General features: G+C 74.4%; 31 protein-coding genes (1 of these 31 running past the window's edge). 18 read left to right on the forward strand and 13 right to left on the reverse strand.

What is annotated here, in order from left to right; translation table 11 throughout:
- Both ACIRYZ_RS26795 and ACIRYZ_RS26800 read right to left on the reverse strand, forming a co-directional pair.
- The coding region (locus ACIRYZ_RS26795; protein ID WP_402948638.1) for a type I polyketide synthase at positions 1–1506 on the reverse strand (1506 nt) is incomplete at its 3' end.
- Between the two features lie 10 nt (positions 1507–1516).
- Positions 1517–29560, reverse strand: a complete 28044-nt coding sequence (locus ACIRYZ_RS26800) for a type I polyketide synthase (RefSeq protein WP_402948863.1) — start codon at positions 29558–29560, stop codon at positions 1517–1519.
- A gap of 272 nt (positions 29561–29832) precedes the next feature.
- On the opposite strand from ACIRYZ_RS26800, the gene ACIRYZ_RS26805 reads away from it, so the two are divergent.
- Complete coding sequence (locus ACIRYZ_RS26805) at positions 29833–30147, forward strand: hypothetical protein (protein ID WP_402948639.1); 315 nt, start codon at positions 29833–29835, stop codon at positions 30145–30147.
- A 51-nt stretch (positions 30148–30198) separates the two neighbouring features.
- Here ACIRYZ_RS26805 and ACIRYZ_RS26810 read toward each other — a convergent pair whose 3' ends face one another.
- Positions 30199–31236 (reverse strand): GDP-mannose 4,6-dehydratase, encoded by a 1038-nt coding sequence (locus tag ACIRYZ_RS26810; RefSeq protein ID WP_402948641.1) that lies wholly within the window; start codon positions 31234–31236, stop codon positions 30199–30201.
- 402 nt (positions 31237–31638) lie between these two features.
- On the opposite strand from ACIRYZ_RS26810, the gene ACIRYZ_RS26815 reads away from it, so the two are divergent.
- Genes ACIRYZ_RS26815 through ACIRYZ_RS26835 form a run of 5 tightly spaced genes read left to right on the forward strand, consistent with a single transcriptional unit; the run spans position 31639 to position 36704 of the window.
- Complete coding sequence (locus ACIRYZ_RS26815) at positions 31639–32217, forward strand: bacilysin biosynthesis protein BacA (RefSeq protein ID WP_402948643.1); 579 nt, start codon at positions 31639–31641, stop codon at positions 32215–32217.
- Entirely contained in the window at positions 32214–33506 is a 1293-nt protein-coding gene (locus ACIRYZ_RS26820) for a DUF6421 family protein (RefSeq protein WP_402948644.1), read from the forward strand. The genes ACIRYZ_RS26815 and ACIRYZ_RS26820 overlap by 4 nt, the downstream gene beginning before the upstream one ends.
- Positions 33503–34522 carry a DMT family transporter gene (locus ACIRYZ_RS26825; protein ID WP_402948646.1) on the forward strand — a complete coding sequence of 340 codons (1020 nt, stop codon included), beginning with the start codon at positions 33503–33505 and terminating at the stop codon, positions 34520–34522. The genes ACIRYZ_RS26820 and ACIRYZ_RS26825 overlap by 4 nt, the downstream gene beginning before the upstream one ends.
- Before the next feature lie 17 nt (positions 34523–34539).
- On the forward strand, positions 34540–35823 hold the full coding sequence (locus ACIRYZ_RS26830; protein ID WP_402948648.1) for an ATP-grasp domain-containing protein: 1284 nt from the start codon (positions 34540–34542) through the stop codon (positions 35821–35823).
- Positions 35820–36704, forward strand: a complete 885-nt coding sequence (locus tag ACIRYZ_RS26835; protein ID WP_402948650.1) for a branched-chain amino acid aminotransferase — start codon at positions 35820–35822, stop codon at positions 36702–36704. Before ACIRYZ_RS26830 ends, ACIRYZ_RS26835 begins: the two co-directional genes overlap by 4 nt.
- Positions 36705–36806: 102 nt before the next feature.
- Here the strand turns inward: ACIRYZ_RS26835 and ACIRYZ_RS26840 are convergent, their stop codons facing one another.
- Together ACIRYZ_RS26840 and ACIRYZ_RS26845 are read right to left on the reverse strand one after the other, a co-directional pair.
- The gene (locus ACIRYZ_RS26840; protein WP_402948652.1) at positions 36807–37151 is read right to left on the reverse strand and encodes a hypothetical protein; all 345 of its coding nucleotides are present in this window, start codon (positions 37149–37151) and stop codon (positions 36807–36809) included.
- A 156-nt stretch (positions 37152–37307) separates the two neighbouring features.
- Positions 37308–39845 carry a collagenase gene (locus ACIRYZ_RS26845; protein WP_402948654.1) on the reverse strand — a complete coding sequence of 846 codons (2538 nt, stop codon included), beginning with the start codon at positions 39843–39845 and terminating at the stop codon, positions 37308–37310.
- A gap of 537 nt (positions 39846–40382) precedes the next feature.
- On the opposite strand from ACIRYZ_RS26845, the gene ACIRYZ_RS26850 reads away from it, so the two are divergent.
- From ACIRYZ_RS26850 to ACIRYZ_RS26870, 5 genes are all read left to right on the forward strand, one after another.
- Entirely contained in the window at positions 40383–40772 is a 390-nt protein-coding gene (locus ACIRYZ_RS26850; protein WP_402948655.1) for an SCO5389 family protein, read from the forward strand.
- A 223-nt stretch (positions 40773–40995) separates the two neighbouring features.
- A complete protein-coding gene (locus ACIRYZ_RS26855) occupies positions 40996–42036 on the forward strand; it encodes an LLM class flavin-dependent oxidoreductase (protein WP_402948657.1) in 1041 nt (346 codons plus the stop codon).
- A 338-nt stretch (positions 42037–42374) separates the two neighbouring features.
- Positions 42375–42746, forward strand: coding sequence for an NAD-dependent epimerase/dehydratase family protein (locus tag ACIRYZ_RS26860; RefSeq protein ID WP_402948659.1), 372 nt, complete (start codon positions 42375–42377; stop codon positions 42744–42746).
- A complete protein-coding gene (locus ACIRYZ_RS26865) occupies positions 42739–43203 on the forward strand; it encodes a cupin domain-containing protein (protein WP_402948661.1) in 465 nt (154 codons plus the stop codon). The genes ACIRYZ_RS26860 and ACIRYZ_RS26865 overlap by 8 nt, the downstream gene beginning before the upstream one ends.
- Positions 43204–43284: 81 nt before the next feature.
- Positions 43285–44292, forward strand: coding sequence for an NADP-dependent oxidoreductase (locus ACIRYZ_RS26870; RefSeq protein ID WP_402948663.1), 1008 nt, complete (start codon positions 43285–43287; stop codon positions 44290–44292).
- Positions 44293–44347: 55 nt separating this feature from the next.
- On the opposite strand, the gene ACIRYZ_RS26875 is transcribed toward ACIRYZ_RS26870, so the two are convergent.
- Positions 44348–44872: a CGNR zinc finger domain-containing protein gene (locus ACIRYZ_RS26875; protein WP_402948665.1), complete on the reverse strand. Its 525-nt coding sequence runs from the start codon at positions 44870–44872 to the stop codon at positions 44348–44350.
- A 26-nt stretch (positions 44873–44898) separates the two neighbouring features.
- On the opposite strand from ACIRYZ_RS26875, the gene ACIRYZ_RS26880 reads away from it, so the two are divergent.
- From ACIRYZ_RS26880 to ACIRYZ_RS26890, 3 genes are all read left to right on the forward strand, one after another.
- Complete coding sequence (locus ACIRYZ_RS26880; protein WP_402948668.1) at positions 44899–46143, forward strand: MFS transporter; 1245 nt, start codon at positions 44899–44901, stop codon at positions 46141–46143.
- Positions 46144–46267: 124 nt separating this feature from the next.
- The gene (locus ACIRYZ_RS26885) at positions 46268–46882 is read left to right on the forward strand and encodes a PadR family transcriptional regulator (RefSeq protein ID WP_402948670.1); all 615 of its coding nucleotides are present in this window, start codon (positions 46268–46270) and stop codon (positions 46880–46882) included.
- A complete protein-coding gene (locus ACIRYZ_RS26890) occupies positions 46879–48507 on the forward strand; it encodes an FAD-dependent monooxygenase (protein ID WP_402948673.1) in 1629 nt (542 codons plus the stop codon). The genes ACIRYZ_RS26885 and ACIRYZ_RS26890 overlap by 4 nt, the downstream gene beginning before the upstream one ends.
- An 18-nt stretch (positions 48508–48525) precedes the next feature.
- Here ACIRYZ_RS26890 and ACIRYZ_RS26895 read toward each other — a convergent pair whose 3' ends face one another.
- The 7 genes from ACIRYZ_RS26895 to ACIRYZ_RS26925 form a co-directional block, all read right to left on the reverse strand.
- Positions 48526–49350, reverse strand: a complete 825-nt coding sequence (locus tag ACIRYZ_RS26895; RefSeq protein ID WP_402948676.1) for a hypothetical protein — start codon at positions 49348–49350, stop codon at positions 48526–48528.
- Between the two features lie 51 nt (positions 49351–49401).
- Positions 49402–50181 carry a class I SAM-dependent methyltransferase gene (locus ACIRYZ_RS26900; RefSeq protein WP_402948677.1) on the reverse strand — a complete coding sequence of 260 codons (780 nt, stop codon included), beginning with the start codon at positions 50179–50181 and terminating at the stop codon, positions 49402–49404.
- An 83-nt stretch (positions 50182–50264) separates the two neighbouring features.
- Positions 50265–50873 (reverse strand): response regulator, encoded by a 609-nt coding sequence (locus ACIRYZ_RS26905; RefSeq protein WP_402948680.1) that lies wholly within the window; start codon positions 50871–50873, stop codon positions 50265–50267.
- Entirely contained in the window at positions 50870–52033 is a 1164-nt protein-coding gene (locus ACIRYZ_RS26910; RefSeq protein WP_402948683.1) for a sensor histidine kinase, read from the reverse strand. The genes ACIRYZ_RS26905 and ACIRYZ_RS26910 overlap by 4 nt, the downstream gene beginning before the upstream one ends.
- 15 nt (positions 52034–52048) lie before the next feature.
- Positions 52049–52462 (reverse strand): hypothetical protein, encoded by a 414-nt coding sequence (locus tag ACIRYZ_RS26915; RefSeq protein ID WP_402948686.1) that lies wholly within the window; start codon positions 52460–52462, stop codon positions 52049–52051.
- A gap of 284 nt (positions 52463–52746) precedes the next feature.
- A complete protein-coding gene (locus ACIRYZ_RS26920) occupies positions 52747–53280 on the reverse strand; it encodes a GNAT family N-acetyltransferase (RefSeq protein ID WP_402948688.1) in 534 nt (177 codons plus the stop codon).
- On the reverse strand, positions 53264–54199 hold the full coding sequence (locus tag ACIRYZ_RS26925) for a class I SAM-dependent methyltransferase (protein WP_402948690.1): 936 nt from the start codon (positions 54197–54199) through the stop codon (positions 53264–53266). Before ACIRYZ_RS26925 ends, ACIRYZ_RS26920 begins: the two co-directional genes overlap by 17 nt.
- A 439-nt stretch (positions 54200–54638) precedes the next feature.
- Here ACIRYZ_RS26925 and ACIRYZ_RS26930 point away from each other — a divergent pair, with 439 nt between their 5' ends.
- From ACIRYZ_RS26930 to ACIRYZ_RS26945, 4 genes are all read left to right on the forward strand, one after another.
- Positions 54639–56279 carry an ATP-binding protein gene (locus ACIRYZ_RS26930; protein WP_402948693.1) on the forward strand — a complete coding sequence of 547 codons (1641 nt, stop codon included), beginning with the start codon at positions 54639–54641 and terminating at the stop codon, positions 56277–56279.
- A 17-nt stretch (positions 56280–56296) separates the two neighbouring features.
- Positions 56297–56683, forward strand: a complete 387-nt coding sequence (locus ACIRYZ_RS26935) for a roadblock/LC7 domain-containing protein (RefSeq protein WP_393029226.1) — start codon at positions 56297–56299, stop codon at positions 56681–56683.
- Positions 56684–56746: 63 nt separating this feature from the next.
- Positions 56747–57106, forward strand: a complete 360-nt coding sequence (locus ACIRYZ_RS26940) for a DUF742 domain-containing protein (RefSeq protein WP_380616703.1) — start codon at positions 56747–56749, stop codon at positions 57104–57106.
- Positions 57087–57671: the 5' portion of a GTP-binding protein gene (locus tag ACIRYZ_RS26945; RefSeq protein ID WP_402948697.1), read on the forward strand. 33 nt of this gene lie beyond the right edge of the window; only the first 585 of its 618 coding nucleotides appear in the window; the start codon lies at positions 57087–57089; the stop codon falls past the right edge of the window. Before ACIRYZ_RS26940 ends, ACIRYZ_RS26945 begins: the two co-directional genes overlap by 20 nt.

The raw sequence follows: 57671 nt of genomic DNA on the forward strand, positions 1-57671 counted from the left end.
GCCGCCGACCCCGGCGAGCCGCTCCAGCTGCGCGTCGAGCGCCTTCTCCGACTTCGCCGAAACCACCCACGGCACCACGCCGGGCACGACCGACGAAGCCGCCTCCGGCGCATCCTCCGCCGGCGCCTCCTCGACGATCACGTGCGCGTTCGTCCCGCTGATCCCGAACGAGGACACCCCGGCCCGTCGCGGCCGCTCGCCCCCCGGCCACTCGCGCGCCTCCGCCAGCAGCCGCACCGCGCCCGCCGACCAGTCCACGCGCGAGGACGGCGTGTCAGCGTGCAGCGTCTTCGGCAGCACGCCCGCCCGCATCGCCTGCACCATCTTGATCACGCCCGCAACCCCGGCGGCCGCCTGGGCGTGGCCGAAGTTGGACTTGACCGAGCCCAACCACAGCGGCCGGCCGTCCTCCCGTCCCTGCCCGTAGGTGGCGAGCAGGGCCTGGGCCTCGATCGGGTCGCCGAGCGGGGTGCCCGTCCCGTGGCCCTCGACGGCGTCGACGTCGGCGGCCGCCAGCCCGGCATTGGCGAGCGCCTGGCGGATCACCCGCTGCTGCGAGGGGCCGTTGGGCGCGGTGAAGCCGTTGGACGCGCCGTCCTGGTTCACCGCCGAGCCCCGCACGACCGCGAGGACGCGGTGCCCGTTGCGGCGGGCGTCCGAGAGCCGCTCCAGCACCAGCACGCCGACGCCCTCGGCCCAGCCCGTCCCGTCGGCCCCGTCGGCGAACGCCTTGCAGCGCCCGTCCGAGGCCAGTCCGCCCTGCCGGGAGAACTCCATCAGCGAGCCGGGCGTCGCCATCACGTTGACGCCGCCCGCGACGGCCAGCGTGCACTCGCCGGCCCGCAGTGCCTGGACCGCCCAGTGCAGGGCGACCAGCGAGGACGAGCAGGCGGTGTCGACCGTCACCGCCGGGCCCTCCAGCCCGAGGGTGTAGGAGAGGCGGCCGGAGAGGGCCGAGGCTGCGATGCCGGTGCCGATGTCGCCGGTGGCATCGGCCAGGGAGCGCACCAGCAGGTACGCGTAGTCCTGGCCATTGGTGCCGAGGAAGACGCCGGTGCGGCTGCCGCGCAGGCCGCTCGGGTCGATGCCCGCCCGCTCGAAGGCCTCCCACGAGGTCTCCAGCAGCAGGCGCTGCTGGGGGTCGGTGGAGACGGCCTCGCGCGGCGAGATGCCGAAGAAGTCGGCGTCGAAGCCGGACACCGAGTCGAGGAAGCCGCCGCGCCGCGAGACGCGGGTGCCGCGCTCGTCGACGCCGGCGTCCTGCAGCGCGCCGAGGTCCCAGCCGCGGTCGTCCGGGTAGCCGCCGGTGGCATCGGTGCCGCCCGCCACGAGGTCCCAGAGGTCCTCGGGCGAGGCGACGCCGCCGGGGTAGCGGCAGCCCATGCCGATGACGGCGACGGGTTCGGCGGCCGCGGCCAGGAGCCGGCGGTTCTGCGTGCGCAGCCGTTCGGTCTCCTTCATCGAGGACCGGAGAGCGGCGACTACCTTGTCGTGGGGCGTGGTCATGGCTGCTCCGTCAGTCCTGGGCGTGGTCGGGGTCGTTGCGCAGGGCGGCCTGCACCAGGTCGTCCAGGTCCATCGCGTCGATCGCGTCGGTGTCCTCGGTCTCCTGGGCGGGCGCGTCGTCGGCGAGCCTCAGCAGTGCGTCCAGGACGCCGCTGCGCCGCAGGCGGTCCAGCGGGACGGACTCGACGAGCGCCCGCAGGCGGGCGCGCTCGGGGTCCGCGCCGTCCGTTCCGGCCCCGCCGTCGCCCTCGAAGAGCAGGCCGAGCAGGTGCTCGGCGAGTTCGGTCGGACTCGGGTGGTCGAAGACCAGCGTCGGGGACAGGTCCAGGCCGGTGGCGGCACCGAGCCGGTTGCGCAGCTCGATCGCGCCGAGCGAGTCGAACCCGAGGTCGCGGAAGGCCTTCTCGGGGCCGACGGCCTCGATGCCGGGCAGTCCGAGCACCTCGGCCGCGCGGCCGCGCACCAGCCCGAGGAGGGCGGCGGAGCGGCGGGCCGGGCTGAGCGCGGCCAGTTCGGCGCGCAGCTCGCGGCCGTCGGCGTTGTCCCCGCCGGGGCCCTGCGGGTCCGCGTAGCCGGGGAGTTCGGCGAGCAGCCGGCTCGGGCGGACGGCGGTGAAGGCGCGGACGAAGTGCTCCGGGTCGACGTCGGCGACCAGCGTGGTCGGCGCGGTGTCGAGGACGGCCCGGCGCAGCGCGGCGACCGCGACGGCCGGATCGAGCGGCCGGATGCCGGTGCGGCGGGCGGCCTCGCCGGCCCGGGCGTCGGCGGCCATGCCGCCGCCGGCCCAGGCGCCCCAGGAGAGGGAGGTGGCGGCGAGGCCGTCGGCGCGGCGGCGTTCGGCGAGGGCGTCGAGGACGGCGTTGGCCGCCGCGTAGTTGCCCTGGCCGGGGTTGCCGACGGCCGCGGAGGCGGAGGAGAACAGGGCGAAGACGGCGAGGTCGTGGTCCCTGGTCAGCTCGTCGAGCAGGAGGGCCGAGGTGGCCTTGGCGCGGTAGACGTCCTTGAACCGGTCGGGGGTGAGGCCGTCGATGACGCCGTCGTCGAGCACGCCGGCGGCGTGGACGACGGCGGTGAGCGGGTGCTCCGCGGGCACGGCGGCCAGGACGGCGGCGAGCGCCTCCCGGTCGGCCGCGTCGCAGGCCGCGACGGTGACGGCGGCGCCGGTGGCGGCGAGTTCCTCGCGGAGCTCGGCCGCGCCGGGGGCGTCCGGGCCGCGGCGGCTGAGCAGCACGAGGTGCCGGGCCCCGGCGGCGGCGAGGCCGCGGGCGACCTCGGCCCCGAGCGCGCCGGTGCCGCCGGTGATCAGGACGGTGCCGGTCGGGTCCCAGTCCGCCGGATCACTCACGGACCCGCCCGGCGTGGCGGCCAGACGCCGGCCGAGGACCTCGGTGGGCCGGACGGCCAGCTGGTCCTCCCCGTCCGGGTCGGCGAGGACGGCGGCCAGCAGGGCGCCGGTGCGCCGGTCGAGGCTCGCGGGCAGGTCGATCAGGCCGCCCCAGCGCTGCGGGAGTTCGAGCGCGGCGACCCGGCCGAGGCCCCAGACGGCGGCCTGGGCCAGGCCGGTGACGCGGTCGCCGGGGGCGGCCGCGACGGCGTCCCGGGTGAGGCACCACAGGGGTGCGCTGATCCGGGCGTCACCGAGGGCCTGCACCAGGGCGGCGGTGCGCACGAGCCCGGCGGGGACGCCGCCGTCCGCCGACTCGTCGAGCACGGACTCGTCGAGCGCCAGGAGGGACACCACGGCGGTGATCTCCTCGGCCGCGTAAGGGAGTTCGGCGAGCTGCTTGGCGAGTCCGGCGCGGTCGGCGTCGGCCTCGACGGTCAGCCGGACCGCGTCCGCGCCGAGTGCGGCGAGGACGGCGTCCGTCCAGGCCGGGTCGCCGTGGCCGGCGGGCACGACGGCGAGCCAGGTGCCGGCCGGGGCCGCGGCGCGCGGCCGGTCGAGCGGCTTCCAGACGATCCGCCGGCGGCGGGCGTCCACGGCGGCCTGCTCCTCGCGCCGGTCGTGCCAGTCGCGCAGCGCCGGGAGCACCTGGGCGAGGGCGTCGCCGTCGACGTCCAGGGTGCCGGCGAGCGCGTCCAAGGACGCGGTGCGCAGCACCGTCCAGAACTCCCCGTCCGGGGACGCGGTCGGGGACGCCGCCGGGGCGAACGACTGCTCGGGCCAGTAGCGCTGCCGCTGGAAGGGGTAGGTGGGCAGGTCGACCCGGCGGGCGCCGGTGCCGGCGAAGAGCGCGGACCAGTTCGGCGCGAGCCCGTCGGTGTGCAGGCGGGCGACGGCGGTGAGCAGGGTCGTGCGCTCGTCGCGGCCGTGGCGCAGCGCGGTGGCGGTGACCACCGGGCGGGCCGGGTCGGCGTCCGCCGCCGTGTTGGCCTGGACGAGGGCGGACAGCACGCCGTCCGGGCCGAGTTCGAGGTGGCGGCGCACGCCGCGGGCGGTCAGGGCGGCGACGCCGTCGGCGAAGCGGACGGCCTCGCGGACGTGGCGCACCCAGTACGCCGCCCCGGTGTCGCCGGTCACGACGTCGCCGGTCAGGTTGGACACGAGCGGGATGCGCGGGGCGGCGTAGGCGATGCCCCGGGCGGTCCGTTCGAAGTCGTCGAGCATGGCGTCCATGTGTACGGAGTGAAACGCATGACTCACCCGCAAACGCCTAGTCCTGCGTCCGTCGGCGGCGAATCCGGCGGCGATGCGTTCGACGGCGTCCGCGTCTCCGGACAGCACCACCGACGTGGGCCCGTTGACGGCGGCGATCGAGACGCCGTCCGTCAGCAGCGGCAGCACCTCCTCCTCCGTCGCCTCGACCGACACCATCGCTCCCCCACCGGGGAGTTCGGACATCAACCGGGCCCGAGCCGCGACCAGCGTGCAGGCGTCCTCCAACGAGAACACCCCCGCCACATGCGCCGCCGCGATCTCACCGATCGAGTGCCCCACCACGAAATCGGGCCGCAGACCCCACGACTCCACCAGCCGGAACAGCGCCACCTCCAGCGCGAACAACGCCGGCTGCGCATACCCCGTGTCGTCCAGCAGCTCAGCCTCCGCCGAACCCTCCGCCGCGAACAGCACCGGGCGCAGTGGCCCGGCCAGCCGTCCCTCGAAGCCGGCGAGGACGGCGTCCAGCGCGTCGGCGAACACCGGGTGGGCGGCGTACAGCTCCCGCCCGGCGCCGGGGCGCTGCGAGCCCTGGCCGGGGAAGAGGAAGGCGGTCTTCCCGCCCAGGGCCGAGCCCTGGACGAGCTGCGTCGCGGCCTGGCCGTCGACGAGGGCGTGCAGGCCCTGCGTCAGCTCGGCGCGGCCGGCGGCGAGCACGGCGGCCCGGTGGTCGAGCAGCGTGCGGGTGGTGGCGAGCGAGTGGCCGAGGTCGCGGACGGTCAGCTCCGGGTGCGTGGCGAGGCGGCCGAGCAGCAGGGCGGCCTGCTCGCGCAGCGCGGCGGGCGTCGCGGCGGAGAGCGGTACGGGCAGCGGCCGGTCGTCCGGGCGCTCCTCGGCCGGCTCGGCCGCGGGCGGCGCCTCGACGATCACGTGGGCGTTGGTGCCGCTCGCGCCGAAGGCGGAGACGCCCGCCCGGCGCGGGTGGCCGGTGGCCGGCCACGCGGTCTCCTCGGTGAGGAGCTCGGCGGCGCCGGCCGTCCAGTCGACGTGCGAGGACGGTGTACCGACGTGCAGCGTGCGCGGCAGCAGGCCGTGCTGCATGGCCAGCACCATCTTGATCACGCCGGCCACGCCGGAGGCGGCCTGGGTGTGGCCCAGGTTCGACTTCAGCGCGCCGATCAGGACGGGCCGTTCGCGGTCCTGGCCGTAGGTGGCGAGGAGCGCCTGCGCCTCGATCGGGTCGCCGAGCCTGGTGCCGGTGCCGTGTGCCTCGACGGCGTCGACCTCCGCGGGCGCCAGGCCCGCGTTGGCCAGGGCGCGCCGGATGACGCGCTGCTGGGACGGGCCGTTGGGCGCGGTGATGCCGTTCGACGCGCCGTCCTGGTTGATCGCGGAGCCGCGCAGGACGGCCAGCACGCGGTGGCCCCGGCGCTCGGCGTCCGAGAGCCGCTCGACCACCAGGACGCCGACGCCCTCGGACCACGCGGTGCCCTCGGCGGCGTCGGAGAAGGTGCGGCAGCGCCCGTCCGGGGAGAGCGCCCCCATCTCGCCGAACTCGACGAAACCGACCGGGCTCGACATCACCGTCACACCGCCCGCCAGGGCCAGCGAGCACTCGCCGGACCGCAGGGCCTGGGCGGCCAGGTGCAGGGCCACCAGCGAGGACGAGCACGCGGTGTCCACGCTGACCGAGGGCCCCTCCAGCCCGAGGGTGTAGGAGAGCCGGCCGGAGAGCAGGCTCGCGGACTGCGCGGTCTCGACGTGGCCGAGCTGGCCGATGGCCGGCCGGTAGTCGCCGCTGCCGCCGCCGATGAAGACGCCGGTGTCGCCGCCGCGCAGGCCCGCCGGGTCGATCCCGGCGCGCTCCAGTGCCTCCCACGCGGTCTCCAGGACGAGCCGCTGCTGGGGGTCGACGACCATCGCCTCGCGCGGGGAGACCCCGAAGAAGGCGGCGTCGAACTCGGCCGCGTCGTACAGGAACCCGCCCTGCTGGGTGACGCTGCGCCCGCGCCCGTCGCGGTCGCCGTGGGCGAGCCGGTCGAGGTCCCAGCCGCGGTCCGCCGGGAACGGGCCGATCGCGTCGGCGCCCTCCCGCAGCAGCCGCCACAGGTCCTCGGGCGACCGGACGCCGCCCGGGTAGCGGCAGCCCATGCCGACGATCACGATCGGGTCGTCGGTGTCGGCGGCGACGGCCGAGCGCTCCACCTCCTGCGCCTCGTCGAAGAGTTCGGAGCGGAGGTAGGCGGCGAGGGCCGCCGGGGTCGGGTAGTCGAACACGAGGGTCGCCGGCAGGCGCAGGCCGGTCGCGGTGTTGAGCCGGTTGCGCAGGTCGACGGCGGTCAGCGAGTCGAAGCCGAGGTCCTTGAACGGGTGCCCGGACGGCACGTCGTCGGCGTCGGCGTGGCCGAGCACGGCGGCCGACTCGGCCCGGACGATCGCCAGCAGCGCCTCGGTGCGCTCGGCCGCCGACCGCTCGCGCAGCCCGGCGCGCAGCGCGTCGGCCTTGCCGGAGGAGGCGCTTGCCTCCGCCGGCTCCACGGCGACGCGGGCCTCGGGCAGGTCGGCGAAGAGCCGCGTCGGCCGGGCCTCGGCGAAGGCGGGCGCGAAGCGCTCCCACGCCACGTCGGCGACGGTGACGGCGGGGCCGTCGAGGGCGGCGGCGAGGGCCGTCAGGGCGCGGTCGGGAGCGACGGGCGGCAACCCGTTGGCCCGCAGGTGCGCGGCCAGGGAGTCGGGTGTGCTGCCCGCCCAGGCGCCCCACGCGACGGCGGTGGCGGGCCGCCCGGCGGCGCGGCGTCCCTGGGCGACGGCGTCGAGGAGGGCGCTGGCGGCGGCCTCGTCGGCCCGGCCCTTCACACCCCAGGTGCCGGTGATCGACCCGAACAGCACGTAGGCGTCGAGCTCCCGGTCCGCGAACGCCTGGTCGAGCGCGTCGAGATCGGCGAGCAGCCCGGCGAGCTGGTCGGCGGGCTCTCCGGTCCGGCCCGTGTAGAGGACGGCCGAGAGGTCCGGCAGCCCGAGGACGGCGGCGACGGCCTCCGGGTCGCCGGGCGTGCCGGTGACGAGCGTCAGCTCGGCACCGTACTCGGCGAGTTCGGCGCACAGCCGGTCGACGGCCTCGTCGGCGTCGGCGGTGTCCGCGGCGAGCAGTACCACCTGCCGGGCGCCCGCATGGGCGAGCCAGCGGGCGGCGGGGGCCGCGTGGCCTTCCGGGTCGCCGACCACCAGGACGGTGCCGCGCGGGGTCCACGGGCGCGCCGAGTCGGACGTCGTGGCGCGCACGAGGCGGCGGGCGAAGGCTCCGGCGGGGCGCAGCGCCAGCTGGTCCTCGCCGTCCCCGGCCGTCAGCAGGGCGCGCAGGCGGGCCGCCGTGCGGGCGTCGGGGGCCCCGGGGAGATCGATCAACCCGCCCCAGCGCTGCGGGTGTTCGAGGGCGGCCACCCGGCCGATGCCCCAGGCGGCCGCCTGCGCGGCGTCCTGCGGGGCCTCGGTGTCGCCGACGGCGACGGCGCCCCGGGTGAGGCACCACAGCGGAGCCTCGACGCCCGCCTCGCCGAGGGCGGCGAGCAGGGCGTCCGGCCGGGCGAGCCCGGTGGGCACGCCGCCGGAGGCGGCGAGCAGGGACACCACGCCGGTGATCGGCCCGGCGAGCGGGGCCGGGTCCACAACGTTGTCCCCGTCGACCGCCACCCGCACGACGTCCGCGCCGAGGGCCGCGAGCACCGCGGACGTCCAGGCGTCGTCGTCCCGGTCGGCCGGGACGAGGGCCAGCCAGGTGCCCGGCAGGGCGTCCGGGCCGGTGGGGGCGGTGCAGGGCTTCCAGACCGCGCGGTAGCGCAGCCGGTCGGCGTCCGTCCGCTCGCTCCGGCGGCGGCGCCACGCCGAGAGGGCGGGGAGCAGCGCGCTGAGCGACGTGTCGTCGTCGAGGCCGAGGGTCGTGCCGAGGGCCGCGGTGTCGGCACGCTCGACGGCGGACCAGAACGCGGCGTCCCCCGGGTCGGCAGCGGCGACGGCCTCGGGTGCACGCTCGGGCCAGTACAGCTCGCGCTGGAACGGGTAGGTGGGCAGGTCGACCCGGCGGGCGCCGGTGCCGGCGAGCAGGGCGCTCCAGTCGACCGGCACGCCCGCGACGTGCAGGCGGGCGAGGGCGGTGACCAGGGTGTGTTCCTCCGGCCGGTCACGGCGGAGGGTGGCGGCGGTCACGCTCTCCGCGCCGAGCCCCCGCTCGGCGAGGGCGGCGAGGACGCCGTCCGGGCCCAGCTCCAGGAAGGCGGTGGCTCCCGCCTCCTCCAGCGCCCGGACGCCGTCGGCGAAGCGGACGGTCTCGCGGACGTGGCGCACCCAGTACTCGGGGGTGCACGGATCCGCGCTCGTGTCGCCGGTCAGGTTGGAGACCAGCGGGATCGAAGGAGCCTCGTACGCGAGCCCGTCGAGGACGGCCCGGAACTCGTCGAGCATCGGCTCCATCAGCGGCGAGTGGAAGGCGTGCGAAACCTGGAGCCGCGTGGTCCGCCGGTCGGCGAAGTGCGCCTCGATCGCCTCGACGGCCTCCTCCGCCCCCGAAACGACCACGGACGTCGCCCCGTTCACGGCGGCGATCGACACCGACTCGTCCAGCAGCGGCAGGACTTCGTCCTCCGAAGCCTCGACGGCGAGCATCGCGCCGCCCTCCGGGAGCGCCTGCATCAGCCGGCCGCGCGCCGCCACCAGCGTGCACGCGTCCTCCAGGGAGAACACCCCGGCCACGTGAGCGGCCGCCACCTCGCCGATCGAGTGCCCGGCCACGAACTCCGGTCGCACGCCCAGGGATTCGACGAGCCGGAACAGCGCCACCTCGACCGCGAACAGCCCGGCCTGGGCGTACTCCGTCCGGTTCAGCGGCTCCGCATCCTCGCCCCACACCACGTCCCGCAGCGGCCGGTCCAGGAGCTGGTCCAGCCGTGCGCAGACGCCGTCGAAGGCCTCGGCGAACACCGGGAAGCGGGCGTACAACTCCCGCCCCATGCCGATCCGTTGCGATCCCTGCCCGGAGAACAGGAACGCCGTCGAGCGCTCGGCGGCGACGCCGCGGGCGACCTCGGCGCCGTCCAGCAGCACCGCCCGGTGCCCGAGCGAGGCCCGGCCGACGGCCAGCGAGTGGGCGACGTCCAGCGCGGACGGCCCGTCCACCTCGGCGAGGCGCGCGAGCGAAGCGTCCAGCGCGGCCTCCGACTTGGCGGAGACCGCCCACGGCGCCGCGCCCGCGGTCACCACCGGACCGGCCGGCTCCACAGTGGAAGGCGCCTGCTCCAGCAGGACGTGCGCGTTGGTGCCGCTGACGCCGAAGGCGGAGACGCCGGCCCGGCGCGGGCGGCCGGTCTCCGGCCAGTCCCGGGCCTCCGTCAGGAGCTCCACGGCGCCGGCCGTCCAGTCGACGTGCCGGGAGGGCGCGTCGACGTGCAGCGACTTCGGCAGCAGGCCGTGCCGCATCGCGAGCACCGTCTTGATCACACCGGCGGCGCCGGCGGCGGCCTGGGTGTGGCCGAGGTTGGACTTCACCGAGCCGAGCAGGAGCGGCAGTTCGCGCTCCCGCCCGTAGGCCGCCAGCAGGGCGTGCGCCTCGATCGGGTCGCCGAGGGCGGTGCCGGTGCCGTGCGCCTCGACGGCGTCGACCTCGGCGGCGGTCAGGCCCGCGTCGGCGAGGGCCGCGCGGATCACCCGCTGCTGGGCCCGGCCGTTGGGGGCCGTCAGCCCGTTCGAGGCGCCGTCCTGGTTGACGGCGGAGCCGCGCACGACCGCGAGCACCGGGTGCCCGTTGCGCCGCGCGTCGGAGAGCCGTTCCAGGACGAGCACGCCCGCGCCCTCGGACCACGCGGTGCCGTCGGCGGCGTCGGCGAAGGGCTTGCAGCGGCCGTCCGAGGCCAATCCGCCCTGCGCGGTGAACTCGACGAAGGCGTCCGGGCTGGACATCACCGAGGCGCCGCCGGCCAGGGCCAGCGAGCACTCCCCGGCGCGCAGCGCGCGGGCGGCCAGGTGGAGCGAAACGAGGGCGGAGGAGCACGCGGTGTCGACGGTGACGGCCGGGCCCTCCAGCCCGAGGGTGTAGGAGAGCCGGCCGGACAGGACGCTCGCGGTGTTGCCAGTGGCGGCGTGGCCTCGGACGTCGGCGGTGCCGCGGCGCAGCACGGTGAGGTAGTCCTGGCCGTTGGTGCCGACGAAAACGCCGGTGTCGCTGCCGCGCAGGCGGTCGGGGGCGATGCCGGAGCGCTCCAGGGCCTCCCAGGAGGTCTCCAGGAGGAGGCGCTGCTGGGGGTCCATGGCGAGGGCTTCGCGTGGCGAGATGCCGAAGAAGCGGGCATCGAAGCGGCCGACGCCGTCGAGGAAGCCGCCGTGGAGGGTGGCGGAGCCGCCGCGCCCGAGGGCGTCGAGGTCCCAGCCGCGGTCGGTGGGGAACGGGCGGACGGCGTCGGCGCCGTCGCCGAGCAGCCGCCAGAGGTCCTCCGGCGACTCGATGCCGCCGGGGAAGCGGCAGGCCATGCCGACGATCACGACCGGGTCGTCCGTGACGTCCCGCAGGACCGGGGCCCGGGCGGGTTCGGGCAGGGTGCCGAGGAGTTCGGCGAGCAGGTGGGCGGCCAGGTCCGCCGGGGTCGGGTGGTCGTAGACCAGGGTGGCGGGCAGGGTCAGGCCGGTGGCGGCGGTGAGGGCGTTGCGCAGTTCGACGGTGGTGAGGGAGTCCATGCCGAGGTCGGTGAAGGGCTGGTCCGCGCCGACGCGCTCGCCGCCCGCGTGGCCGAGGACGGCCGCGACGCGGGTGCGCACGAAGTCGAGGACGAACCGCTCCCTGGCCTGCTCGGACAGCTCGGCGAGGCGCTGTCGCAGCCCGGATTCCTGGGCGGCGGCGGCCGGGCGGCCGGCCGGTCCGACCAGCGTGGCGATCAGCGTGGCGATCAGCGGGACGGGCCGCTGCGCGGTGAAGACCGCCGCGAAGCGCTGCCAGTCGATGTCGGCGACGGTGAGCGCGGTGTCGTCGTGGTCGAGGGCGTGTCCGAGGGCGGTCAGGGCACGCTCGGGCGCCATCGGGCCGTAGCCGCCGCGGCGCACCCGCTGTTCGACGCCGGCCCCGGCCATGCCGTCGCCGGACCACGGGCCCCACGCGATCGCGGTGGCCGGGCGGCCGTCGGCGCGCCGCTGCTCGGCGAGGGCGTCGAGGTGGGCGTTGGCGGCGGCGTAGTTGGCCTGTCCGGCGGCTCCGATGGTGCCGGCGGTGGAGGTGAACAGGACGAAGGCGGCGAGGTCGGTGTCGCGGGTCAGCTCGTCGAGGTGGTGCGCGGCGTCGACCTTGGGGCGGTACACCTCAGCGAAGTGTTCGGCCGTCAGGGTGTCGAGGGTGCCGTCGGCGACGATGCCGGCGGTGTGGAAGACGGCGGTGAGCGGCCGGTCGGCGGGGACGGCGGCGAGGACGGCCGCGAGGGCCTCCCGGTCGGCGGCGTCGCAGGCGGCCAGGGTGACGTCGGCGCCGAGGGCGGCGAGGTCGGCGCGCAGCTGCTCGGCGCCGGGGGCGTCCGGGCCGCGACGGCTGACCAGCAGCAGGTGCTCGGCGCCCTGGGCGGCGAGGCGGCGGGCGAGCTGCCCGCCGAGGCCGCCGGTGCCGCCGGTGATCAGGACGGTGCCGGCGGGCGCGTACGGCCGGTCGGCCGGGCGCTCGCCCAGCGGCTGACGCAGCGGGTGGCGCACGAGGCGCCGGGCGAAGGTACCGGAGGCGCGGACGGCGAGTTGGTCCTCGCCGTCGGTGCGGGCGAGCGCGGCGGCCAGACGGCGCAGCGCGGTGTCGTCGAGCTGCTCGGGCAGGTCGATCAGCCCGCCCCAGCGGGTGGGCAGTTCGAGGGCGGCGGAGCGGCCGAGGCCCCAGACGGCGGCCTGCCGGGGGTCGGCGGGGCGGTCGGAGCGGCCGGTGGCGACGGCGCCGCGGGTGAGGCACCACAGCGGGGCGGTGAGGTCCGCGTCGCCGAGGGCCTGGACGGCGGTGACGGTGGCCGCGAGCGCGTCGTCGCCGAGGGCGAGCAGGGACAGGACGCCGGTGATCTCCCCGACGGTGGCCTCGCGCAGCTGGGAGGCGAGCGCGGCCCGGTCGCCGGAGACCCGGAGGGTCACCCCGTCGACGAGCCCGTCCACCCACGGCGCGTCGTCCGATGCGAGCACCAGCCAGCGGCCGGACGGCCGGGCCGCGGCGCCCGTGGCATCGAGCGGCGTCCAGGAGGCGCGGTAGCGCCAGGCGTCGACGGTGGAGCGCTCGCGCCGGGCGCGGCGCCAGGTGGAGAGGGCGGTCACGGTGTCGCGGTCGAGGTCCAGGCCGGTGCCGAGCGCCCCGAGGTCGCCGCGGTCGACGGCGGCCCAGAACTCGGCGTCCACGGGGTCGGATCCCACCGCCGGGACGGACCGGCCCTCCGGCCAGTAGCGCTCCCGCTGGAACGGGTAGGTGGGCAGGTCGGCGCGGCGGGCGCCGGTGCCGGCGAAGACGGCCGCCCAGTCCGGGCGCAGGCCGCCGACGGCAAGCCGGGCGAGCGCGGCCGTGAGGGCCGGGACGCCGGGCCGGCCGCGGCGCAGCGCGGGCACGCCGGTGAGGCGGGCGCCGTCGCCGAGGGTGTCGCGGGCGGCGGCGGTGAGGACGCCGTCCGGGCCGAGTTCGAGGAAGGCGGCGGCGCCGTGGCTCGCGAGGGCCTGGACGGCGTCGGCGAAGCGGACGGTGCCGCGCACCTGCCGGGCCCAGTACGCGGGGGCGGCGAGCTCGTCGGCGGCGGCGGGTGCGCCCGTGACGGTGGAGATCAGCGGGATCGCCGGGGCGTCGTAGGTGAGCGTGGCGGCGACGCGGGTGTAGGCGTCGAGCATCGGCTCCATGTACGGGGAGTGGAAGGCGTGCGAGACGCGCAGGCGCTTGGTGCGCCGCCCGACGAACTCGCCCGCGACACGGAGGACTTCGTCCTCGTCGCCCGCGAGCACCACCGACCTGGGCCCGTTGACGGCGGCGATCGAGACGCCGTCCGTCAGCAGCGGCAGCACCTCCTCCTCCGTCGCCTCGACCGACACCATCGCTCCCCCACCGGGGAGTTCGGACATCAACCGGGCCCGAGCCGCGACCAGCGTGCAGGCGTCCTCCAACGAGAACACCCCCGCCACATGCGCCGCCGCGATCTCACCGATCGAGTGCCCCACCACGAAATCGGGCCGCAGACCCCACGACTCCACCAGCCGGAACAGCGCCACCTCCAGCGCGAACAACGCCGGCTGCGCATACCCCGTGTCGTCCAGCAGCTCAGCCTCCGCCGAACCCTCCGCCGCGAACAGGACGTCCCGGACGGGCCGTTCGTAGGCGAGGTCGAAGCGGGCGAGGACGGCGTCCAGCGCCTCCGCGTACACCGGGTACCGGTCGTACAGCTCCCTGCCCATGGCCGGGTACTGGCTGCCCTGGCCGGTGAACAGGAACGCCAGGCCGCCGGCGGCCGCCCGGCCGGTGACGAGGGCGGTGTCCGGCAGGCCGTCGCGCAGGGCGGCGAGCGCGCGCCGGAGTTCGGCGCGGTCGCCGGTGGTGACGGCGGCCCGGCGGTCGAGCGCGGTGCGGGTGGTGGCGAGGGAGAACGCCAGGTCGGCGAGCGGCAGTTCGGGCTGCTCGTCGAGCGCGGTGAGCACCTGCCCGGCCTGGGCGCGCAGCGCCTCGTCGGTACGGGCGGACAATGTGAAGGGCACGGTGTCGCCGTCCGCCGGCGCAGCCGCCACGACGGCGGCCGGTGCCTGTTCGAGGATCACGTGCGCGTTGGTGCCGCTCAGCCCGAAGGAGGAGACGGCGGCCCGGCGCGGACGCCCGGTCTCCGGCCAGTCACGCGCCTCGGCGAGGAGCTCGATGGCGCCCTCCGTCCAGTCGACGTGCGTGGACGGTCGGTCGATGTGCAGGCTCGCCGGGAGCACGCCGCTGCGCAGCGCGAGCACGGTCTTGATGACGCCGGCCACGCCGGAGGCCATCTGGGTGTGGCCGATGTTGGACTTCACCGAGCCGAGCAGCAGCGGCAGTTCGCGGTCCTGGCCGTAGGTGGCGAGGAGCGCCTGGGCCTCGATCGGGTCGCCGAGCCTGGTGCCGGTGCCGTGGCCCTCGACCGCGTCGACCTCGCCCGGGGCGAGCCGTGCGCCGGCGAGCGCGGCACGGATCACGCGCTGCTGGGCGGGCCCGTTGGGCGCGGTGAGGCCGTTGGAGGCGCCGTCCTGGTTGACGGCGGAGCCGCGCAGGACGGCGAGCACCGGGTGGCCGAGCCGCTCGGCGTCGGAGAGGCGCTCGACCAGGACGAGGCCGACGCCCTCGGCGAGGCTCATGCCGTCGGCGGCCTCGGCGTAGGCCTTGCAGCGGCCGTCCACGGCCATCGCGCGCTGGCGGCTGAAGCCGACGAACGCGTTGGGCGTGGCCATCACGCTGACGCCGCCGGCGAGGGCGAGGGAGCTCTCCCCGTTGCGCAGCGACTGGCAGGCCAGGTGCAGGGCGACGAGCGAGGACGAGCACGCGGTGTCGAGCGTGACGGCCGGGCCCTCGAAGCCGAAGGTGTAGGAGAGCCGGCCGGACAGGACGCTCGGGATGGTGCCGGTGACGAGATGGCCCTCGGCGCCGTCCTGGGCGGAGTCGCCGGGGCTGTAGTCCTGGTAGCTGGCGCCGATGAAGGTACCGGTGAGACTGCCGCGCAGGGCGGACGGGTCGAGGCCGGCGCGCTCCATGGCCTCCCAGGCCGTCTCCAGGAGGAGGCGCTGCTGCGGGTCCATGGCGAGGGCCTCGCGCGGGGAGATGCCGAAGAACGCGGCGTCGAAGTCGGCGACGTCCTGCAGGAAGCCGCCGCGCACCGAGTAGGTGCGGCCGGGCGTGTCCGGGTCCGGGTCGTACAGCCCCTCGGTGTCCCAGCCGCGGTCGGCCGGGAACTCGGTGATGGCGTCGCCGCCCGAGGTGACGAGCCGCCACAGGTCCTCGGGCGAGGCGATCCCGCCGGGGTAGCGGCAGCTCATGCCGATGATGGCGATCGGCTCGTCCAACGCGGCGCCCGCCACCGTGGCGGCGGGGCCGTCGGCGGCGGCGCCGGCGATCTTCTCGCGCAGGAAGCGCACCAGGGCGAGCGGGTTCGGGTGGTCGAACACGAGGGTGCTGGGCAGCGTGAGCCCGGTCGCGGCGGCCAGGCGGTTGCGCAGGTCGACGGCGGTCAGCGAGTCGAAGCCGACGTCACGGAAGGCCCGCTGCTCGGACAGCACGTCGGGCGAGGCGTGGCCGAGCGTGGTCGCCGCCTCGGCGCGGACCAGGTCCAGCAGCCGGCGCTCCTGCTCGGCGGCCGGCAGGGCGCGCAGCTTGGCGGCGAACTCACCGTCCCCGGCCGGACGTTCGGTGGCCTCGGTGAGCCGGCGCACCTCGGGGACGTCCTCGAACAGGGCGGTCGGGCGGCCGGAGGTGAAGACCGGGTGGTAGCGCTCCCAGTCGACGTCGGCGATCGCGAGCACCTGCTCGTCGGTGTCCAGGGCCTGGCGCAGCCCGTCCAGGGCGAGCGAGGGGTCCATGAAGACCAGGCCGCTGCGCCGGATCTGGCCGGGGTCGACGCGGCCGAGCTTCAGGTCGTCGGCCCAGATGCCCCAGGAGATCGCGGTGGCCCGGCCGCCACGGGCGCGGCGGTGCTCGGCGAGCGCGTTGAGGTAGGCGTTGCCCGCGACGTAGGCGGCGTGCCGGCCGCTGCCCCACATGCCGGCGGTGGAGGAGTACAGCACGAAGGCGTCGAGCTGGTCGTCGGGCAGGAGCTCGTCGAGGTGGCGGGCGCCGGCGGTCTTGGCGTGCAGGACCTTGGCGAAGGCCTCGTGGGTGGTCTCCTCGATCGACAGCAGCTCGATGACGGCGGCGGTGTGCACGACGGTGCGCACCTCGTGGCCGGCGGCGGCGAGGTCGGCGAGCATCGCCGCGACGGCGTCGCGGTCGGTGAGGTCGCAGGCCGCCATCTCGGCCGCGCAGCCCGCGGCGGCGAGTTCGGCGAGCAGCTCGGCGGCGCCCGGCGCGGTGGCGCCGCGGCGGCTGGTGAGCACGATCCGCTCGGCGCCCTCCGCGGCGAGCCGGCGCGCCAGGTGCGGGGCGAGGGTGCCGGTGCCGCCGGTGATCAGGACGGTGCCGCGCAGCGGCCGGGCCTCCCGGCGGGCGGCGGCCTCGGCGCGCACGATGCGGCGGGCGTAGGCGCCGGAGGGGCGGATCGCCACCTGGTCCTCGTCGCGGGCGGCCAGTACGGCGGCCAGCCGCTCGCCACCGCGCCGGTCGAGCGCGTCGGGCAGGTCGACGACGCCGCCGAAGCGCTGCGGGTGCTCCAGGGCGGCCGTCCAGCCGAGGCCGTGGACCTGTGCCTGCACCGGGTTGGCGACCGTGTCGGTGCGCCCGGCGGAGACGGCGCCGCGGGTGAGGCACCACAGCGGCGCGTCCTGCCCGGCGTCGCCGAGGACCTGGATCAGGGCGAGGGTGAGCGCGACGCCCTCGGGCAGGGCGGGGTGGCGCTCGCTCGGCCGCTCGGCGGTGGCGAGCAGGGAGACGATGCCGGTGAGATCGGCGGGCTCCAGGAGCGTGGCGAGCCGCTGCCGGTCGGTGCAGGTGTCGTCCAGGACGAGCCGCTCGACGGTCGCGCCGTGCGCGGCCAGCGCCTCGGCGACGTCCTCGCCCTCGCCTTCCTGGGCGGTGGCGAGCAGCCAGGTGCCGTCCAGGCGGGCGGACGCGACCGTCAGCGGCTTCCACGTCGCCCGGTAGCGCCAGGAGTCGAGCGTCGAGCGCTCACGCCGGCGGCGGTGCCAGTCGGTCAGCGCGGGCAGCACCGGCGCGAGCGCGCCGCTGTCGACGCGCAGCCGGGCGGCCAGCGCCTCGACGTCGGCCTCCTCGACGGCGCTCCAGAACTCGCCGTCCTCCGGCTCCCCGCCGGGGCGCGGCGCGACGGCCCACAGGTGCTCGTGCTGGAAGGCGTAGGTGGGCAGCGGCACGCGGCGCCCGCCGGCCGTGCGGGCGGACCAGTCGGCCCGTCCGCCGCGGACGAAGGCCTCGGCGAGCGAGGCGAGGAAGCGGTCCGTGCCGCCCTTGTCGCGGCGCAGGGTGCCGACGGCGGTGGCGCGGTCGCCAAGGTCCTCGGCGGTGGCCTCGATCGCCATGGTGAGCACGGTGTGCGGGCTGACCTCGACGAACAGGCCGTGGCCCTGGGCCATCAGCTCCCGCACGGCCGGGTCGAAGCGCACCGGGTTGCGCAGGTTGCGGTACCAGTAGCCGGCGTCCATGGCGGTGGTGTCGAGCCAGTCGCCGGTGACGGTGGAGAAGAACGGCACCTCGGCGGCGCGCGGGCGCACGGGGGCGAGGTCCGTCAGCAGGTCGTCCCGGAGGAGTTCCACCTGGGCGGAGTGCGAGCCGTAGTCGACGCTGATCCGCCGGGCGCGCAGGCCCTCGGCCTCGAACTCGGCCATCAGCTCGTCGAGTTCGCCGACCGGGCCGGCGACGACGACGGTCTGCGGCCCGTTCACGGCGGCGACGGCGAGCCCACCGCCGCGCGAGCGCAGCCGCTCCTCGGCCTCGTCGGCCGGCAGCGGCACGGAGACCATCCCGCCGGAGCCCGCCAGGACGCGGCCGATCAGCCGGCTGCGCAGCGCGGCCACCCGGGCGCCGTCCTCCAGGGAGAGCGCCCCGGCGACGACGGCGGCGGCGATCTCGCCCTGGGAGTGGCCCACCACGGCGTCCGGGTGGATGCCGTGGGCGCGCCACAGTTCGGCGAGGGCCACCATGACGGCGAAGGTCGCCGGCTGGACCACGTCGACGCGGTCCAGCGCGGGCGCGCCCTCGGCCTGGCGCAGCACGTCGAGCAGCGACCAGTCGACGTGCGCGGACAGGGCCGCCGCGCACTCGGCGATCCGCTCGGCGAACACCGGCGACTCGTCCAGCAGCCGGGCGCCCATGCCGGCCCACTGGGAGCCCTGGCCGGGGAAGACGAAGACCGTGCGGCCGCCGTCCTCGGCGAGGCCGCGGACGGCGTTCGGTGTGGAGGCCCCGGCGGCGAGCGCGGCGAGGCCCTCGCGCAGTTCGGCGGTGTCGGCGCCGAGCACGACGGCGCGGTGCTCGAAGAGGGCGCGGGTGGTCAGCAGGGTGTGGGCGACGTCGTGCGGGCGCAGGTCCGGCTCGACGTCGAGGTGGTCGGCCAGGCGCGCGGCCTGGGCGCGCAGGGCGGCGGGGGTGCGGGCGGAGAGCACCCACGGCACGACGACGTCGGGCACCTCGGCGCGCTCGGCCGGACGGGCGGCGGGCGCCTCCTCCAGCACGACGTGCGCGTTGGTGCCGCTGATACCGAAGGAGGAGACCGCGCAGCGGCGGGTCCGCTCGCCGGCCGACCACGGCACGGCCTCGTTGAGCAGGGTGACGGTGCCCGGCGTCCAGTCGATGTGCGAGGACGGCTCGTCGGCGTGCAGGGTGGCCGGCAGCACGCCGTGGCGCAGCGCCTGGACCATCTTGATCACGCCCGCGACGCCGGCCGCCGACTGGGTGTGGCCGATGTTGGACTTCACCGAGCCGAGCAGCAGCGGGCGCTGCGGGTCCCGGTCGCGCCCGTACGCGGCCTGGAGGGCCTGGGCCTCGATCGGGTCACCGAGGGCGGTGCCGGTGCCGTGCGCCTCGACGGCGTCGACGTCGCCCGGGGTGAGGCCCGCGTTGTGCAGGGCCTGGCGGATGACGCGCTGCTGGGACGGCCCGTTGGGCGCGGTGAGCCCGTTGGAGGCGCCGTCCTGGTTGATCGCGGAGCCGCGGATGACGGCGAGCACCTCGTGCCCGTTGCGCTCGGCGTCGGAGAGCCGCTCCAGGACGACGACGCCGACGCCCTCGGCGAGGGTCATGCCGTCGGCGGCCTCGGAGAAGGCCTTGCAGCGGCCGTCGGCGGCGAGCGCGCGCTGGCGGCTGAAGGCGATGAAGGCGTTCGGGTTGGTCATGACGGTGGCGCCGCCGGCGAGCGCGAGGGAGCTCTCGCCACCGCGCAGCGACTGGCAGGCCAGGTGCAGCGCGACGAGCGAGGAGGAGCACGCGGTGTCGACGGTGACGGCCGGGCCCTCCAGGCCGAACAGGTAGGCGAGGCGGCCGGAGAGCACGCTCGGGCTGGTGCCGGTGACGGCGTGCCCGGCGGAGCTGTCGTCCATGCCGAGCCCGTACTCCTGGTACGTGGACCCGATGAAGGTGCCGGTCGCACTGCCGTGCACGGAGGTCGGGTCGATGCCCGCGGATTCGAGGGCCTCCCAGGTGGTCTCCAGCAGCAGGCGCTGCTGGGGGTCCATGGCGAGGGCCTCGCGCGGGGAGATGCCGAAGAACGCGGCGTCGAACTCGCCGGCCTCGTGCAGGAAGCCGCCCTGGGTGGAGTAGGTCCGGCCGGGGGTGTCCGGGTCGGGGTCGTAGAGGCCGGTGTCCCAGCCGCGGTTCTCCGGGAACTCGGAGATGGCGTCGGTGCCCTCGGCAACGAGCCGCCACAGCCGGTCGGGGCTTCCGGCGCCGCCGGGGAATCGGCAGCCCATGCCGACGATGGCGATCGGCTCGTCCGGGTCGGCGGCGGCGGCGACCGGCGGCGCCGCCACGTCCTGCGCTCCGTCGAGCAGTTCGCCGCGCAGGAACGCGGCGAGCGCGACCGGCGTCGGGTGGTCGAAGGCCATCGTGCTGGGCAGTGGCAGCCCGGTGAGCGCGGCGAGGCGCTTGCGCAGCTCGACGGCGGTCAGCGAGTCGAAGCCGGCGTCGCGGAAGGCTCGCTTCCCGGGCACGCCGTCGACGGAGCCGTGGCCGAGGACGGCGGCGGCCTCGCGGCGCACCAGGTCGACGAGCAGGCGGTCGCGCTCGGCCTCGGACAGGCCGCGCAGGCGGCGGACGAGGTCGGAGGCGGCCCCGGTATCGGCTGCGGCGGCGCGGGCGAGGGCGCGGACTTCGGGCAGCTCGTCGAACAGGACACTCGGCCGGGCGGCGGTGAAGACGGGGGCGTAGCGCTCCCAGTCGACGTCCGCGACGGTCACGGCGACGTCCTCGTGCACGATCGCGCGGCGCAGCTCGGTGAGCGCGGTCTCCGGGGTGAGGAAGCGCAGGCCCTGGCGGCGCAGGCCGTCGGAGACGGCCTCGTGGGCGGCCATGCCGGCGCCGGCCCACGGGCCCCAGGCGATCGAGGTGGCGGTCAGGCCGCGGGCGCGGCGGTTCTCCGCGAGGGCGTCGAGGTAGGCGTTGGCGGCGGCGTAGGCGCTCTGCCCGGCGCTGCCCCAGATGCCGGCGACGGAGGAGAACAGGACGAAGAAGTCCAGTTCGTGGTCGGCGAGGAGGGCGTCGAGGTGGGCGGCGCCGTGGAGCTTGGCGGCGGTGAGCGCGGCGACCTCGGCGACCGGGGTGTCCGAGAGCGGGGCGGCCTGGCCGATGCCGGCGGCGTGCACGACGCCGGTCAGCGGGTGCTCGGCCGCAACCGCGGCGAGGACGGCGGCGAGCGCGTCGCGGTCGGCGACGTCGCAGGCGACGACGGCCGCGGTGGCACCGAGTTCGGCGAGTTCGGCGACGAGTTCGGCGGCGCCGGGGGCGTCCGGGCCGCGTCGGCCGGTGAGCACGAGGTGCCGGGCGCCGCTGCGGGCCAGCCAGCGGGCGACCTCGGCACCGAGCGCGCCGGTGCCGCCGGTGACGAGGACGGTGCCGTCGGCGGTGAACTCCTCGGCGCGGGGCAGCTCGTCGACGGCGTGCCGCACCAGGCGGCGGCCGTAGGCGGCGCTGCCGCGCAGCGCGATCTGGTCCTCTCCCCCGCGGCCTGCCCCTCGCCCGCCACCACCCTTCTTGGGAAGCGCTTCGCGCTGCACCTCTTGACTGCCCGCGAGGACGCCGACCAGGCCCTGCACGGTCGGCGCGTCGAGCACCGGCGGCAGGTCGACCAGCCCGCCCGGCGCCTGCGGGCGCTCCAGGGCGGCGACCCTGCCGAGGCCCCACGCGGCGGCCTGGACGGGGTTGGTGAGCGGGTCGGCGGGACCGGTGGAGACGGCGCCGCGGGTGACGGTCCACAGCGGCGCGGCGGAGCGCAGGTCGCCCAGGGCCTGGGCGAGGACGACGCCGAGCGCGACACCCTCCGGCAGGCCGGGCCCGGGGGTGGGCCGGTCGGCCAGCGCAACGAGCGACAGGATGCCGCTCGGCTCGCCGAAGTCCGCTATCCGGCGGCCGAGTTCGGCGCGGTCGCGGCAGTCCTCGTCGAGCACCAGCCGTTCGAGACGGGCGCCGTGGCCGCGCAGCGCGTCGAGGAGTTCGGCGTCGTCGACGGCGTCGGTGGTGACGACCAGCCAGGTGCCGTCCAGCACGGGCGCGGCCGCCGGGCGGACCGGCCGCCAGTGGACGCGGTAGCGGGCGGCGTCGAGCTGGGCCTTCTCGTGCCGGGTGCGGCGCCAGTCGGCGAGGGCGGGCAGGAGGGCGTAGAGGCCGGCGTGCTGTTCGTCGCGCAGGCCGAGCAGGCCGGCGAGTTCGGCGGCGCTGCCGCGCTCGACGGCGCCCCACAAGGCGGAGTCGGCGGGGTCGGCGGTCGGGGCGGCGATGCCGGGCTCGGCCTCGGGCCAGTAGCGCTCGTGCTGGAACGCGTAGGTGGGCAGGTCGGTGCGGCGGGCGCCGGTGCCCGCGTACAGCGCGGCCCAGTCCAGGGCGTGGCCGCGCACATGGAGCGCGGACAGGGCGAGGGCGGCGGTCCGCTCCTCGGGGCGCCCGGCGCGCAGCAGCGGGACGGCCGTCACTGCGCCATGACCGGCCGGAACAGTGTCGGCCAGGATCTCCTCGGTGAGCGCGGACAGCACGCCGTCCGGGCCGAGTTCAAGGAAGGTGGCGGCGCCGGCCGCGCGGGCGGCGCGGACGCCGTCGGCGAAGCGGACGGCCCGGCGGACGTGCTCGACCCAGTACTCGGGCGAGCACAGCTGCGCCTCGGTGGCGAGCTCGCCGGTGGTGTCGGAGACCAGCGGGATGGCCGGCGCGCGGAAGTCCAGCTCCGCGACGGTGCGCCGGAACTCCTCCAGCATCGGCTCCATCAGCGGCGAGTGGAAGGCGTGCGAGACGCGCAGCCGCTTGGTGCGGCGGCCCTCGGCCGCGAACTCCCCGGCGATGCGCAGGACTTCGTCCTCCAGGCCGGAGATCACCACGGCCCGCGGCCCATTGACGGCCGCGACGGAGACGCCGGGCACCAGGCGCGGCAGCACCTCGTCCTCGGCGGCCTCGACGGAGACCATGGCGCCGCCTTCGGGCAGCGCGCCCATCAGCCGGGCCCGCGCGGCGACGAGCGCGCACGCGTCGGCGAGCGGGAGCACCCCGGCGCAGTGCGCGGCGGCGATCTCGCCGACGGAGTGGCCGAGCAGCACGTCGGGCCGCACGCCGAGCGAGGCGACCAGGCGGTACAGCGCGACCTCGACGGCGAAGATCGCGGGCTGGGCCCAGCCGGTGCGGTTCAGCAACTCCTCGTCCTCGCCCCACAGCACGTCGCGCAGCGGGCGCTCCAGCCGGGGGCCGAACTCGCGCAGCACCTCGTCCAGCGCCTTGGCGAACACCGGGAAGCGTCCGGCGAGTTCGCGTCCGGCGCCGAGGCGTTGTGCGCCCTGGCCGGCGAACAGCACGGCGAGTTTGCCGGCGCCGCTCTCGCCCGCGACCAGCCCGGCGGCGGACTCGCCCGCGGCGAGGGCGGTCAGGGCGGCGAGCAGTTCGTCGCGGTCGCCGCCGACGGCGACGGCGCGGTGGTCGAAGCCGGAGCGGGTGGTGGCGAGCGAGAGGCCGAGGTCGGCCGGGCTCGCGGCCGGGTCCGCGGTGGCGAAGGCACGCAGGCGGGCGGCCTGGTCGCGCAGCGCGGCCAGGCTGCGGCCGGCCAGCGGCCACAGCAGGACGGGCTCCGCGACGGCCGGAGTGGCATCCCGCGGGACGACGACGGGGGCCTGTTCGAGGATGACGTGGGCGTTGGTGCCGCTGAAGCCGAAGGAGGACACGCCGGCCCGGCGCGGGCGGCCGGTCTCCGGCCAGTCCGCCTCCTCGGTCAGCAGCTCCACCGCGCCCTCGTCCCAGTCCACGTGGGAGGACGGCTCGGCGGCGTGCAGGGTGCGGGGCACGACGCCGTGTCGCATCGCCAGCACCATCTTGATCACGCCCGCGACGCCCGCGGCGGCCTGGGTGTGGCCGAGGTTGGACTTCACCGAGCCGAGGAGCAGCGGGAGTTCGCGGTCCTGGCCGTAGGTGGCCAGCAGCGCCTGGGCCTCGATCGGGTCGCCCAGGGAGGTGCCGGTGCCGTGCGCCTCGACGACGTCGACGTCGGCCGTGGCGAGCCCGGCGGTGGCCAGGGCCTGCCGGATCACGCGCTGCTGGGAGGGCCCGTTCGGGGCGGTGAGCCCGTTGGAGGCGCCGTCCTGGTTGACGGCGGAGCCGCGCACGACGGCGAGGACGGGGTGCCCGTTGCGGCGCGCGTCGGACAGGCGCTCCAGGGCGATCACGCCGACACCCTCGGACCAGCCGACGCCGTCGGCCCGGTCGGAGAACGCCTTGCAGCGCCCGTCCGGGGCGAGGCCGCGCTGGCGGGAGAACTCGATCAGCGAGGTCGGGGTGGACATCACGGTGACGCCGCCGGCCAGGGCCAGCGTGCACTCGCCGGCGCGCAGGGCCTGCATGGCCCAGTGCATGGCGACGAGCGACGACGAGCACGCGGTGTCGACGGTGACGGCCGGACCCTCCAGGCCGAGCGTGTAGGAGACGCGGCCGGAGGCGATGCTGGGCGACGTGCCGCTGCCCTGGTGGCCCTCGAAGCGGCCGCCCGCGAGCAGCGCGGAGTAGTCGTTGTACATCACGCCGGCGAACACGCCGGTGCGGCTGCCGCGCAGCGACACCGGGTCGATCCCGGCCCGCTCGACCGCCTCCCAGCAGGCCTCCAGCAGCAGCCGCTGCTGGGCGTCGGTGGCCAGCGCCTCGCGCGGGCTCATGCCGAAGAAGCCCGGATCGAAGTCGGCCGCCTCGTGCAGGAAGCCGCCGAAGCGGGTGTAGCTGGTGCCGAGGTGGTCCGGGTCCGGGTGGTAGAGCGAATCGACGTCCCAGCCGCGGTCGGTGGGCAGGCCGGAGATCGCGTCGGTGCCCTCGCGCAGCAGGCGCCACAGGTCCTCGGGCGAGGCGACGCCGCCGGGGTAGCGGCAGCTCATGCCGACGATGACGATCGGGTCGTCGTCGGCCGCCGCGCGCACGGGGGCCGCGGCGGCGGGCGCCTGGGCGCCCGTCAGGCCGTCCAGGACGTGCCCGGCGAGGGCGGTGACGGTCGGGTAGTCGAAGACGACGGTCGCAGAGGTGCGCAGGCCGGTGGCGGCGCTCAGGCGGTTGCGCAGCTCGACGGCGGTCAGCGAGTCGAAGCCGAGGTCCTGGAACGGGCGGTGCGGGTCGACCTCGGACGCGTCGGCGTGCCGCAGCACGGCCGCCACCTGGGCACGGACCAGGTCGACGACGGCCTCGGTGCGGGCGCGCTCGTCCAGCCCGGCGAGCCGGCGGGTGAGGGCACCGGCCGCCTCGGTGGCGGTCACGGCCGCGCGCCGTGCGGGGGTGCGGATCAGGCCGCGCAGGAGCGGCGGCACCTCGCCCCGCGCGCGCAGCGCCGGGAGGTCGAGGCGGACGGGCAGCAGGACGGCCTCGGGGCGGACGAGGGCGGCGTCGAACAGCGCGGTGCCGTCGGCCTCGGAGAGCGCCGGGGTGCCGAGCCTGGCGAGCCGGTCGAGGTCCGCGTCGGTGAGCCCTCCGGTCATTCCGCCGACGGGGGCCCAGGGGCCCCAGCCGAGCGAGAGTCCGGGCAGTCCGGCGGCCCGGCGGGTGCGCACGAGCGCGTCCGCGAAGGCGTTGCCCGCGGCGTAGTTGGCCTGCCCGGCCGCGCCGACGGTGCCGGAGAAGGACGAGAAGACGACGAACGCGGCGAGGTCCAGGGCGCGGGTGGCTTCGTGGAGGTGCCACAGGGCGTCGGCCTTGGGCCGCAGGACGGCGGCGAGCCGCTCGGGGGTGAGCTGCTCGACGACGCCGTCGTCGAGCACGCCGGCGGCGTGCACCACGGCGGTCAGCGGGTGTCCGGCGGGCACGCCCGCGATCAGGCGCTCGACGGCGGCGCGGTCGGTGAGGTCGCACGCCTCGACGGCGACCTCGGCGCCCGCCTCGGTGAGCCGCGCGGCCAGGTCGGCGGCGCCTTCGGCCGCGGCTCCCCGGCGGCTCGCGAGCACCAGGCGACGGACGCCGTGCTCGGCCACCAGGTGCCGCGCGAGGACGGCGCCGAGGCCGCCGGTGCCGCCGGTGATCAGGACGGTCCCGTCCGGGTTCCACGCGGCGCCGGTCACGGCCGCCGCGCCCGCGCGGGCCAGCCGGGCCGCGAGCACGGCGCCGCCGCGCACGGCCAGCTGCGGCTCGTCGCCGCCGAGGGCGCGCTCGGGCAACGGGCCGCCGGCCGGGTCCAGGTCGACGAGGCCGAAGCGGCCCGGGTGCTCGGCCTGCGCGGAGCGCACCAGGCCCCACACGGCGGCCGCGGCCGGGTCGGTGACCTCCTCGTCCGCCGTGGTGGCGACGGCGCCGCGGGTCACGAAGACCAGCCGGCCGGCCGTGTCCTCCGCGAGCCACTGCTGGAGCCGGGCCAGCGCCAGGGCCGTCAACGCGTGGGCCGAGCCGACCGGGTCCGCCGGGTCGCCCGCGAGCGGCACGAGCACCACCTCGGCCGGGGCCTCGCCCGCCGTCGGCAGCACGCCGAGGCCGAGCGGGTCCGCGTCCGGGACGGCCACCGAGGCGGGCGCCTGCGCGCCGCCGCGCGGCCGGGACCAGCGCAGCTCGAACATCGCGTCCTGGACCGGCCCGGCGCCCGCACCGGCCAGCGCCGGAAGCGCCCGCAGCAGCAGCGAGCCGACCGAGACGACCGGGCCGCCCGCCGCGTCGGCGACCTCGACGGCGACCGAGTCGTCCCCGGTCGCGGACAGCCGCACCCGCACCACCGAGGCGCCCGCGGCGTGCAGGCTGACGTCCTGCCAGGAGAACGGCACCCCGCCGAGCCCCAGGAACGCCGTCGCGTGCAGCGCCGCGTCCAGCAGCGCCGGGTGGATCCCGAACGCGCCGGCCTCACCGCTCGCGCCCTCGTCCAGGGCGACCTCGGCGAACACGTCCTCGCCGCGCCGCCAGGCCGCGCGCAGCCCGCGGAAGGCCGGGCCGTAGCGGAAGCCCGCACCGGCGAGGCGCTCGTCCAGGCCCTCCAGGTCCAGGGCCTCGGCGCCGGCTGGCGGCCACTGCGTGAACTCCTCCGCGATGGCGCGCTGTTCACCCGCCGAGTCGCCCGGCGCGAGGATGCCGTCGGCGTGCTGGGTCCACGGGGCGTCCTCATCGCCCTCGGGGCGGGCGTAGACGCCGACGGTGCGCCGCCCGCTCGCGTCGGCCCGTCCGGCCCACACCTGCACCTGCACGCCGCCCTGGTCGGGCAGCGGCAGCGGCGCGGTGAGCGTCAGCTCCTCGACGCGCTCGCAGCCGACCTCGTCGCCCGCGCGCACGGCGAGCTCCAGGAAGGCCGTACCGGGCAGCAGGACGGTGCCGTCGACGGCGTGGTCGGCCAGCCACGGATGGGTGCGCAGCGAGAGCCGGCCGGTCAGCAGCAGGCCGTCGGTGTTGGCGAGCGAGACGGCGGCGGCGAGCAGCGGGTGGTTGGCCGAGCCGAGCCCGGCGGCGCGGACGTCGCCGGTGCGCGAGAGCGCGCTCTTCGGCCAGTAGCGCTTGTGCTGGAAGGCGTAGGTGGGCAGGTCGGCGCGGCGGGCGCCGATGCCCTCGAAGTAGGCATCCCAGCGCACCGGGACACCACGCACGTGCAGCCCGGCGAGGGCCTCGGTGAGCGCCTCGGTCTCGTCGCGGCCGGGGCGCAGCGCGGCGAGGGCGGTGCAGCCTTCGCCGGCCGGTTCGTCCAGGACGCCCTGGGCGAGCGCGGCGAGGGCGCCGTCCGGGCCGAGTTCGAGGAACTGCCCGGTGCCGTGGCCGCCGAGCCAGCCGACGGCGTCGGCGAATCGGACGGCCTGGCGGGCCTGGTCGGCCCAGTAGTCGGCGGAGGTGAGCTGCTGGACGGTGGCGAGCGTGCCGGTGAGCGTCGAGACGACCGGGATCGCGGGCGCCTGCGGGTCCAGCCCGGCGACGACGGCACGGAACTCGTCGAGCATCGGGTCCATGAGCGGCGAGTGGAAGGCGTGCGAGACGCGCAACCTCCTTACCTTGCGGCCTAGTTCGGCGAAGTGCGCACCGACGGCCTCGGCCGCCGCGGTCTCGCCCGCGACGACCACGCTCTGCGGCCCGTTGACGGCGGCCAGCGACACGCCGTCGCCGAGCAGCGGGAGGACCTCGTCCTCGCTCGCCTGCACCGCGACCATGGCGCCGCCGGCCGGCAGGGCCTGCATCAGGCGGGCCCGGGCGGCGACCAGGACGCACGCGTCGGTGAGGGTGAACACCCCGGCGACGTGCGCGGCGGCGATCTCGCCGACGGAGTGGCCGGCCAGGAAGTCCGGGCGCACGCCCCAGGACTCCAGCAGCCGGTACAGCGCGACCTCGACGGCGAACAACGCGGGCTGGGCGTGACCGGTGCGGTTCAGGGCGTCCTCGTCGGCACCCCAGATCACCTCGCGCAGCGGCGCGCCCGGCCGGCCTTCGAGCTGGACGTCGAGCCCGGCGAGCACCTCGTCCAGCGCGGCGGCGAACACCGGGAAGCGGGCGGCCAGTTCGCGGCCCATGCCGATGCGCTGCGAGCCCTGGCCGGCGAACAGGAAGGCGAGCTTGCCCCGGCCCTGGGTGGTGCCGAGCACCGCCCGGCTGTCGCCCTCGCCCTCCACGAGCGCGGTGAGCGCCGCGACGGCCTCGGCGCGGCCGGCCGCGGTGACGACGGCGCGGTGCTCCAGGGCGGCGCGGGTGGTGGCGAGCGCGTGGGCGAGGTCGGCGTCGGAGCCCTGGGCGTCCGTCGCCAGGAACGCGACCAGCCGCTGGGCCTGGGCGCGCAGCGCCTCGGGGGTGCGGCCGGAGACCAGCCAGGGCAGCATCCCGGCCTCGACCGTCTCGGACGCGGGCGCCTCCTCCGCCGCCGGCGCCTCCTCGATGATGGCGTGCGCGTTGGTGCCGCTGAGGCCGAAGGACGAGATGCCCGCGCGGCGCGGCTCGGCGCCCTGCGGCCACGGCGTCGCCTCGGTCAGCAGCCGGACGGCGCCGGACTCCCAGTCGACGTGCGTCGACGGCTCGTCCACGTGCAGGGTGCGCGGCAGCAGCTCGTGCCGCAGCGCCAGCACCGTCTTGATCACCCCGGCCATGCCCGCCGCGGCCTGGGTGTGGCTCAGGTTCGACTTCACCGAGCCGAGCAGCAGCGGGCGCTGCGGGTCCCGCCCGCGCCCGTAGGTGGCGAGCAGCGCCTGGGCCTCGACCGGGTCGCCGAGGACGGTACCGGTGCCGTGCGCCTCGACCGCGTCCACCTGGTCGGCGGAGAGCCGCGCGTTGCGCAGCGCCTGCTCGATGACGCGCTGCTGGGACGGCCCGTTGGGCGCGGTGAGCCCGTTGGAGGCGCCGTCCTGGTTGACGGCGGTGCCGCGCACGACGGCCAGCACCCGGTGCCCGTTGCGCCGGGCCACCGACAGCCGCTCCAGGACGAGCACGCCGACGCCCTCGGCCCACCCGGTGCCGTCCGCGGAGTCGGCGAAGGAGCGGCAGCGGCCGTCCGAGGCCAGGCCGCCCTGGCGGGCGAACTCGACGAAGGTGGTGGGGGTCGACATGACGGTGACGCCCGCGGCGAGCGCCATGCCGCACTCCCCCGCGCGCAGCGACTGCGCGGCCAGGTGGAGCGCGACGAGCGACGACGAGCACGCGGTGTCGACGGTGACGGCCGGGCCGACGGCGCCGAGGACGTAGGAGAGGCGGCCGGAGATCACGCTGGTCGCGTTGCCGGTCAGCACGAAGCCCTGGACGTCGTCGTCCGGCCCGGTGCGGTAGTCCTGCGGCATCGCGCCGACGAAGACGCCGGTGCGGGTGCCGCGGACGCTGCTCGGGTCGATGCCCGCGCGCTCGATGGCCTCCCAGGACGCCTCCAGCAGGACGCGTTGCTGCGGGTCCATGGACAGCGCCTCGCGCGGCGAGATGCCGAAGAAGCCCGGGTCGAAGTCGGCGGCGCCCTGCAGGAACCCGCCCCGGACGTCGACCGGCCCGTCCGCCGGGTCGAGCTCCCAGCCGCGGTCGGCGGGCAGGCCGGTGATGCCGTCCTCGCCGGCGACGAGCATCGCCCAGAGGTCCTCGGGAGCCGCGACCCCGCCGGGGAAGCGGCAGCTCATCCCCACGATGGCGATCGGCTCCCGGGCGGCCGCCTCCAGCTCGTCCACCCGCTGCCGGGAGCGCTGGAGGTCCGCGCTGGCCCGCTTGAGGTAGTCCCGGAGCTTCTGTTCCTTGTCCATCATCGACGCAACCCATCTGGAAGACCGGCGAACGGCAGGGATCCGCTTGAGGACGGCCCGCGTGCCCGGCACGCGCGGCGCTCGCATTCCCGCACTCCAGCGCCCAGTCTCGATCGGGGCCGCGCCGAATTTCCCTAGGGTCTGTCGATCATGTCCGAACGGCCGCCGGACTCTAGGGATTTGCCGGGCCGTTCGGCTGGATCGTCAGTTGCGCGAGCCATGGGTGCGGCCCGACCGGGCCGAGCGCCCCGACGTCGACGAGGATCACCGCCATGCCCGAACCCTTCCCGCACGGCGACGCACCGAGAGTGCCGCTGCCCTCCACCGAGGGCTCCACGGACCCGGCCGCGGCCGAGCTGAGCGAGCTCGACGAGCAGCTGATCGCCCAGTTGGTCCACCGCATCCGGCTGGCCCGCGGCCACCAACTCAGCCGCCGCGCCGCCGGATTGCCGACCACCAGCCTCGCACAGGAGAACGCGATGCTGCGCCGTTACGCCTCCCGGCTCGGCGACCAGGGCGCCGGGATCGCGCTGGCGATCCTGGAACTCTCCCGGCCGCCGAGCGGGCGGGCCGTCGAACAGCGGTAGGGCGGTGGGGATTTCGCGTCCCCACCGCCCTTCCGTTGTGCCCGGCCGGTGTCACCAGCGGGCGCCGGCCAGCACCTCGTCGTAGTCGCGGGCCACGCGCGCCTGTTGCAGGTCGGACTCGACCATCATCCGCATGAGCTCGGGGAAGTCGACCTTCGGCTCCCAGCCCAGCGTCTCCCGCGCGTTGCCGGCGTCGGCGCAGAGCGTCTCCACCTCGGCGGGCCGCACGAGCCCCGGGTCGACCTCGACGTACCGCTCCCAGTCGAGCCCGACGCACTCGAAGGCGATCCGGGCCGCGTCCCGCACCGAGTGCATCCGCCCGGTGCCGATGACGTAGTCGCCCGGCTCGTCCTGCTGGAGCATCAGGTGCATCGCCCGGACGTAGTCCCCGGCGAAGCCCCAGTCGCGGACGGCGTCGAGGTTGCCGAGCAGCAGCCGGTCCTGCAGGCCGAGCTTGATCTGCGCGACCGCGAGGGAGATCTTCCGGGTCACGAACTCGGCCCCGCGGCGCGGCGACTCGTGGTTGAACAGGATCCCCGAGACACCGTACATCCCGTAGGACTCACGGTAGTTGCGGGTGATGTAGTGACCGTAGGTCTTCACCACGCCGTACGGGCTGCGCGGATGGAAGGTGGTCCGCTCGTTCTGCGGGGTCTCCGCCACCATGCCGAACATCTCGGAGCTGGAGGCCTGGTAGAACCGGATCCGCCCGGGACCGCCGGCGGCACCGGCCGGCTTGTTGATCCCGCTGACCATCCGGATCGCCTCCAGCACCCGCAGCACGCCGGTGCCGTTGACCTCGGTGACGAGTTCCGGCTGGCGCCAGGACATCGGCACGAAGGAGATCGCCCCGAGGTTGTACACCTCGTCCGGCTGGATGGTGTCGACCGCGGAGACCAGACTGCTCTGGTCCATCAGGTCGCCGTCGACGAACCGCAGGTCCGGGATCAGCCTGCTGACCCGGTCCTTCCTCGGGTTGGCCTGCCCCCTGGTCAGGCCCCAGACCTCGTATCCCAGGGAGATCAGGTGCTCGGCCAGGTACGACCCGTCCTGACCGGTCACCCCGGTGATCAGTGCACGCTTGGACATCCGTTCCCCTTCAGCCACTGCTCGCGGAGCGCTCTCGGCACGGCCAGCGAACCAGAGGTGAGGCTAAGGAATTTGCGAGACTTCCGACGCACGCCGCCCCTGAACGCCCCCGTCCGCGGGCAGGTCGTCGCTCCGGCGACAGCGATGCGGGCGAGCGAGCTTCGCAACACCCACCACGGCACCCGGCCCCGATGGCATGATTTCGCGCTGATTGACGATCATGCCCCGGGAAGCACCTGCACATCCGTAATGAGCGATTGTGTTCCCTATCGCCCGGGACCATCATCCGAGATCACGTCTGCACTCACTTGATCACTTTCATCGGGCATGTTCTCCTGTCCAAGACCTCCAGGAACCACCTGGCACGGTCGCTTTGATCTTTCATTGGGGGAGGGAGAGCCGATGAGGCATACGAAAATCGGGGCGGACGGCGTCCGGCACCTGCACACGCTTGGCCCGCGCGGCACCAATCTGGAAGCCGCGTCCCACGAATGGCTGCGCCGGCGGGGAGTCCGGGGAACGGTGGAGCTGCACTCCTCCATCGAGTCCGCGCTCGACGCCGTTCCGGACGACGGACAGCATGCGCTGGTCGCCTGCGCGGTCTATCCGGAGCTGCACACCTTAGTGTTCGGGAACCTGCACCGCCTGCACATGGTCGACAGTTTCATCATGCCGACGCACAACATGGTGCTCGCCACCAATGGGGTGGACGTGCCCGCCGCGGTCGCCTCGCACCCGGCGCCCACGGGTCTTGTGCCCGTCGGCACGGAGATCCAGGAGGTCCTGAGCAACTCCCGGGCGGCCATCGAGTGTGCCGAAGGTCGCGTCGAGGGCTGCATCACCACCATCGTCGCGGCCGAGAACCACGGACTGCGCGTGGTACGGGACTTCGGCGCCGTGCCCATGGTGTTCACCGTCCATCAGGTTCTGGCGGTCGGCGCCGAGGACGAGCAGCTGCTCCCGGTGGGAGCGGCCCTGTGACCATCGCGACCGCTCCGGTCCACGCAGACCTGCTCTCCGATGCCGACGAACTGGCCGGGTCTCTCATCCCGAAGGTTGACCGCTTCCGGGAGCGTCAGGCAGACGACGGCACCGTTCCCGGAGCGACCGAAGAGGACCGGGCGCTGCTCGGCCGTATCCGCGACGAGGCGTGTGCCTGGTACGCGCGGCACGGACGGGACGGCCAGGCGGCCGCGCTGGCCGCCGATGTCGACGGCTGGCTCGCGGCCGGCCTCGACACACTGCCGCACTTCGCACGCTCGCGAGACGCCCTGCGCGTACCCGAGGACGGCTCGGCCGTCTTCTTCCTCGCACCGCTGCAGAGCACGAACAGCGCGCCGCCCGTCGGCAAGCGACTGGACTGCTTCTTCGCGCTGCGCAAGGAGCCTGCCGCGCTGCCGGAGCTGGCCGTGTCGTACCCGCATCCCAAGAACAACTGCCAGTCGCTCGTTCTGATCACCGGCAGCGCAGGTTTCAGGCAGGGCAACTGCCTGGTGTTCTTCCCGGAGAACGTGGCCGCTCACGACAAGATCACCGAGCAGCCGTACGCCATGTTCTTCTACAACAAGATGCGGAAGATCCACGAGACCTACGCGCTTCCCGGTGCGGCGGCCGTCCTGACTCCGGAGTCCCTGCCCCGTGCGTCCACGGGCCTGGACGCCGACGTGTGCTTCGAGGCCCGCGCCATCTGGGGCTATCTGCACGACTCGATGCACTACCAGGGGCTCTGGCCGTTCGACCAGCACATCTCGCTGAAGATGAACTGGTTCGTCGGCCTGCTGGAAGAGATCAAGGTCGACGCCAAGACCGTTCTGGCCTGTGCGGACAGCGGTGTCGTCCCGTTCGCGGCGGAACAGGTCGACATGATCCTGCTGGAGCGGGTCTTCCGCTACCCGCAGGCGGATGACGCCACCCGCAACTTCGACTCGGGCACCGGGGTCCTCCTCTACTCCTGGCTGCGCGAGCACGGTGCGCTGGCCGGCTCCCCGGCCGACGGCGAACTGCTGCGCTTCGACCGGGACAAGGCTCTCGACGCGCTACGGGAGTTCGTCGCCACGGTCGAGAAGCTGGAGACCGAGGTCACAACCGACGACGAGTACCGCTCGGCGGCCAAGGAACTGGTCCGCAGGTACCTTCCGGCTCCCGAGCCCGCCGCTGCCGGTACGGCACGGCAGCGGTACGCCTTCACCGAGGACCAGCGGGTCCTGCTGCGCGCCAAGCAGGGGCTGGACCGGATGCCCGCGTTGGAGTTCGAGCGGGCGGAATGGTGAGGGACGCGCCCCTGCGCCCCCGCCGGGGCGGGCACCTCGTGGTGCCCGCCCTCTCGGCACTGATGATCGCCCTGCTGGCCGCCGGCTGGCTGCTCGCCGGGCATCTGGTCGACGGCGTTCCCCCGCTGGCGGTGGCGGCCGGGCGGACAGCGGCCAGTTTCGTGGTCATCACCGTCATCGCCCTGCTGTACCCGCGGTCGCGGTCCGACGTCCGGGCCGCGACCGCCCGCGGCGGAAGTGTCGCGCTGCTGGCCTTCCTCGGCTTCTTCGCGTACTACTCAGGAACGCTGCTCGGGACCGGCTTCATCGGAGCCTCCCGGGTCGGCCTGATCGTCTCCCTGCTGCCCTGTATCACCTTCGTGATCGGAGTCGCCGCCTTCCGCGAGCCCTCCACACTTCGCAAGGTCCTGGGCACGGTGCTGGCCGTGGTCGCGGCCTGCGGGTACGCCCTGGCCGACGCCTCCGCGGTCGGCGGCGCGGGCTCCGGGGCCGGTGGGGGCGCCCTGGTGGGCGGAGGGCTGCTGGCACTCGGCGGCACCTTCACGTACGCGGTGTACGGCTACGTCTACCGGCGACGCATGGCTGACCTGACTCCGGTCGCGGCGCTGCCCGCCGTCACCGGGGCGGGCACGGTCATGCTGGGGCTGACGGTCGTCCTGTTCGTCCCGCTCGGCGGCGTCTCCCTGGCCGACTGGGGCGGCATCGCGGTTCTCGGCGCGGTCCTCACCGCCCCGGTCTTCCTCATCTCGCACGAACTCATCCTGCGCAAGGGGCCGTTGTTCACCTCCGCGCTCGCACTCGTGGTGCCGTTCCTGGTGCGCCTGGGAGAGTGGGCCATGGGCCGGGAGGCCGTGCCTCGACCGCTCGTGCTCCTGCTGCTCCTGCTGTGCGGGGTCGGTGTGTGGCTCACCATCGGCGGTGCCCGCCCTGCCGGGCGCGCCGCGGTCGAGGCGGCTTCGGACGAGAGGCACACCAGGAAGGGACCCGAAGTTCACACCCAGCAAGGAACATCGTGACGGCAAAGGACCTCGTGATGACAGCGAACAGCCCCAAACCCACCCTCGTACTGGTCTACCAGCGCACCTCGCTCCCCTGGGTCTTCGAGAGTGCCGAACGAGCCGGGATCGACCTCGTGCTGGTGCCCCGGCCCGACGAAGCGGTGTCCGAGGACCGGTTGCCGCCCGCCGTGGTGGACGTACTGCGGCTGGACGTCGAAGCCGACCGGGCCGGCGCGCTGGACGCCCTGCGGCGACGGTACGAGGAGAACGCCTTCCAGGGCATCGTCACCCTCTACGACCCTGCCGTGCCGTTCGTCGCCGAGGTCGCCGAGCTGCTCGGACTTCCCGGTATCGGCCGCGACGTGGCGCTCGGCGCGCAGGACAAGCGCGTCATGAGGGAGCGTCTGGCCGAGGCGGGCCTCAACGTGCCGGGGTTCGTCCGGCTGGACGACCCGGCCGACTGGGAGAAGGCGGCGCGCCTGGCCTTTCCCGTCGTGGTGAAGCCGGCACACGGTTTCTCCAGCCTCGGCGTCACCAAAGCGGAGTCCCCGCAGAACCTGAAGAGCGTCGTGGACGAGGTGTGGCAGACCTCTGCGAGCAAGCTCGGCCGCACGGACGGCCTGGTGGTCGAGGAGTACCTGGACGGCCCCGAGTTCGCCGTCGAGTCCCTCGCCCACGGCGGCGACGTCCGGGTCCTGGCCATCGGCTACAAGGGCGACCCCCAGGGGCCCCACTTCGAGGAGGGCGTCTACCGCGCACCGGCCGCTCTGCCCGAGGCTGTTCAGGAGGACATCCGGCGCGAGGTAGTTGCCGCGCACCGAGCCCTCGGCATCACGGACGGGCCCACCCACACGGAACTGCGCCTGCGCGGTGGCGTGACGCCGTACCTGCTGGAGATGGGGGCCCGGATCGGGGGCTCCGGGGTGTCCCACTACATCGCCTCCGGGGTGACCGGTATCGACTTCGCCGCGCAGGCACTGCGGATCGCAGCCGGGGCCGCCACCGAATCCCTGGGCTCCGGCCCGTTGCCGACGCCCTTGGCGGCCGCAGCCAACTACATCGTCCCCTGCGGCGGTTCCGGACGGATCACCACGATCCACGGCCTGGCCGAACTGGGCGACGACCCCAGGGTCGATCACGTCGTGCAGATGCTCTTCCCCGGAGACGTCGTGCGGCCCTATCCGGACTTCACCGGTTATCCGGCGTTCGTCCTGTCCCGTCACGCAAACATCGCCGAGGCCGAGGAGTTCCACCGGTTCCTCGAACAGTCCATCCGCATCGACTACGCAGACGACACCGACCACAAGGGGCAGGCGTGACCTCCGTTCCGTTCGACGACCGTGACGGCGTGATCTGGCTGGACGGAGCGTTCGTGCCGTGGCGCGACGCCCACCTGCACGTCCTCTCCCACGGCCTGCACTACGGCGGCGGCATCTTCGAGGGCATTCGCGTGTACGACGGCCGGCCGTTCAAGGCCGTCGAGCACTTCCAGCGTCTCCACACCTCGGCACGGGAACTGAATTTCCGCATCCCTTTCGGTCCCACGGAACTGGACGCCGCCATGCGGGAGACCATCCGGCACCAGGGAATCGTCGACGGATACGTCAGGCCCGTGGCCTGGCGGGGCAGCGAGCAGATCAGCGTGTCCGGGGCGGGGACATCCGTCCACGTCGCGATCGCCGCGTGGGAGTGGCCTCACGTGTTCTCCGACGACGCGCACAGCCGTGGTATTCGGCTGCACACGTCCCGATGGCGGCGTCCTTCTCCTGACACTGCGCCGGTACGGGCGAAAGCGGCGTCGCTGTACAACATCTGCACCCTCGCCCGCGACGAGGCGGAGGCGGCCGGCTGCGACGACGCCCTCCTCCTGGACTTCCGCGGATACCTGGCAGAGGCCACCGGAGCCAATCTCTTCCTGGTGATCGACGGAGCCCTGCACACGCCGACCCCGGACACCTTCCTCAACGGCATCACCCGGCAGACGGTCCTGGCCCTGGCCCAGGAGCTGGGGATTTCCGTCCACGAAAGGCACATCCAGCCCGAGGAACTGCAACAGGCCGACGAGGTCTTTCTCACCGGCACGGCCTACGAAGTGCAGCCGGTACGTGCCGTAGACGGTCATTCCTTCGAGCTCGGCAGCGTCACCACGATGTTGTCCAAGGCGTACACCGGTCTGACTCGTTCCGCCGTGGTGCGGTAGCCGTGGCGCCCGGTGACTCGCAGCCGGGCAGGATCTACGTGGCATCAGGGCACGTATTCGGTCGTGATCAAGCGGTGGCTCCGGTGAGGTCTCTGATCCAGATCATTGCGCCGTGAAGGCGAGGTGGCTCGCGGGAGTCCCGTCATAGCGGGTGGCGCCACCTCGCCAGGACACCCCTCGGGGGTGCGCCTTCGGCGCGTCCTTGCCGTCGGGCGTCTGCACCGGCGTCGTGTCGACGGGCACCCACGCCTCGCCGACCTTCATCCGAATCGGACCGGTCGAGCGGTCCGAGGTCAGCGTGCCGTCCGGGTTCGCCCACAGCGTGGTGAACCCGGTGCGGACGCCGGTGACGCGGCGCGGGAGTCTAGAGGTCGGTTGTGACGCCTGCCTGACCTGGACTCCCTCGCGGTGATGCAGGCCATGCTCGGCTTCACCTCCGAGCACCACTGGATCCGCCACACCTCCTCCCACCTGCGGGCACTACCGCACGTCACCACCGGAAGCGAGCCAGAGCCTCACAGCCCTGTGACAGAGGTCCGGCCCTGCGGGAACGGTGGCGGCCCGGAGCGGTTGCTCCGGGCCGCCGTGCGGGGTTGGGCCGGGTCAGTACTGGGTGGTGACGGTCACGCCGCTGAAGTCGGTCTGGGCGTAGAGGCTGATGTAGCGGTAGCCGGCCGTGGTGTTGGTGACGGTCAGGCTCTGGGTGGTGGTGCCGTTGGTGGTCGAGCCGGTGGTGTAGGCGCTCGGCGTGGCCCAGGTGTCGGGGTTGTAGAGCAGGTACGCGGTGCCGGTGCCGCCGGAGCTGCTGACCTTCAGGGTGGTGGTGCCGGCCGGCAGGTAGATGTAGTAGTAGTCCAGGTTGCCGGCGGTCGCGGACTGGCCGGCCCGGAAGCAGTTCTTGTCCAGCACGCGGGTGTCGGCCGCGGTGCAGGCGGTGGTGCCGGTGCCGGAGCCGCCGACCGTGACGGACTGGGTGATGCTGTTGGTCTTCCCGCTGCCGTCGGTCACGGTGAGGCTGACGTTGTAGCTGCCGGCGGCGGCGTAGGTGTGCGAGGGGCTCTGGGTGGTGGAGGTGGCGCCGTCGCCGAAGTTCCAGGCCCAGGAGGCGATGCTGCCGCCTCCGGACTCGGTGGACTGGTCGGTGAACTGCGCGGTCAGGCCGGACGGGACGGCGGTGAAGGCGGCGGTCGGGGCCCCACCCACCACGCAGGCACCGGCGGCGCAGGCGTCCAGCCAGGTGTTGAACTCGGCGTCGTACGCGGTGCCGATCGAGTTGTAGGTCGCGTAGCCGCCGGTGTAGTCACCGGTGCGGAAGTGGCTCAGCATGTTCTGGATGACGTCCGGGTGTCGTTCGACCATGAAGCGGACGGCCAGGTAGCCCCACGGGTAGGTGCGGGTGGTGTCGCTGTTGTCGTACGTGTTCTGGAAGAGCGTGCTGAGCGCGTAGGTGTGCTTGGGCGCCTCGGCCACCGCGCCGGTGTCGGTCACGTTCCGGTAGCTGTAGGAGACGTACTCGGCGACGCCCTCGATCCACCAGACGTCCGGGACGGAGATCTGCTGGGTGAAGTCGCCCTTCATGTCGAGCCGGCCGTCGAGCGCGTGGGTGTACTCGTGGTTGAGGTTCCAGATGCCCGCGGTGAAGCCGTCGTTGCCGTTCTGGTAGGTCAGCGAGATCGGCCGGTTCCCGGCAGCGGTCGGGTCGCCGATCAGCGTGATGCCGCCGTTGTTGGTGCTGACGCCATAGATCCCGCCCGCGTAGGTCTGGTAGTCCTGCGGGGAGGCGAAGACGACCATCTGGAGCGAGTTCTCGTACTGGCCGGGGATCGGGCCGTTGTCCTTGACCAGGTTGTGGAAGAACGGGTCCTGGTTCTGGAGGCTGGCGCAGACGGCGGCCAGGTCGGCGTCGGTCAGGCTCTGCGCCAGGATGCTGTGCGTCGAGTCGCAGGTGTGGCTGATCGGCAGGGCCGCGGCCTTGAGCTTCGCGGGCAGGTCGCAGACGCCGTAGTACGAGCAGTTCGACTGGTCGTAGTGCGCGGCCATGTTGGCGACGCCGACCCAGAGCGGGGCGGTCGGGCCGGTGATCGCCGAGACGTCCATCAGGCCCTTGATCAGCGGCCGGACGGTGTTCACCAGCGCCGGGTGCTCGATGAACCGCGCGGTCTCCAGACCGGCGTTGGAGTCCAGGAAGGAGTTGGTGCCGCCGAGCATGCCCTTGTGGTTCAGCGCGAAGCTGTCGAGGGTGTTGATGATGCTCGGGTCGGCGGTGACGGCCGCTACGTAGTCGGCGTTCTGGTGGCCACGGAAGATCGGGGTGAACACGTTGTTCGCGAAGTTCACCATGTACCAGGAGGGGTCCCAGGCGCTGCCGTAGGCGTTCAGCACCTGCTTGTAGGTGTTGAGGTAGTGGGCCTGGAGGTTGGCGCTGTCGGTGAGGATCACCGCCTGGCCGGCGACCTGGCCGTTGCCGTCGCTGACGTCCAGGAAGTGCGGGCTCGCCACGAACGCGTCGAGTGCGGCCTGCACCGCGCCAGTCAGCGTGGAGTCGTAGGTGCCGACGTCGCTCGGGTGGTAGTACTGCACGTAGTAGCCGGCCTGCAGGAAGTAGATCAGCTGGTAGATGCCGGTCGAGTTGTCGCCGGTGTAGGAGGCCGCGGCGCTGCGCAGGCCGTTGGCCACGGCGATCATCTGGCTCTGCTTGAACACCCCGTTGGCGTTGCCGCCGGTGAGGGGGAAGAGCGAGCTGATGCAGTCGACGGTCGAGCCCTGGATGTAGGAGACCAGGTCCGAGCCGGTCCGGCTGCTGAAGTCGGCCGGGGTGCAGGAGGTGGCGGCCGCGGCCCGGAGCTGGGACTTGGCGAGCTTGGGCGCGGGGGCCTGGGGGGCGGCAGACCGCGGGGAGTGCGGGGGGATCTGCGCGGGCGCGAGGCGGCCGGACCGGGCCTGCGCGTCGGTGCGGACGCCGAAGGCGCTGCCGGTGGGGGCTGTGCCGTCGCGGTGCGCGGCACGGAGGGCCTGGCTCACCTGCTGACCGGGCTGCGCCGTGGGGGCGGCGAAGCTCGGGGTGGCCGCGAAGCCGGCGACCGCGGTGGTCGCGGCGGCCAACAGGGCTATGACTCTGGGCAGCCACATACGCTGACTCATCGTCACTCCTTCGTGGGGGAGGGCGGAGGAGCCCCGAAGCGTGAGGAGTTCGAGGCGTCTCCCGCACGGTGTCACGCGCGGCCTGCCGTCATCAATACGGTGTGACATATCAATGAGCTGCCCATGGCCATAGCATCGGCATGCCGGCGGCCCCGGCACGGGTCGCGTGCCGGGGCCGCCGACGTCCTACGGTTCTGCGTGTCCTACGGTCCTACTGGGTGTCGGGGGCTTCCTTCAGCCGCCAGGTCTGGCTCCTGCCACCAGTGCAGGGCCGGCACCGCACTCCTCACGGGTACTGGTGCACCGCATCGCCGGCGCCTTCCAGATGGGGCTGGTGTTCGTGGCGCTCGTGGTGGTGATCGCGGTGTTCGTCATCAAGGTCCGCCGGCTGCCGGAGCCGCCGCACGTCAGCCCTTCGGGGGGGGCGGTACTTGACAGATCGTCGGGGTGTCCAGGACAGTCCTTTACGCAAATGGTTTTCATCTTCGCTAACCATCCCCGACCGCGTACCCGCGCGCCCCGCGAAAGAGGACACCCATGTCACTCGACGTCTCCCCCGCCCTCCTCGACCAGGCCCGCAACGGCCGCGTGGACGAGGCCGACTTCCTCGACACCGTCCGCAGCTCGCTCCCGTACGCCTACCAGGTCGTCGCCGGGCTGAGCACCGAACTCTCCGCCACCGACGCCGAGTTCACCTCCGACAACACCACCCCCAGCGACGAGCAGCGCGCCCAGCTGCTGCGCGCGCTGGCCAGCAACGCCATCCGGGGCAGCCTGGAGGGCCACTTCGGCGTGAAGCTCGCCTTCGTCAACTGCCACCGCGTCGGCGCCTTCCGGCCCGGCGCCGAGGACAGCGAGGCGTACCGCGAGTTCACCTCGCTGCACAACCAGATCCGCAACCAGAGCCCGGAGCTGCGCAGCTGCTGAACCCGAGGCGGTCACAGCGGGCCCCGCTCCACCGGGCGGGGGCCCGCCGTGTGCGCGACCGGCCGACTGTTACGCCCCGTTGCGGTCGATTGCGGACCATTGCGGTCCCGTGGCCGGATCGCGCGTCGATCTTGTGGCACCGCGCGCCGTCTGCGTACCGTCGACGGGCACCACCCCCGACCGGCCCTCCCGGGGCCGCCCGATCCCACGCGGAGCCGCCACCATGCCGCCCTCCCCCCGCCCGCTGCGGAAACTCGGCTTCCTGACCATCGGGCTCTTCGACGAGGCCGACCCGCGCCGCGGCCACGAGACCACCCTGGAAATGATCACCCTCGGCGAGCAGCTCGGCCTCGACAGCGCCTGGCTGCGCCACCGCCACCTCCAGTACGGGATCTCCTCCCCCGTCGCCGTCCTCGCCGCCGCCACCCAGCGCACCAGCCGCATCCAGCTCGGCACCGCCGTCACCCCGCTCGGCTGGGAGAATCCGCTGCGGCTCGCCGAGGACCTCGCCACCGTCGATCTGCTCGGCGGCGGCCGGCTCAACCCCGGCTTCAGTGTCGGCCCGCCCGTCCACTACGAACAGGTGCGCGGCGCGCTCTACCCCGACACCGGCGAGGACGAGGACTTCGGCTACCGCCGGGCCGAACGGCTGCTCGCCCTGGTCCGCGGCGAGGACGCCTCCGACTTCGCCGGCACCGAGGGCATCGAGGTGTACTCGCGCCGCGTCCAGCCGCACTCCCCCGGCCTGGCCGACCGGCTCTGGTACGGCGCCGGCAGTCTGCGCTCGGCGCGGTGGGCCGGCGAACACGGGCTCAACCTGCTCACCAGCAGCGTGGTCAAGCCCGAACAGACGGATTCCGTACCGGACTTCGCCGAGATCCAGGCCGAGCAGATCCGCACCTTCCGCGCCCTGCACCCCGACCGCGAGCGGGCCCGGGTCTCCCAGGGCCTGGTGATCATCCCCACCGACAGCGCGACCCCCGAACAGCGCGCCAAGTACGAGGCCTACGCCCTCGACCGCACCCCGCGCACCCTCACTCCACAGGGTCCCAACCGGCTGCTCTTCGCACCCGACCTGGTCGGCAGCTCCGCGGAGCTCGTCGAACGACTGCACGCCCACGCCGGATTCCGCGAGGTGGACGAGATGGCCGTCGCACTACCGTTCAGCTTCGAGCACGAGGACTACGTGCAGATCCTCACCGACCTCGCCACCCGGCTCGGGCCCGCCCTCGGGTGGACGCCGTCGACTCCCGGGCAGGGCTGAGCGGCCGACCCGTCGCGGACATGCACCCCACCGTCCCCACCAACACCTGTGTGATCTCGGCGAGTTGATCTGCAACCAGACCCAGCCGGGCGACGTCCCAAGCCGGTACGAACGGCCGACCGGCCGGGCGCCGACCCGGGGGGACGACACGATGGGACCGCACGACGCCACACCCACACCACCGCCACCACCACCGCAGCCACCGCTGCAGCCCTGCCCGCACTGCGGGCTCGCCGACCAGGTCCGCAGCATCCCGGCCGTCTACCGAGCCGGGCGGACCACCGAGACCGTCCGGTCCCTGCGGGACGACCGGCGCACCGAGACCCGCGTGGTCGTCAGTGACCTCGCCCGGGCGCTGGCCCCCGCCCCGAACCGGCAGCCCGGACGCATTCCGCTCACCCTGGGCGTGTTCGCCCTGGTCGGGGCCGCCGCCGCGTTCTTCGTCGATACTCGTCACCGGCGCGACCGGCACGGTCGGCCGCGCCCTCGCCGACCAGCTGACCGCCCTCGGCGCTCCCGTGCGCGCCGCCACCCGCCGCCCGGTCGCCGTCTCCCCCGAGATGGCGGACGCGATCACGGCGCTGCGCGCCGCCTCGCTGGAGCCGTTCACCGCGACCGTCACCCCGACGGTGGAACAGCTGACCGGCCGTCCGGCGGCGACGTTCCGGGCCTGGGCCGGGCGCCACCGGAAGGAGTTCGGCCATGGCTGAGGCGCGCCGCGAACCGGTCATCCTGCCGCCCGGGTGCGGCGGCCGCTTCCACGTACCGGGCGGCCCGTACGTGATCAAGCTGGCGGGTGAGCAGACCGGCGGCTCGCTGGCCGTGCCGGAGTCCACCTTCCAGCCCGGCGAGGGCGCTCCGCCGCACCTGCACCGCGGCCACGACGAGACCTTCCACGTGGTCAGCGGCGCGTTCCGGCTGCGCTGCGACGGCCGGGTCATCGAGGCGGGCCCGGGCGGGTTCATGCACGTCCCACGCACCCATCCGCACTCCTTCACCGCGATCGGCGACACCCCGGCCACTATCCTGGTGACCCTGACCCCGGCCGGTTTCGAGCACTTCTTCGTCGAGGCGGCCGCCCTCGCCGCCTCCAGGCGCCCGGACCGCCGACTGATGGAGTCGATCCTCGCCACCTACGACCAGGAGCTGGTCGACGGGGAACCCTGACCAGGCCTGGTCAGATGACTAAGCGCTTGCTTACACTCATGTCCCTGCCCTGCTGAACCCGAGCACGCCCCAGGAGATGCCATGACCGGAGTGAACCGCCAGATCCGCCTCGCCCGCCGACCGGTCGGGGAGGTCCGGACGGAGGACTGGGCGCACGGCGAGGAGCCCATGGGCGTGCCGGGCGACGGCGAGTTCCTGGGGCGGACCCGGTACATCTCGCTCGACCCGGCCATGCGCGGCTGGCTGGACGACCGGCCCTCGTACCTGCCGCCGGTGGGCCTGGGCGAGGTCATGCGGGCCGGGTCGGTGGTCGAGGTCATCGCGTCCAACCACCCGAAGTTCCAGGTCGGCGACCACGTGGTGGGCACCTTCGGGGTCCAGGAGTACGCGGTGTCCGACGGCAAGGGAGCGCTCGCCGTGGATCCCGCGCTCGCGCCGCTGTCGACGTACCTCGGGGCGCTCGGGATGCCCGGGATGACGGCCTACTTCGGGCTGCTGGAGGTCGGGGCGCTCAAGGAGGGCGAGACCGTGGTGGTCTCCGGCGCCGCCGGGGCCGTCGGCACCCTCGTCGGGCAGATCGCCAAGATCAAGGGCTGCCGGGTGGTCGGGATCGCGGGCGGTCCGGAGAAGTGCGCGCTGCTGACCGACGAGCTCGGCTTCGACGCGGCGATCGACTACCACGCCGAGGACGTCCGCAAGGCGCTGCGCACCCACGCCCCGGACGGCATCGACGTCTACTTCGACAACGTCGGCGGCCCGATCCTGGACGCCGCGCTGACCCGGCTGGCGATGCACGCCCGCGTGGTGATCTGCGGCGCGATCAGCCAGTACAACAACGAGAACGCCGTGCAGGGCCCGTCCAACTACCTGTCACTGCTGGTGCGGCGGGCCCGCATGGAGGGCTTTGTGGTCTTCGACTACGCCCGCCGCTACGCGGAGGCGGCCGCCGAGCTCGCGGGCTGGATCGGCGACGGCCGGATCAAGGTCAGGGAGCACGTGGTCGAGGGCACCGTGGACGACTTCCCGGCGACCCTCGGGATGCTGTTCCGCGGCGAGAACACCGGCAAGCTGGTGCTGCGCCTGGCATGACGGACCTCCTCGGGCGGCCGCCATCCCCGTACGGCCGCCCGGGGCCGTCAACTGGTCAGCTGGCTGCAGCTCGCGCCCGGTGTCTGCGGACGGCGTCGCGGTTGGCGCAGCGCTGGGAGCAGTAGCGCTGTCGTCCGGTGCGTGAGGTGTCGGCGAAGGCTGTGTCGCACTGAGTCGCCTCGCAGCGCCGCAGCCGGTGCATGCCGCGGCCCGCGAGGTGCAGTGCGGTGCCGACCGCGAACAGCGTGAACAGCAGGGAACCGAGCGGCTGTTCCGCGTCCCGGTAGTGCAGATGCCAGCCGGCACCGGAGTGGGAGGTCAGCCGCGGGTAGGCGGCGGCCTCGGCCAGCATCCGGTTCAGCAGATCGGCGCGCTCCTGCTCCCCCGCCGCGTCGACAACCCTCTCCCAGGCGTCGAGTGCGGCCTGGACACGGTCGAGATCGTCCGCTGTTACCGGGCGCTCCAGCGTGAGCCCGGCGGCGCGGCAGCGGTCTGCCAGCTCATCCGCGCTCTCCGGCCGGCGGTTGGCCAGGTCCGCGGCCAGGTTCACCGCATCCTCGCCGTAAGGGTTGAGCTGCATAAGACCATTACAACAGTGTGGTCGGTATGACACAGCAAACCGCCGGAGACACCGCAGCCCGGGCCCGCGACCCGTGGCGCTATCGCTGGATCGTGCTGGGCATCGCCACCTTCACCCAGGCTACGTCCGGCTTCTTCGTGGGCGGCATCGGAGCACTCGGCGTTCACCTTCAGAGCGCCCTGGACCTGAGCACCGCGCAACTGGGTCTACTGGTCTCGGCGGCCCAACTCGTACCGCTGGCCGGGCTGCTGGTGGCCGGCGAGCTACTGGACCGCTACAGCGAGCGCTGGGTGGTGGGGATCGGGGCAGGCATGGTCGGGCTGGCTCTGTGTGCGGGGAGCCTGGCACCGGGATATACGGTCCTGCTGGTCGCGCTGTTGGTGGTCGGCACGGGATACAGCACCGTCCAGCCGGGTGGGAGCAAGTCGGTGGCGTCTTGGTTCGACGCGTCACAGCGCGGCTTCGCCATGGGCATCCGGCAGGCGGGGCTGCCGCTGGGGGCGGCGCTCGCCTCGGCCGTACTCCCGTTCGTCGCCGAGGAGTTCGGTTGGCGGGCGACACTGCTGACCGGCGGCTTCGTAGCGCTGCTCGGAGCCGGCCTCTTCATGGGCTGCTACCGCCGGCCACCCGCACTGCCCGCCCCGCAGGACGAGGAACCGTCGGACCCGCTCGCGGCACAGCTCCGCGCCCGGCTGCGAATGCTCCGTGAACCGTCCACGGTGAAGATCACGCTGTCTGGAACCAGCCTGATCTCGGTGCAGTGCGGCGTGGGCATCCTGACGGTGCTCTACCTCCACCAGGCGTCATCGGTCGGCGCCGGGCAGGCGGCTCTGGTCCTGGTGGCCTCCCAAGGTGCGGGCGTTGCGGGCCGGATCTGCCTGGCGGCCTGGAGCGACCGGAGCAGGTCCGGGCGCTATGCCGTGGTGCTGGTCTGCATGGCCGCCGCGATCGCCGGGCTGGCCGTGCTGATGACACCGGCCGGGAGGGCACCGGTCATCGCTTCCGGCGTCTTCGTCTGGCTCGGCTTCTTCGGCTTCGGCTGGTACGGCCCGTGGGTCGCCTACGTCACCGAAGCGGCCCCGCCGGGCAAGACCGGCTTCGCCCTGGGTCTGGCCATGTCCGTCAACCAGATCGCCATCGTCACGGTGCCGCCCGTGCTCGGCCTGCTGGTCGACCTCACCAGCAGCTTCACTCCGGCTTTGGCGCTGCTGTCCCTGCTGACCGTCGTCGCCCTGGCGGTCACGGCCGAGGCGGAACTCCGCACCCGCTGACGCGGTCGACGTCGTCGCACCTGCTCCCAGGACTCACACCCTTGTACTCGGCATCCCCGCGCCATATGCTCGGATCCAAGTAATCGATACCAAGTATTTCATCGAGCCGACGCACTGGAGCTCCATGCCCACCCCTGAGCCCCCCGCCGTCCAGAAGCCCCCGAAACGCCCCGCCAACGCCCTCGCCCTTGCCGTACTCGGGTTGCTGCTGGAGCAGCCGATGCACCCCCATGCCATGGCCGGCGCGCTCCGCGAGCGCGGCATGGACCGCGCGTTCAAGCTGACGACCGGATCGCTCTACGACACCGTCCGCGCGCTCACGCGGGACGGGTGGATCGAGGCGGACGGCACCGAGCAGGTCGGCAACCGCCCGGCCCGCACCGTCTACCGCCACACGCCCGCCGGGCGGGAGGGCTTCACCGACTGGCTCGACGAGCTGATTCGAGAGCCCTCACCCGAGTACCCGCGGTTCCTCTCCGCCGTCGGATACCTCGGCGCGCTGGGCCGCGTCCGCGCGGCGGCGGCGTTGCGCGAGCGGGCCGCCGCGCTGCGGGAGCGGATCGCGCAGGACGCCGAGAGCTACCGCGCGGCCCGCGAGGAGCACAACGCGCCGCGCCTGTTCGTCATCGAGGCCGAGTACGCCGCCGCCATGGCACAGGCCGAGCTGGCCTGGGTGGAGCGCACCGCCGACGAGGTGGAGCGCGGGACGCTGACGTGGCCGGAAGGGGGCGGACGATGAGTGACAGCACGTCGAAGGACGAGGTCGTCGACGTCCTGATAGCCGGAGCCGGGCCGGCCGGGCTGGCGCTCGGCGGGGAGTTGGGGCGCGCGGGGGTACGGGCACTGGTCCTGGAGCGGGAGCCCGAACCGCCGGGCTTCTGCCGCGGGTTCAACCTCAACGCCCGGAGCCTGGAGCTGCTCGACCGCCGGGGCCTTGCCGCCCGCTTCCTCGCCGAGGGACCGACCGTCCCGACCACGATGTTCGTCGGTCCCTCCCGCCTCGACCTCGCCGCCATGCGCACGAAACACCCCTACGTCCTCGGCATCCCCCAGACCCGCGTGGAGGAGTTGCTCGCCGAGTGGGCCGTGGGGCTGGGCGCGCGCCTCGTCCGCGGCCGGCGCCTCACCAGGCTGCGGCAGGACGGTGACGGCGTGACGGTGGAGGTGGACGGCGTGGACGGCCCGTCAACCGTGCGCTGCCGATGGCTGGTCGGCTGCGACGGGGGCCGCAGCACGGTGCGCAAGACGGCCGGGATCGGCTTCCCGGGGACACCCGCACGCAAGTTCACCCTGCTCGGGGACGTGGTCCTCACCGACCCGTCGGCCGTCTCATTCGGCCCCAACAGCGGGCCCGGCGGCCGCTCGGTGTTCGCGATCCCGCGCCCCGGCTACGTCCGTCTCGCCACCGCCGACCCGGAACCGCCCGCAGACCCGCACGAGCCGGTGCCGCTCGACTCCTTCCAACGCGCGATCGATGCCGCGCTGGGACACCGGGCCGAGATCGCCGAGGCGCTGTGGCTGACCCGGTTCGGGGACGCGGCGCGGCTCGCCGAGCAGTTCCGGACGGGCCGGGTACTACTCGCCGGGGACGCCGCGCACATCCACCCCCCGGCCGGCGCCATCGGCGTCAACGCGGCGATCGACGATGCCGTCAACCTGGGCTGGAAGCTCGCCCTGGTGGCGCGCGGGCAGGCGCCGGACACGCTGCTCGACACCTACCACGACGAGCGCCACGCGGCCGGCGAACGCCTACTCCGCAACACCCGCGCGCAGGCGGTGCTCGCCCAGGCGAACGGGGACGACGACCGCCTGGCACCCGTCCGCGATCTGCTCGCCGAGCTGGCCGAGTCCGGGGACACGGCCGGGCCGTTGGCCGAGGCGATCACCGCTGTCGGCACCCGTTACCCCGCCTCCGGAGACCCCCGACACCCGTGGGCTGGACGGATGGTGCCGGACATCTCGCTAGGTCAGGACGGCGAGGACACCCTTGCGGCACTGCTGACCCGGTCGGCCGGCGGCGCACTGCTGGTCAACGGCGCGACGGGCTCGCACGCCCTCTCCACCGCCGCCCGTCCATGGGCGGACCGGGTCACCACCGCCCATACCCACCCGCACGCCCTGGAGCGCGCCCACGCGATCCTCGTCCGTCCGGACGGGCACGCAGCGTGGATCGGCGCCCCGTCGACACCTGTGGACACAGCCGCGGAGCAGCTGCGGGAGACCCTCGCACGCTGGTTCGGGCGCCCGGCGACACCCGTTGACGGTGCCCCGAGGACTGGCTCGATCAGCGGCTTCGCCTCGGTCCCGCCGGCGAACCGCACCGCTTCGAGGACCTTGGGCGCGAACTGGCGGATGCAGGTGTAGGAGCCCTCCAGCAGTCACTCAGATGCCGGCCAGGACGGCGCGCAGCCGCTCGTCCTCGCGGACGATGCTGTTCGCGACGCCGAAGCCGACGATGCGCCGGTCCCCCTCGGCGAGTTCGGTGACGCGCAGACGCTGGTGGGTGCTCAGGGCGGCGGCGCCGAGGGTCTGGAGGGCCTCGCAGGCGCCCGCGACGTCCGCTCCGGTCTCGGCGGAGTGGAGGGCCGCCTCGACGAGCCGGTCGAGGTCGACGGTGTCGGGGTCGGCGACGTCCAGCAGGGCGAGGACGGCGGCCGGGGCCTTCTCGGGGGCGGTGAGCAGCTGCTCCTGGTCCACGCGGCCGAGGGCGATGAGCAGTTCGGCCCGGACGCCGTGGTCGGCCTCCGCCACCCAGCGGCTCCGCAGGGCGGCGGGGGCGGCCTCGGTGTCCCGGGTGTGGCCGACCGTCCAGGCGGCGAGCGACCGGACGTCCGCCTCCTCGTGCGCCAACAGCGGTTTCAGCACGGGGATCTGAGCGGCCACAGCGGCCCGGACGGCGCCCGGCGCGACCTCGCACTCGTCCTCGCTCTCGGCCAGTCCGCCCAGCAGGCAGAGGACTTCGGCCGCCCCGTACTCGGCGGCGGCGGCGATCCGGGCGAGGTACGGGACGGCGTCCGCGCTGGCGGCGTACACCGTGCCCTGGTGGAGGATGCACGAGTACAGCTCGGAGATCGCCTCCTCGGCGTCCCCGCCGCCCTCGGCGAGGGCACGCAGCAGGTCGGGCAGGTCCTCGGCGGGACCGTAGGCGTGCGAGACGGAGGCCCAGGGGCGGGCGTCGAGGTTGGCGAGGGCGTCGGCGGGATCCATGGGCGTGATCTTCGCAGCCAGTCTGACAGACTCCGCCGTCGATGCGACGCCTCACAGCCGCCGGGTGCGGAGCACTCCGGTCAGCATCGGCAGGGTGAACTCGCCGTGGGCGGTCTCCGGTCGACCGGCGAGGAACTCGCGGATCCGGCCCAGCAGGGCGTCCCGTTCCCGCTCCGGCAGGACCAGTACCCCCGCGCGGGTCGCCAGGGTCGCGACCAGCGAGTCGGCGGTGCGGTGCTGCCCGTGCGCGAACTCGATCTGCTCCGACGAGCCGAACCGGGCGGGCCCGCCGTTCTTCGGAAGGTGCGCTCCGGCCGTCTGGACGCGCCAACTGGCGGGCGTGTCACGCGGGCCGACGGCCGCGCTCCCGCTGACCTTCGCCAGTCCGGCCACCCAGTCGACCCGGTCGTCCATCAGGTTCCACAGGCCGGCCAGGACGCCGCCGGGTGCGAGGACCCTGGCGATCTCCGGCCCCGCGACGACCATGTCGAACCAGTGCATCGCGTTGCCGACCAGTACGGCGTCGACCGAGGCGTCCGGCAGCGGGATCGACTCGGCGCTGCCTGACAGGCCACGGACGGTCGGCAGCGAACGGCGCAGCTCGGTGAGCATCGCCGGGTCGGGCTCGACCGCGATGACCTCGGCGCCCATCGCGATCAGCGTGGCGGTCAGCTTGCCGGTTCCGGCGCCGAGGTCGAGCACGCGCGGGCCGGGTGCGGGTGCGAGCGCCCAGCGCACCGCGTCCTGCGCGTAGTCCGGACGGTGCTCGGCGTAGGCGGCCGCTGCCGCACCGAACGACGAGGCGTGGAGTAACTGTTCATCATGCTTCACACCGTCAAGCTAACGGTGCGACGGGCGGGTGGTCACCGTATTCGCCATTTCGGCGGCCGGCACCCGACAGTGCTGCCGGGCTGCTAGAGCCAGCCGCGCTCGTCGGCGACGCGCAGGGCCTCGGTGCGGTTGCGGGTGCCGGTCTTGGCGATGGCGGAGGAGGAGTAGTTGCGGACCGTGCCCTCGGAGAGGTAGAGCTTTCCGGCGATCTCGGTGACTCCCGCGCCCGAGCGGGAGGCGTCGAGGACGTCGCGCTCGCGGGCGGTGAGCGGGGAGGCGCCGGCCGCGAGGGTGGCGGCGGCGAGTTCCGGGTCCACCACCCGCTCCCCCACCGCGACCCGGCGGATGGCGTCGGCGAGCATCTCCGCCGGGGCGTCCTTCACCACGAAGCCGAGCGCGCCCGCCTCCATGGCGCGGCGCAGGTAGCCGGCGCGGCCGAAGGTGGTGAGGATGACGACCCGGCAGCCGGGGGCCTGCTGGGCGAGGACGGCGGCGGCCGCCAGGCCGTCCAGTCCGGGCATCTCGATGTCCAGCAGGGCGACGTCCGGGTGATGCTCGCGGGCCGCCTGCGCGACCTGGTCGCCGCGTCCGACGGCGGCGACCACCTCGAAGTCGTCCTCCAGGTCGAGCAGGGCGCGCAGCGCGGTGCGGACGAGTTCCTGGTCCTCGGCGAGCAGCAGGCGGATCGTCATGTCGTCCCTTCGGAGACGGAACCGGTGTCGGTGTCGGACTGCGGGACGGTGACCAGCAGTCGCCACCCGCGCGGGTCGAGCGGGCCGGCCTCGACCGTACCGCCCGCCGTCGCGACCCGTTCCCGCAGGCCAGTCAGGCCCTTGCCGCCCCCGACGCCGACCCCGGCTCCGCCACCGCCACCGCCCGCACCGTCGTCACGGATCTCCACCGAGGAGGCGGTGAGGGCCACCGAGCAGCGGGCGGCCCGGGCGTGCCGGACCACGTTGGTGATGCCCTCGCGCACCACCCAGCCGAACAGCTCGCGGTGCTCCGGCCCGACCGCGTCCGCAGCCCGCGGCAGGTCGGCCACCACCCCGGCGGCGCGCAGCAGTTCGCGGCCGCGGGCCACTTCGCCGGCCAGGCTCACCTCGCGGTAGCCGGTGACGGCGCCGCGCACGTCGGAGAGCGCCTGGCGGGACAGTGTCTCGACGGCCGCCATCTCCGCCACCGCGTGCTCCAGGTCCTTGCCCGCCAGGCGTTGGGCGAGCCGGGACTTGACGGTGATCGCGGTGAGCGAGTGCCCGAGCAGGTCGTGCAGGTCCCGGGCGATCCGGTTGCGTTCGGCCTCGGAGGCGAGCCGCGCGACCTCGGCCCGGGCGGCGACCAGGGCCTGGTTGGTGGCGGCGATCTCGGCGAAGGCGCCGCAGGTGAGCGCGGTGAACAGCAGGGCCAGCGCCTGGAATCCGCCGGGCCCGGTGTGCCAGGCGGGTACGGCCCAGGGCAGCAGCAGCGCGGCCAGTGTGCCGACGGTCACCGCCCGGGCGGCGTACTTCCGCCAGAGCACCGCGATCTCCGAGACGATCACGGTGGCCAGGTAGAAGGCGTCCCCGTGGGCGAACGGCAGTGCGGCGAGGAACAGGACGGTCATCACCACCAACAGCGGTTTGATCCAATGCGGTTGGCCGCGGCCGAGGGCGAGTGCAGTGAGCACGTAGCAGAGGCAGAACGCGGCGACCACGACGTACCCGGCGACCGCGGCCGCCCCGGAGACGTCGCCGGCCAGGGCCACGGCGGTGAGTGCCGGGAAGACCAGCATCCCGGTGCCCAGCAGGAGCCGCCGCCAGCCCTCCGCCCACTGGTGGGCGGGGCTCGGCGCGGTCTCATGGTCGAGGTCGGTCACCCTCGTGTCCCCCTGTCAGAGCGTGGCGAACAGCGTACGCAGCTGCCGTCCGTTGATCACCACGGCCACACCCAGCAGCGCGACGCCGCACAGGCCCTGTTCGATCTTCATCCAGACCGGGAAGGTCCCCGGCACGGCGATGATCGCGACGATGGCGGCGATCATCACGGCCGAGAGGATCCGCAGCCGCCGGAAGGCGCCGCGGGAGCCGCCGGCCGCGCGGACGGCGAGCAGCAGGGTGACGGCGGCGCTGGCCACGACGAGGGTGCCGCGGATCCAGACCGCCGGGGTCACGACGTCGGTGTGGGAGCGGAGGGCGAAGGCGGCCGCCAGCGTCAGGACGCTGAGGCCGAGGTAGGCGGTCACGAACCGCCGGACGGTGCGGAAGGCCCGACGGGTGTCGGGGTGGTGCAGATCGGTTGAGGTCATGCCCTCATCGTGGCCGCGGGGCCGGCCCGCCCGGCAGTGTGCCGGCACACCGTCGCACCATGACAATTGTCAGCCCAGGGTCTCCCACACCGAGGGAGAGGACGACGCTGTCGCCGTCAGTGACGCGAGAAGAGACATCACGACTCCGTTCGGAGGCATGTTCCGCTGGATCCCCGGAGTCGGCGGGCGGGACCGGGAGCGTCCCCCAATGTCCCACCCGGTGCTGGGTGCTCAAAACCGGGCGGGCCACCCGGCGTAACCGGATGGCCGGGCCCGACCCCGCGTCAGTCCAGCAGACGCACCATGTGCAGCTTGGCCACCACCCGCCCGTCCACCAGGACGGCCCGCGGCTCCCGACCCCACACCTCGAACCCGCAGGAGGTGTAGAGCCGCAGCGCCGGTTCGTTGCCCTCCGAGACGGTCAGCAGCACCTGGCGCAGCCGCCCGTCCTCGGCGGCCGCCGCGAGCACCCGCTCGACCAGGGCGCGGCCGATCCCCCGCCCGCCGGCGGCGCGCGCCACCGCCATGCCGTACAGGGTGGCCTTGTGCCGCTCCTGGTCGCGCCGGTGGACCCGCAGTCCGGCGGTGCCGAGCAGGGTGCCGTCGCCGCTGAAGGCGCCGAGCAGGACGCCCGGCCCGTCCTCGGCCTCGGCCAGGCGCTGGAGCGTGGCGGCCGGCGGCTCGGCGCTCTCCTCGGCGTGGCTGGAGGTGAAGGCGCTGGGCGTCTCCCGCAGGGCGGTGAGCCGGAAGGCCCGGTACGGTTCGGCGTCCGCCCGGCCCAGGCGGCGGACGGTCACGGGCTCAGCCGAGACGGACACGGGTGCACCTCGTCACGTACGGCATGGCGATCCGCTCCCGGCCGGCCAGGTCCGGGTGGGTGGCGAGCAGTTGCTCGACGTCGGCCAGCAGGCGGGCGCGCTCGGCCTCGGGCAGGGCGATGACGTAGCTGCGCGAGGCGACCATGTCGATGATCCCGGCGGGGGTGGTGGGGTGCTCCCAGCGGATCTCCAGTCGTTCGGGCGGGCCGAACGGGGCCGGGAGCAGCGGCGCGGTGTCGATCCGCTGGCGGGTGGAGCGGTGCATCAGGGCGCCGAGTTCGGCGGCCCAGGGCTGGGACTCGTCCCGGACGTTCCACACCAGTGCGAGCGTTCCGCCGGGGGCGAGTACCCGGGCGATCTCGGGGACGGCGGCCGCCTGGTCGAACCAGTGCCAGGCCTGGGCGACCACCACCGTGTCCACGCTGCCGTCCGGCAGCGGGATGTGTTCGGCCGAGCCGGCCCGGACGGCCGCCTTGGGTACGGCGGCGGCGAGTCGGGCGCGCATGCCCTCGTCGGGTTCGACCGCGACCACGTCCAGGCCGGCTTCGACCAGCAGCCGGGTCAACTTGCCCGTCCCGGCGCCGAGATCGAGCACCTTGCGGGCCTCGCGCGGCACCGCCGAGCCGATCAGCGCCTGCGGGTAGCCGGGGCGGCCGTGCTGGTAGGAGTCGGCGGCGACGCCGAAGGATCGGGCCTGCAGTCGCCCGGCCCAGCGCCGGGTCGCGCCCTGGCGGGTCATTCCGCAGGCCCGGCCGATCTCCTCCCAGGTCGCCGCCTTTCCGCGCCGCAGTTCCTCGACCAGTCCGGTGCGCCGTTCCTCCAGGGCCGCGATCACCCCTGACAGCCGCCGCAGGCCGTCCAGTCCTCCCCCGTCGGCCACATCGTCCGCCACCCGCTGACCGAGATCGTCCGTGTTCATGGCCCCGCACTGTAGGCACCGGGCATGCGATCCGTCAACATCCATTGCCCTCGAAGGCAACGAGTATTGCGCCACGCCGAACGCAGGCCCGAGGCCCCCCGCACGAGTGACGGCAGACCGCCGCGCGCGACACTTAGCACGAACTCACCACCACGCGCGGCAACTTGGGCCGGAAACCCTTCGCATGAGCGAATCCCGGCCGGGTTGCCGGTGCGGGCGCGCCGAGGCGAGAAGCCTGGTGGCCGGGCGGTGGTCGACCCGGACTGCGACTGGTGTGCGAGATGTCTGCCATGTCCGGCAAGTTGCCACAAGTCGCTTGATAGACAGTATTTTTGAGCTTACGTCAGGATTGTCCTGAACTTGGCTATGCTGCAGCACCACGCCTCCGGAGCCGGTCGTCGCCCGTCCCCGTTCTGTTCCGATCGTTTGAGGATGCCGAATGCTTCGAGCTGGATCGTCACCCACCAGACGGCGCCCCGCGCCTCTGCTCGGCTGGCTGCTGCCCACCGCCGTCACGGCGGCGGCGGTGGCGGCCGCCGCGGTGGTGGTGTCCGTCGGGGCCCGGGCCGAGGTGCTGTGGTGCGGGGCCACCGCCACCGTACTGGTGGCCGTGGTGACCGCCGAGTCCGCCCGCCGGGGCCGGGCCCTCGCCGAACTGCGCGACGAACACACCCGACGGGTCGACGAGTTGCAGCGCAAGCTGGCCGGCCAGGAGGACGAGATCGAGCGGCTGGCCTCGGCCGAGCTACGCAAGGTGGTCGGCGGCGCCCGGTACGGCTCCTCCATCGACGTACTGCTCAAGCCCTTCGAGCGACCGAACCCACTGCTCTCCCGGAAGTTCCGCGGGTCGATGGAGATGGTGGTGCGCGGCATCGCCCAGGCCGTCGACGACGAGGTCAGCCGGCGCGACTCCGCCGAGCGCGCCTTCGTCAACCTGGCCCGCCGGGTCCAGGCGATCATCCACCGCCAGGCCAAGGACCTGCGGGAGATGGAGGACCGGCACGGCAACGACCCGGCAGTCTTCGACGACCTGCTGCGCCTGGACCACGGCAACGCCCTGGTCGGCCGCCTCGCCGACTCCATCGCCGTCCTCTCCGGCGCCCGGCCCGGCCGCCAGTGGACCCGGCCGATCGCGCTCTACAGCGTGCTGCGCGGCGGAATGTCCCGGATCCTGGAGTACCAGCGGGTCGACCTCCACCCGGTGGCCCAGATCTCCGTCACCGGCCCGGCCGTCGAACCGCTGATCCACGCGGTGGCCGAGCTGCTCGACAACGCCACCCGCTACTCCCCGCCGCACACCCACGTCCACCTGAGCGCCTCCGAGGTGCAGAGCGGGATAGCGATCGAGGTCGAGGACGGCGGCCTCGGACTCACCGACGAGGCCCGGGTCCGTGCCGAGCGCTCGATGCGCGAGGCGATGGTCTCCAAGGACTTCGACGACCTCACCGAGTCCCCCCGGCTGGGCTTCGCCATCCTCGGCCGGCTCTGCCAGGCGTACGGCTTCCAGGTGTCGCTGCGCCGCTCCGCGTACGGCGGCGTGCGCGCGGTACTGGTCGTACCGCAGGAGCTGCTCACCACCGCTCCCCCGACCGGGCGGGCGCACGGCATCGGCGCCTTCTCCGGCCCGCGCCCGCTCCCGGCGACCCCGCCCCGGCACGCGGCCCCCTCCCGGCCCTGGGGCGCGCGGAACGCCGCGCCGTCCTCCGGTGTCGGTCCGTCCTACGGCTCGACCAACCCGTGGGGGCCCTCCGGCCCGGGGGCCGGGGACGACGAGGTGATCGTCACCGAGCGGACGGCCAACGGCCTGCCGCAGCGCCGGCGCAGCCGGCCGACCGGGCGGGCCCCCTTCGCCACGCCTCCGCGCACCACCCAGCCCAGCGGCCCCACCGCGGGGCCGGCGGCGGGCCCGGCGGCCCAGGCACCACGCCCGGCCAAGAAGGAGCCCGGCCTGTGGCTGGAGGCGTTCATGGACGGCTACAAGGGCACCGGCGCGTCGGCGGGTCCGGCCGGACAGAGCGGTGCCGAGCAGAGCAGTGCCGGACAGACCAGTGAAGAGACGGCAGGGAAAGGCGAGCAGTGATTCCGCACCGCAGCAACATGGACTGGATCCTCAACGACCTCGCACACAGCGTCCCGTACGTGCGCCACGTCATCGTGCTGTCCGCCGACGGCCTGCGGATCGCCCAGTACGGCGCCGACCCGGACACCGCCGACCGCCTCGCCGCCGCCTGCGCCGGGCTGCAGAGCCTGGCCGCCGCGGTCGGGCACGAGTTCCCGCACGGCAACGGCTCGATGCGGCTGGTCGTCATCGAGGTGGACGGCGGCTACTTCTACCTGATGTCGGCCGGCGACCGCGCCTTCCTCGCGGTGCTCGCCGACGAGGGCGTGGACGCCGGGCTGGTGAGCCACCAGATGCGCGACCTGGTGGACCGGATCGGCGAGCACCTGTCCACGCCGCCGCGCAACCCCGAGGTGGTCGCGTGAAGCGGCCCCCGGCCCGGTACGGCGGTGGGGTGGACACATGAACGAGCGCAGTGAGGCGGTGACATGACGGCCGACCAGGGCGGCTGGGACGGACCCGAGCCCGACCGCCTCTACGTGATCACCCGGGGCCGCAGCGGCCCCTCCGGGCCGGGCGTCTTCGACCTGGTCACCCTGATCGTCTCCCGGGCGGAGCCGACCCCCGCCATGCAGCCCGAGCACGCGGCCATCCTGCGGCTGTGCCGCTCCCCGCTCTCGGTGGCGGAGGTCTCCGCCTACCTCGAACTGCCCACGAGCGTGGTCATCGTCCTGCTGGCGGACCTGCTCGACGACGGGCTGATCGAGGCCCGCGCCGCCGTCCCGGCGGCGGAACTCCCCGACCGTGCCCTGTTGGAGGCGGTGATCCATGGACTTCAGCGGCTCTGACACGGTCGTCGGCCCGGCGAGCGCGGACCTGCTGCCGGACACCGTCACCACGGCGGTCAAGGTGGTGATCGTCGGCGGCTTCGGCGTCGGCAAGACCACCCTGGTCGGCTCGATCAGCGAGATCCGCCCGCTGACCACCGAGGAGACCATGACCCAGGCCGGCGTCGGCGTGGACGACCCGACCGGGGTCGAACGCAAGACCTCGACCACGGTGGCCATGGACTTCGGCCGGATCAGCATCAGCGACAAGCTCGTGCTGTACGTCTTCGGCACCCCCGGGCAGGAGCGGTTCTGGTTCCTCTGGAACGGCCTGTTCGAAGGGGCGCTCGGCGCCGTGGTGCTGGTGGACACCCGCCGGCTGGAGGTCAGCTTCGAGGTGATCGGGCGGCTGGAGGACCGCGGCGTGCCCTTCGTGGTGGCCGTCAACGGCTTCCCGGAGGCGCCGAGTTACCCGCTCGACGAGCTGCGCCAGGCGCTCGACCTGCCGGCCGACGTGCCGATCGTCGCCTGCGACGCGCGCAGCCGCCAGTCCAGTCGGGACACCCTGATGACGCTGATGCGGTAC

The sequence above is a fragment of the Kitasatospora sp. NPDC101155 genome, assembly GCF_044768305.1.
Taxonomy (GTDB): Bacteria; Actinomycetota; Actinomycetes; order Streptomycetales; family Streptomycetaceae; genus Kitasatospora.

Bases quoted from the DNA above. Each gene is read 5' to 3' on its own strand.
- ACIRYZ_RS26915 (WP_402948686.1), bottom strand. From the start codon at position 52,462: ATGACCTCAACCGATCTGCACCACCCCGACACCCGTCGGGCCTTCCGC.
- ACIRYZ_RS26940 (WP_380616703.1), top strand. From the start codon at position 56,747: ATGACGGCCGACCAGGGCGGCTGGGACGGACCCGAGCCCGACCGCCTC.
- ACIRYZ_RS26895 (WP_402948676.1), bottom strand. From the start codon at position 49,350: ATGGATCCCGCCGACGCCCTCGCCAACCTCGACGCCCGCCCCTGGGCC.
- ACIRYZ_RS26870 (WP_402948663.1), top strand. From the start codon at position 43,285: ATGACCGGAGTGAACCGCCAGATCCGCCTCGCCCGCCGACCGGTCGGG.
- ACIRYZ_RS26855 (WP_402948657.1), top strand. From the start codon at position 40,996: ATGCCGCCCTCCCCCCGCCCGCTGCGGAAACTCGGCTTCCTGACCATC.
- ACIRYZ_RS26815 (WP_402948643.1), top strand. From the start codon at position 31,639: ATGAGGCATACGAAAATCGGGGCGGACGGCGTCCGGCACCTGCACACG.
- ACIRYZ_RS26800 (WP_402948863.1), bottom strand. From the start codon at position 29,560: ATGGACAAGGAACAGAAGCTCCGGGACTACCTCAAGCGGGCCAGCGCG.
- ACIRYZ_RS26845 (WP_402948654.1), bottom strand. From the start codon at position 39,845: ATGAGTCAGCGTATGTGGCTGCCCAGAGTCATAGCCCTGTTGGCCGCC.
- ACIRYZ_RS26930 (WP_402948693.1), top strand. From the start codon at position 54,639: ATGCTTCGAGCTGGATCGTCACCCACCAGACGGCGCCCCGCGCCTCTG.
- ACIRYZ_RS26880 (WP_402948668.1), top strand. From the start codon at position 44,899: ATGACACAGCAAACCGCCGGAGACACCGCAGCCCGGGCCCGCGACCCG.
- ACIRYZ_RS26830 (WP_402948648.1), top strand. From the start codon at position 34,540: ATGACAGCGAACAGCCCCAAACCCACCCTCGTACTGGTCTACCAGCGC.
- ACIRYZ_RS26885 (WP_402948670.1), top strand. From the start codon at position 46,268: ATGCCCACCCCTGAGCCCCCCGCCGTCCAGAAGCCCCCGAAACGCCCC.
- ACIRYZ_RS26890 (WP_402948673.1), top strand. From the start codon at position 46,879: ATGAGTGACAGCACGTCGAAGGACGAGGTCGTCGACGTCCTGATAGCC.
- ACIRYZ_RS26810 (WP_402948641.1), bottom strand. From the start codon at position 31,236: ATGTCCAAGCGTGCACTGATCACCGGGGTGACCGGTCAGGACGGGTCG.
- ACIRYZ_RS26935 (WP_393029226.1), top strand. From the start codon at position 56,297: ATGGACTGGATCCTCAACGACCTCGCACACAGCGTCCCGTACGTGCGC.
- ACIRYZ_RS26850 (WP_402948655.1), top strand. From the start codon at position 40,383: ATGTCACTCGACGTCTCCCCCGCCCTCCTCGACCAGGCCCGCAACGGC.
- ACIRYZ_RS26925 (WP_402948690.1), bottom strand. From the start codon at position 54,199: ATGAACACGGACGATCTCGGTCAGCGGGTGGCGGACGATGTGGCCGAC.
- ACIRYZ_RS26865 (WP_402948661.1), top strand. From the start codon at position 42,739: ATGGCTGAGGCGCGCCGCGAACCGGTCATCCTGCCGCCCGGGTGCGGC.
- ACIRYZ_RS26875 (WP_402948665.1), bottom strand. From the start codon at position 44,872: ATGCAGCTCAACCCTTACGGCGAGGATGCGGTGAACCTGGCCGCGGAC.
- ACIRYZ_RS26905 (WP_402948680.1), bottom strand. From the start codon at position 50,873: ATGACGATCCGCCTGCTGCTCGCCGAGGACCAGGAACTCGTCCGCACC.
- ACIRYZ_RS26805 (WP_402948639.1), top strand. From the start codon at position 29,833: ATGCCCGAACCCTTCCCGCACGGCGACGCACCGAGAGTGCCGCTGCCC.